Annotated in this window: 55 protein-coding genes and 1 pseudogene (1 of these 56 only partly in view); 28 read left to right on the top strand and 28 right to left on the bottom strand. The window is 66.7% G+C overall.

What is annotated here, in order from left to right; translation table 11 throughout:
- The first annotated feature begins 16 nt into the window (after positions 1–16).
- A complete protein-coding gene (locus J2T23_RS08735) occupies positions 17–295 on the top strand; it encodes an HPr family phosphocarrier protein (protein WP_141158418.1) in 279 nt (92 codons plus the stop codon).
- Between the two features lie 122 nt (positions 296–417).
- Here the strand turns inward: J2T23_RS08735 and J2T23_RS08730 are convergent, their stop codons facing one another.
- From J2T23_RS08730 to ku, 3 genes are all read right to left on the bottom strand, one after another.
- Complete coding sequence (locus J2T23_RS08730) at positions 418–849, bottom strand: SRPBCC domain-containing protein (protein WP_307359015.1); 432 nt, start codon at positions 847–849, stop codon at positions 418–420.
- On the bottom strand, positions 846–1,694 hold the full coding sequence (locus J2T23_RS08725) for a class I SAM-dependent methyltransferase (protein ID WP_307359014.1): 849 nt from the start codon (positions 1,692–1,694) through the stop codon (positions 846–848). Before J2T23_RS08725 ends, J2T23_RS08730 begins: the two co-directional genes overlap by 4 nt.
- Before the next feature lie 147 nt (positions 1,695–1,841).
- Positions 1,842–2,966 (bottom strand): non-homologous end joining protein Ku, encoded by a 1,125-nt coding sequence (ku, locus tag J2T23_RS08720; protein ID WP_307359012.1) that lies wholly within the window; start codon positions 2,964–2,966, stop codon positions 1,842–1,844.
- A 40-nt stretch (positions 2,967–3,006) separates the two neighbouring features.
- On the opposite strand from ku, the gene J2T23_RS08715 reads away from it, so the two are divergent.
- Positions 3,007–5,484, top strand: coding sequence for an ATP-dependent DNA ligase (locus J2T23_RS08715; protein ID WP_307359010.1), 2,478 nt, complete (start codon positions 3,007–3,009; stop codon positions 5,482–5,484).
- Between the two features lie 109 nt (positions 5,485–5,593).
- Here J2T23_RS08715 and J2T23_RS08710 read toward each other — a convergent pair whose 3' ends face one another.
- On the bottom strand, positions 5,594–5,851 hold the full coding sequence (locus tag J2T23_RS08710; RefSeq protein WP_141158423.1) for a hypothetical protein: 258 nt from the start codon (positions 5,849–5,851) through the stop codon (positions 5,594–5,596).
- A 433-nt stretch (positions 5,852–6,284) separates the two neighbouring features.
- On the opposite strand from J2T23_RS08710, the gene J2T23_RS08705 reads away from it, so the two are divergent.
- Together J2T23_RS08705 and J2T23_RS08700 are read left to right on the top strand one after the other, a co-directional pair.
- On the top strand, positions 6,285–7,874 hold the full coding sequence (locus tag J2T23_RS08705; RefSeq protein WP_307359007.1) for an MFS transporter: 1,590 nt from the start codon (positions 6,285–6,287) through the stop codon (positions 7,872–7,874).
- Between the two features lie 207 nt (positions 7,875–8,081).
- Positions 8,082–9,218 carry an FUSC family protein gene (locus J2T23_RS08700; RefSeq protein WP_307359005.1) on the top strand — a complete coding sequence of 379 codons (1,137 nt, stop codon included), beginning with the start codon at positions 8,082–8,084 and terminating at the stop codon, positions 9,216–9,218.
- On the opposite strand, the gene J2T23_RS08695 is transcribed toward J2T23_RS08700, so the two are convergent.
- Entirely contained in the window at positions 9,186–9,959 is a 774-nt protein-coding gene (locus J2T23_RS08695; protein WP_307359003.1) for an SDR family NAD(P)-dependent oxidoreductase, read from the bottom strand. The two genes, J2T23_RS08700 and J2T23_RS08695, sit on opposite strands and share 33 nt — an antisense overlap.
- A gap of 87 nt (positions 9,960–10,046) precedes the next feature.
- Here J2T23_RS08695 and J2T23_RS08690 point away from each other — a divergent pair, with 87 nt between their 5' ends.
- On the top strand, positions 10,047–10,397 hold the full coding sequence (locus J2T23_RS08690) for a hypothetical protein (protein WP_307359001.1): 351 nt from the start codon (positions 10,047–10,049) through the stop codon (positions 10,395–10,397).
- A gap of 125 nt (positions 10,398–10,522) precedes the next feature.
- Positions 10,523–10,846 (top strand): hypothetical protein, encoded by a 324-nt coding sequence (locus J2T23_RS08685; protein WP_307358999.1) that lies wholly within the window; start codon positions 10,523–10,525, stop codon positions 10,844–10,846.
- Positions 10,847–10,878: 32 nt separating this feature from the next.
- Here the strand turns inward: J2T23_RS08685 and J2T23_RS08680 are convergent, their stop codons facing one another.
- The 7 genes from J2T23_RS08680 to J2T23_RS08650 all read right to left on the bottom strand — a co-directional run bounded on the left by J2T23_RS08680 (position 10,879) and on the right by J2T23_RS08650 (position 18,048).
- A complete protein-coding gene (locus J2T23_RS08680) occupies positions 10,879–11,208 on the bottom strand; it encodes a GNAT family N-acetyltransferase (protein WP_141158429.1) in 330 nt (109 codons plus the stop codon).
- 15 nt (positions 11,209–11,223) lie between these two features.
- On the bottom strand, positions 11,224–12,543 hold the full coding sequence (locus J2T23_RS08675) for an acyltransferase family protein (protein WP_307358994.1): 1,320 nt from the start codon (positions 12,541–12,543) through the stop codon (positions 11,224–11,226).
- Positions 12,544–12,628: 85 nt separating this feature from the next.
- The gene (locus J2T23_RS08670; protein WP_141183111.1) at positions 12,629–13,033 is read right to left on the bottom strand and encodes a DUF1304 domain-containing protein; all 405 of its coding nucleotides are present in this window, start codon (positions 13,031–13,033) and stop codon (positions 12,629–12,631) included.
- Between the two features lie 36 nt (positions 13,034–13,069).
- Positions 13,070–13,921, bottom strand: a complete 852-nt coding sequence (locus tag J2T23_RS08665; RefSeq protein WP_307358990.1) for a class II fructose-bisphosphate aldolase — start codon at positions 13,919–13,921, stop codon at positions 13,070–13,072.
- Complete coding sequence (locus J2T23_RS08660) at positions 13,921–15,387, bottom strand: GntP family transporter (protein ID WP_307358988.1); 1,467 nt, start codon at positions 15,385–15,387, stop codon at positions 13,921–13,923. The genes J2T23_RS08665 and J2T23_RS08660 overlap by 1 nt, the downstream gene beginning before the upstream one ends.
- Positions 15,388–15,571: 184 nt before the next feature.
- Positions 15,572–16,471: an NAD(P)-dependent oxidoreductase gene (locus tag J2T23_RS08655; protein WP_141158434.1), complete on the bottom strand. Its 900-nt coding sequence runs from the start codon at positions 16,469–16,471 to the stop codon at positions 15,572–15,574.
- An 80-nt stretch (positions 16,472–16,551) separates the two neighbouring features.
- The gene (locus J2T23_RS08650; RefSeq protein WP_307358987.1) at positions 16,552–18,048 is read right to left on the bottom strand and encodes a four-carbon acid sugar kinase family protein; all 1,497 of its coding nucleotides are present in this window, start codon (positions 18,046–18,048) and stop codon (positions 16,552–16,554) included.
- A gap of 173 nt (positions 18,049–18,221) precedes the next feature.
- Between J2T23_RS08650 and J2T23_RS08645 the strand changes: the two genes are divergently transcribed.
- Together J2T23_RS08645 and J2T23_RS08640 are read left to right on the top strand one after the other, a co-directional pair.
- Positions 18,222–18,926, top strand: coding sequence for a FadR/GntR family transcriptional regulator (locus J2T23_RS08645; RefSeq protein WP_307358986.1), 705 nt, complete (start codon positions 18,222–18,224; stop codon positions 18,924–18,926).
- 113 nt (positions 18,927–19,039) lie between these two features.
- Positions 19,040–19,252 carry a dodecin gene (locus J2T23_RS08640; RefSeq protein WP_141158437.1) on the top strand — a complete coding sequence of 71 codons (213 nt, stop codon included), beginning with the start codon at positions 19,040–19,042 and terminating at the stop codon, positions 19,250–19,252.
- Positions 19,253–19,322: 70 nt separating this feature from the next.
- Here the strand turns inward: J2T23_RS08640 and J2T23_RS08635 are convergent, their stop codons facing one another.
- Entirely contained in the window at positions 19,323–19,529 is a 207-nt protein-coding gene (locus J2T23_RS08635) for a hypothetical protein (RefSeq protein WP_056331347.1), read from the bottom strand.
- Between the two features lie 161 nt (positions 19,530–19,690).
- The gene (locus tag J2T23_RS08630) at positions 19,691–20,590 is read right to left on the bottom strand and encodes a helix-turn-helix transcriptional regulator (RefSeq protein ID WP_307358983.1); all 900 of its coding nucleotides are present in this window, start codon (positions 20,588–20,590) and stop codon (positions 19,691–19,693) included.
- Positions 20,591–20,792: 202 nt separating this feature from the next.
- Between J2T23_RS08630 and J2T23_RS08625 the strand changes: the two genes are divergently transcribed.
- From J2T23_RS08625 to J2T23_RS08575, 11 genes and pseudogenes are all read left to right on the top strand, one after another.
- The gene (locus J2T23_RS08625) at positions 20,793–21,614 is read left to right on the top strand and encodes an aldo/keto reductase (RefSeq protein ID WP_307358981.1); all 822 of its coding nucleotides are present in this window, start codon (positions 20,793–20,795) and stop codon (positions 21,612–21,614) included.
- A gap of 55 nt (positions 21,615–21,669) precedes the next feature.
- Positions 21,670–22,641, top strand: a complete 972-nt coding sequence (locus tag J2T23_RS08620) for an aldo/keto reductase (RefSeq protein WP_307358979.1) — start codon at positions 21,670–21,672, stop codon at positions 22,639–22,641.
- On the top strand, positions 22,635–23,657 hold the full coding sequence (locus J2T23_RS08615; RefSeq protein ID WP_307358976.1) for an NAD-dependent epimerase/dehydratase family protein: 1,023 nt from the start codon (positions 22,635–22,637) through the stop codon (positions 23,655–23,657). The genes J2T23_RS08620 and J2T23_RS08615 overlap by 7 nt, the downstream gene beginning before the upstream one ends.
- Positions 23,658–23,738: 81 nt before the next feature.
- A complete protein-coding gene (locus J2T23_RS08610; RefSeq protein WP_307358969.1) occupies positions 23,739–24,449 on the top strand; it encodes a TetR/AcrR family transcriptional regulator in 711 nt (236 codons plus the stop codon).
- 128 nt (positions 24,450–24,577) lie between these two features.
- Positions 24,578–25,834, top strand: coding sequence for an acyl-CoA dehydrogenase family protein (locus J2T23_RS08605; protein WP_307358966.1), 1,257 nt, complete (start codon positions 24,578–24,580; stop codon positions 25,832–25,834).
- A 50-nt stretch (positions 25,835–25,884) separates the two neighbouring features.
- The gene (locus tag J2T23_RS08600) at positions 25,885–27,081 is read left to right on the top strand and encodes an acetyl-CoA C-acetyltransferase (RefSeq protein ID WP_307358964.1); all 1,197 of its coding nucleotides are present in this window, start codon (positions 25,885–25,887) and stop codon (positions 27,079–27,081) included.
- Positions 27,082–27,104: 23 nt separating this feature from the next.
- Entirely contained in the window at positions 27,105–28,661 is a 1,557-nt protein-coding gene (locus J2T23_RS08595; RefSeq protein ID WP_307358962.1) for a long-chain-fatty-acid--CoA ligase, read from the top strand.
- 82 nt (positions 28,662–28,743) lie between these two features.
- A pseudogene (locus J2T23_RS08590) lies at positions 28,744–29,576 on the top strand (aldo/keto reductase).
- A gap of 132 nt (positions 29,577–29,708) precedes the next feature.
- Entirely contained in the window at positions 29,709–29,975 is a 267-nt protein-coding gene (locus J2T23_RS08585) for a GlsB/YeaQ/YmgE family stress response membrane protein (protein WP_141158447.1), read from the top strand.
- A 125-nt stretch (positions 29,976–30,100) separates the two neighbouring features.
- Positions 30,101–30,502 (top strand): YtxH domain-containing protein, encoded by a 402-nt coding sequence (locus J2T23_RS08580; RefSeq protein ID WP_141158448.1) that lies wholly within the window; start codon positions 30,101–30,103, stop codon positions 30,500–30,502.
- Between the two features lie 218 nt (positions 30,503–30,720).
- The gene (locus J2T23_RS08575) at positions 30,721–32,310 is read left to right on the top strand and encodes an HNH endonuclease signature motif containing protein (RefSeq protein ID WP_307358957.1); all 1,590 of its coding nucleotides are present in this window, start codon (positions 30,721–30,723) and stop codon (positions 32,308–32,310) included.
- A gap of 130 nt (positions 32,311–32,440) precedes the next feature.
- Here the strand turns inward: J2T23_RS08575 and J2T23_RS08570 are convergent, their stop codons facing one another.
- Entirely contained in the window at positions 32,441–33,328 is an 888-nt protein-coding gene (locus J2T23_RS08570) for a putative protein N(5)-glutamine methyltransferase (protein ID WP_307358955.1), read from the bottom strand.
- Between the two features lie 172 nt (positions 33,329–33,500).
- Between J2T23_RS08570 and J2T23_RS08565 the strand changes: the two genes are divergently transcribed.
- Positions 33,501–34,562, top strand: a complete 1,062-nt coding sequence (locus J2T23_RS08565) for a lactonase family protein (RefSeq protein ID WP_307358953.1) — start codon at positions 33,501–33,503, stop codon at positions 34,560–34,562.
- Between the two features lie 184 nt (positions 34,563–34,746).
- On the top strand, positions 34,747–37,893 hold the full coding sequence (locus J2T23_RS08560) for an alpha-amylase family glycosyl hydrolase (RefSeq protein WP_307358951.1): 3,147 nt from the start codon (positions 34,747–34,749) through the stop codon (positions 37,891–37,893).
- A gap of 70 nt (positions 37,894–37,963) precedes the next feature.
- On the opposite strand, the gene malQ is transcribed toward J2T23_RS08560, so the two are convergent.
- Positions 37,964–40,186 carry a 4-alpha-glucanotransferase gene (gene malQ, locus J2T23_RS08555; protein WP_307358950.1) on the bottom strand — a complete coding sequence of 741 codons (2,223 nt, stop codon included), beginning with the start codon at positions 40,184–40,186 and terminating at the stop codon, positions 37,964–37,966.
- Positions 40,187–40,356: 170 nt separating this feature from the next.
- A complete protein-coding gene (locus J2T23_RS08550) occupies positions 40,357–41,091 on the bottom strand; it encodes a GAF and ANTAR domain-containing protein (protein ID WP_141183096.1) in 735 nt (244 codons plus the stop codon).
- Positions 41,092–41,268: 177 nt separating this feature from the next.
- Between J2T23_RS08550 and J2T23_RS08545 the strand changes: the two genes are divergently transcribed.
- The 3 genes from J2T23_RS08545 to J2T23_RS08535 all read left to right on the top strand — a co-directional run bounded on the left by J2T23_RS08545 (position 41,269) and on the right by J2T23_RS08535 (position 43,325).
- Complete coding sequence (locus J2T23_RS08545) at positions 41,269–42,315, top strand: aldo/keto reductase (RefSeq protein ID WP_307358945.1); 1,047 nt, start codon at positions 41,269–41,271, stop codon at positions 42,313–42,315.
- Positions 42,316–42,407: 92 nt separating this feature from the next.
- Positions 42,408–42,932, top strand: coding sequence for a DUF488 domain-containing protein (locus J2T23_RS08540; protein WP_307358943.1), 525 nt, complete (start codon positions 42,408–42,410; stop codon positions 42,930–42,932).
- A gap of 96 nt (positions 42,933–43,028) precedes the next feature.
- Entirely contained in the window at positions 43,029–43,325 is a 297-nt protein-coding gene (locus J2T23_RS08535; RefSeq protein WP_307358942.1) for a DUF3040 domain-containing protein, read from the top strand.
- Here J2T23_RS08535 and J2T23_RS08530 read toward each other — a convergent pair.
- The 9 genes from J2T23_RS08530 to J2T23_RS08490 form a co-directional block, all read right to left on the bottom strand.
- Entirely contained in the window at positions 43,236–44,273 is a 1,038-nt protein-coding gene (locus J2T23_RS08530; RefSeq protein ID WP_307359055.1) for a DMT family transporter, read from the bottom strand. The two genes, J2T23_RS08535 and J2T23_RS08530, sit on opposite strands and share 90 nt — an antisense overlap.
- 38 nt (positions 44,274–44,311) lie before the next feature.
- Entirely contained in the window at positions 44,312–44,923 is a 612-nt protein-coding gene (locus J2T23_RS08525; RefSeq protein WP_307358940.1) for a TetR/AcrR family transcriptional regulator, read from the bottom strand.
- A gap of 141 nt (positions 44,924–45,064) precedes the next feature.
- Positions 45,065–46,138, bottom strand: coding sequence for an L-idonate 5-dehydrogenase (locus tag J2T23_RS08520; protein ID WP_307358938.1), 1,074 nt, complete (start codon positions 46,136–46,138; stop codon positions 45,065–45,067).
- Positions 46,138–46,908 carry an SDR family oxidoreductase gene (locus tag J2T23_RS08515; RefSeq protein WP_141158457.1) on the bottom strand — a complete coding sequence of 257 codons (771 nt, stop codon included), beginning with the start codon at positions 46,906–46,908 and terminating at the stop codon, positions 46,138–46,140. Before J2T23_RS08515 ends, J2T23_RS08520 begins: the two co-directional genes overlap by 1 nt.
- A 64-nt stretch (positions 46,909–46,972) precedes the next feature.
- The gene (locus tag J2T23_RS08510; RefSeq protein ID WP_307358935.1) at positions 46,973–47,926 is read right to left on the bottom strand and encodes a 2-hydroxyacid dehydrogenase; all 954 of its coding nucleotides are present in this window, start codon (positions 47,924–47,926) and stop codon (positions 46,973–46,975) included.
- 10 nt (positions 47,927–47,936) lie between these two features.
- Positions 47,937–48,734: an SDR family oxidoreductase gene (locus J2T23_RS08505; protein ID WP_307358933.1), complete on the bottom strand. Its 798-nt coding sequence runs from the start codon at positions 48,732–48,734 to the stop codon at positions 47,937–47,939.
- 134 nt (positions 48,735–48,868) lie between these two features.
- Positions 48,869–49,882: a 5-oxoprolinase subunit C family protein gene (locus tag J2T23_RS08500; protein ID WP_141158460.1), complete on the bottom strand. Its 1,014-nt coding sequence runs from the start codon at positions 49,880–49,882 to the stop codon at positions 48,869–48,871.
- A complete protein-coding gene (locus tag J2T23_RS08495) occupies positions 49,879–50,610 on the bottom strand; it encodes a 5-oxoprolinase subunit B family protein (protein WP_307358928.1) in 732 nt (243 codons plus the stop codon). Before J2T23_RS08495 ends, J2T23_RS08500 begins: the two co-directional genes overlap by 4 nt.
- Before the next feature lie 2 nt (positions 50,611–50,612).
- Complete coding sequence (locus tag J2T23_RS08490) at positions 50,613–51,398, bottom strand: LamB/YcsF family protein (RefSeq protein ID WP_307358925.1); 786 nt, start codon at positions 51,396–51,398, stop codon at positions 50,613–50,615.
- Between the two features lie 392 nt (positions 51,399–51,790).
- Between J2T23_RS08490 and nac the strand changes: the two genes are divergently transcribed.
- Together nac and J2T23_RS08480 are read left to right on the top strand one after the other, a co-directional pair.
- Positions 51,791–52,753 (top strand): nitrogen assimilation transcriptional regulator NAC, encoded by a 963-nt coding sequence (gene nac, locus J2T23_RS08485; protein WP_307358922.1) that lies wholly within the window; start codon positions 51,791–51,793, stop codon positions 52,751–52,753.
- 123 nt (positions 52,754–52,876) lie between these two features.
- Entirely contained in the window at positions 52,877–53,119 is a 243-nt protein-coding gene (locus J2T23_RS08480) for a hypothetical protein (RefSeq protein ID WP_141183090.1), read from the top strand.
- A 96-nt stretch (positions 53,120–53,215) separates the two neighbouring features.
- Here J2T23_RS08480 and J2T23_RS08475 read toward each other — a convergent pair whose 3' ends face one another.
- Complete coding sequence (locus J2T23_RS08475) at positions 53,216–53,911, bottom strand: 4-carboxy-4-hydroxy-2-oxoadipate aldolase/oxaloacetate decarboxylase (protein ID WP_307358919.1); 696 nt, start codon at positions 53,909–53,911, stop codon at positions 53,216–53,218.
- Positions 53,912–53,957: 46 nt separating this feature from the next.
- Positions 53,958–55,166 carry an aspartate transaminase gene (locus J2T23_RS08470; RefSeq protein ID WP_307358917.1) on the bottom strand — a complete coding sequence of 403 codons (1,209 nt, stop codon included), beginning with the start codon at positions 55,164–55,166 and terminating at the stop codon, positions 53,958–53,960.
- A 332-nt stretch (positions 55,167–55,498) separates the two neighbouring features.
- Here J2T23_RS08470 and J2T23_RS08465 point away from each other — a divergent pair, with 332 nt between their 5' ends.
- Complete coding sequence (locus J2T23_RS08465) at positions 55,499–56,074, top strand: hypothetical protein (RefSeq protein WP_246839796.1); 576 nt, start codon at positions 55,499–55,501, stop codon at positions 56,072–56,074.
- 298 nt (positions 56,075–56,372) lie between these two features.
- A protein-coding gene (locus J2T23_RS08460) for an MFS transporter (RefSeq protein ID WP_141158467.1) crosses the window boundary here: on the top strand, positions 56,373–56,394 show its 5' portion. The gene runs 1,358 nt beyond the window's last position; the window shows 22 of its 1,380 coding nt (coding positions 1–22); its start codon is at positions 56,373–56,375; its stop codon lies off the right edge, out of view.

Raw genomic sequence — 56,394 nt, 5'->3', positions numbered from 1 at the left:
GACTAAAGGAGCAAAAATGCCAGAACGCACCGCAACCGTTGCCAGCCGCGTGGGCCTGCACGCCCGCCCGGCCGCCATCTTTGCCGAGGCAGCCGGAGAATTCGACCTGGACATCACCATTGCCCGTGAAGGCGAGCCGGCCGATGAGGCCATGGATGCCGCCAGCATCCTGTCCCTCATGAGCCTGGGCGCCTCGCACGGCGACGTGGTGGTCCTCCGCGCCGAAGGTGCCGGCGCGGAGGACGCGCTGGACCGCCTGGTGCAGATCCTGGAAACGGACCACGACGCCGAGTAGCAGCCACGCTGCCTCAGCCAGCGCAATGCGAGCGGCCGCCGTCGGGCTTTCCTCCGAAAGGGAAACGTCCGACGACGGCCGCTTTGCTTTAAGCCTTGGGCACCCCGGCGGGGCGGCGTGGGTCAGCCGCGCTCAGCGAGCGCCTTTACGTCCGCCACGAGCTTGTCCCACATGCCCTTGGAGTGCGCGGCAGCTTCCTCGCTGGGGTTGTTGTCCTGCGACAGCGAAAGCTTTGTGGCACCGTCCTGGTCCTCCAGCGTCCATTCGAGCGTGTGGTAGTTCTCCGGCTGGTCCGCCTGGCCGGACAACGGGCTGAAGTGGGTGTACACCAGTTTCCGGCCCGGCTCGACCGCCAGGATCCTGCCCTTGTCCTGGAAGGGCTTCCCCTCCCACTCACCCTCCCAGGTGATGGGGCTGCCAACCCTCCAGTCAGTGTGCAGGGTGGCCCCGAACATGAACTCCTTCACGGCGGCGGGGTCGGTGATCACCTCCCACACACGCTCCGGCTCGGCGTCGATGGTGGTGACGGACGTTGCTACATGGTTTTCGGTCATGCTGCAGCCTTTCTTGCCGTGAAGAGCAGGTACTCCCACTCCATCTGGAACGGGGAATCGCCGTGAGCATCACCGAAGGAATCGGCAAGGTCGGTCAGGGCCTTGTCCAGGGCCTTGGCCTTTTCCTGGTCCTCGGCGAGCGACTTGTACACGGAGATGATGGGTCCGTAGTGCGACTTGAAGTACCTGACGAAGTCCCCGGGCTGGTGGAAGCTCCTGACGGCAAGGTTCTGCTTGCGGGTGCGGACGTCCGTGATCCTCCCGCCCAGCAGTTCCCGGACGTGCTCTTCGCTCCCCCACAGCGTGGCCGGAAGCGCGCCCGGCGGGGGCGGCGGAGCGAACGGCTTCAGGACGCCAAACATCTGCCCGATGAATCCTTCCGGCGTCCAACACAGCAGGCCGATGGAACCTCCCGGCTTGCACACCCGGAGCAGCTCGTCGGCTGCCGCCTGGTGGTGCGGCGCGAACATGACGCCGATGCAGGACATCACCACATCGAATTCCGCATCGCCGAACGGCAGGGCCTCGGCATCCCCTTCCTGCCACTCCAGGCTGACGCCCCGGTTGGCCGCTTCCCGCCGTCCCGCCTCGAAAAGCTCCGGGGTGAGGTCGCTGGCCACCACTTTGGCGCCCATCATGGCCGCCGGGATGGCCGCGTTGCCGGTTCCTGCCGCTACGTCAAGGACACGTTGGCGCGATCTGATGCCGCAGGCCTCCACCAGGACGGCTCCCAGTTCCAGGAGCATCTCGTCTGCCAGGGCGGGGTAGTCCCCCGACGCCCACATGGCCCGGTGCTTTTTCTTTAGCTCCCGGTCCGCCTCCACTGCATCGGTCTGCTGGCTCATGTCCGTGCCCCTCTACGTGTCCGGTTCATCGGTGACAGCACGCTGTTGGCACAGCGGAGGCCGTGATGCGACTCATTGTGGACGCGATGAAGGCTGCTGTAAAGGCGCTGTTGCCGGGCGGCAGGCAGCCCCGTCCAGCGCAGCCGGTCACGCCGGCTTGCGGGCCCTGGTGGTCTTGGCGGCGGGCTTGGCTGCGTCCTTCGTCCCGGACGTTTTGGTGCCCGTCGATTTCCCTCCGGCGGACTTGGACGCCGTTGACTTGGCCGCAGCAGACTTCGATGCCGTGGACTTGGCGGAAGCGGAGGTCGATTTGGCAGATGACCGGGCAGGTTTTGCGTCGTCCGTCCCGGTTTTCACGGCCGCCGTCCTGGACGCGGCCGCCTTGGTGCCGGAGGTCCTGCGTGCCGGTTTGGCGGGCCCAGCCTCTTCGTCCCCGGCGTCCGCCTCGTCGTCGGACGCGCCATCAGCCGAGGCGGCCTCGCCACCGCCGCGCTTTCGGTCCAGGCTGCGTTTGAGGGCTTCCATCAGGTCGATGACCTCGCCCTTGCCCCCCTCGCCGGCCTCGACGCCGAAAGTCTCCTCCGTATCCAGCGATTCGCCCTGTTCCAGCTTGGCCTCGATCAGTTGGCGGAGCTGCACCTGGTACTCGTCGGTGAAGGACCCGGGCTCGAAGTCGGCAGCCATGGATTCCACCAGGGCCGCGGACATGTCACGTTCCTGCGCGGAAATCCTGATGTCCGCCTCCAGTGACGGGAAGCTTGCCTGGCGAACCTCGTCGGGCCAGAGCAGGGACTGCAGCACCAGGACGTCGTCCTTGATCCGCAGGGCACCCAGCCGCGTCTTCTCCCGCAGCGCAAACTGGACAATGGCCACCCGGTCCGTGTCCTCCAGGGCCCGGCGGAGCAGCACGTAGGCCTTGGGCGACTTGGAATCGGGCTCCAGGTAATAGCTCTTCTCGAACATCATGGGTTCGAGCTGCTCGGATGGTACGAACTGCACCACCTCGATTTCGTGGCTGTTCTCGGCGGGAATGGACTTGAGCTCGTCCTTGGACAGCACCACCGTGCGGCCGTCCTCCTCGAACGCCTTCTCGATGTCCGAGTAGTCCACCACCTCCCCGCAGACCTCGCACCGGCGCTGGTAACGGATCCTGCCGCCGTCGGCGTTGTGGACCTGGTGCAGACTGATGTCATGATCTTCAGTGGCGCTGTAGACCTTCACGGGCACGTTGACCAGCCCGAACGCGATGGCACCTTTCCAGATGGCTCTCATTCATACAGTCAACATCAGTGCGGGCCGGAGGTGAAGACCCGTGGCCGGCAGTAGGGAACGTGTCCGGGTGGCGGGACGCGAATTAACGCTCACCAACCTGGACAAAATCATCTATCCGGAGACCGGCACCACCAAGGCCGACGTGCTGGCCTACTATGCCGCGGTGGCCCACGTCCTGATCCCGGCCGCGGCCAACCGTCCGGCCACCCGCAAGCGGTGGGTCAACGGAGTGGGCACCGCGGACAAACCCGGCGAGGTGTTCTTCCAGAAGGACCTGGAGGATTCGGCGCCCGGCTGGTTGCCGCGGGCGGCGATTACCCACAAGGACCGGACCATCCATTACCCGCTGGTCAATGACGCCGCAACGCTGACGTGGTTCGGCCAGATCAATTCGCTCGAAATCCATGTGCCCCAGTGGCGGGTGGATTCGCACGGCAACCAGCTCAACCCGGACCGGCTGGTGCTGGACCTGGACCCGGGAGAGGGCGCCGGACTGCCGGAATGCCGGGAGGTGGCCCTGCTGGCGCGGGCCATCCTGGAGGATGTGGGGCTGGACCCGGTGCCGGTCACCAGCGGCAGCAAGGGCATCCACCTCTACGCGGCGCTGGACGGGACCCAGACCTCGGAACAGATCTCCGCCTTTGCCCGGGAACTGGCACGCGCCCTTGAAGCGGACCACCCGGACCTTGCCGTCAGCGACATGAAGAAAACCCTGCGAAAAGGCAAGGTGCTGGTGGACTGGAGCCAGAACAATGCCGCGAAAACCACCGTGGTCCCCTACTCGCTGCGCGGCAGGCCTACGCCCATGGTGGCAGCCCCGCGGACGTGGCGGGAAATCCAGTCGCCGAAGCTCAAGCACCTGGACTACCAGGAGGTGCTGCGCCGGGTGAGCGACGGCAAGGACCCGTTCGCCGCCGTCGTCAACGCTGCGGCAGGTGCCGCCGGCCAGGAGGACACGCACGACGGCGACCCGCGCCTGGGCAGGTACCGCTCCATGCGGGACCCGCGGGAAACACCCGAACCATTTGCGGGGATCCCCTCCGGCGGCAACAGCTTTGTCATCCAGGAGCACCACGCCAGCCGGCTGCACTGGGACCTGCGGCTGGAACACGAAGGCGTCCTGGCGTCATGGGCGCTGCCCAAAGGCATTCCCGAGGCCGGGGACAAAAACCACCTGGCGGTCCAGACCGAGGACCATCCCATGGACTACCTCACCTTCCACGGGACCATTCCCAAGGGGCAGTACGGGGCAGGTGAAATGACTATCTGGGACACCGGCACGTACCAGCTGCACAAGTGGATCAACGGCAAGGAAGTCATCGTCACGCTGGACGGATCCGAAGGCGGCGGCCTGGGCGGCAGCAGGAAAGTGGCGCTCATCCACACCGGACGCGGCCAGGGCACGGACGACGGCGGCCAGTGGCTCATCCACCTGATGGACCAGGAAAAGCAGGGTGGACGACGGCGGCATGCGGCTCCGGCGGCACAGGAACCGTCCCGGGGCACCAGCGGAAAAGAGCCTGACGTTGCCCCGGCACCCGGCATCAGCGCATCCGCGGACCCCCTGGATTACGCACCTATGATGGCTACCGCCGGGACGGCGGCAGACCTTCAGGGAAGTGCGTGGCAGTACGAGCTCAAGTGGGACGGTGTCCGGGCCCTTCTGGTAGCGGACACCGAAAAGATCCGGATCTTCTCCCGCAACGGCAATGATGTCACCAGGACCTACCCCGAGTTCACGGACCGGGCCTGCTGGCCGGAGCAGCCGTTCGTGGCTGATGGTGAGATTATCGCCGTCGGGCCTGGCGGAAGGCCTGACTTTGGCCTGCTGCAGGGGCGGATGAAACTCACCCGGGCGGCCGACGTCGCCAAAGCCCGTACGGCCATTCCGGTCCAGCTGATGCTGTTCGATCTCCTGTTCCACACCGGAGAGGACCTCCGGCGGCTGCCCCTCAGCACCCGGAGGCAGCGGCTGGAGGACTTTTTTGCGCCCTCCGGCTGCCCGGTGGACCTGTCCATGGTGCTCGAGGAATCCGTGGACCTCCTCCTCGACAGCGCCCGGGAGCTTGGCCTTGAAGGGGTGATGGCCAAGCGGACGGACAGCCGCTACGCGAGCGGGCAGCGGACCAGGACCTGGATCAAGCTCAAGACGGAGCAAACCCAGGAGGTGGTGGTGGGTGGCTGGCGGCCGGGAAAGGGCGGCCGCCAGGACACCGTGGGGTCGCTGCTGGTGGGAATTCCCGACGGCGGCAAGCTGCAGTACGTGGGCCGCGTGGGTTCTGGTTTCAGCAGCCGGGAGCTTACGGAACTGCGGCAGACGGTGGAACGCCTTGGCCGGAAGACGTCGCCCTTCCACGACGTGCCCCGCCCGGATTCCGCCGATGCCCACTGGGTGTCACCGGAGCTGGTAGGCGAAGTAACCTACAGCGAATGGACGGGGCCCGGCAGGCTTCGGCATCCTCGCTGGCGGGGCTGGCGCGTGGACAAGGACCCGTCGGACGTGGTGCGGGAAAGCTGACCCGGGTTTTCGACGCGCCAACCATCCCACGACGCGCAAATTACCTGGCGCCCGCCGAATTTCGGGGGCGCCAGGTAATTTGCGTGTCGAGAGTGGTTCCAGGTGTCGCCTACGAGGAGTGCGGCATCTGCGGCCGGCCGGTCCGGTGGACCGCCACCACGGCGGCCTCGTGGCCCATCCGCCCATGCCCCGCGTTGCGGTCCTTCGGGTGCTGCCGCTTCCCGTAGCCGTCCGGCCAACCGCCCTGCCCTGCCAAGGGGATGCCCGCCCCGGTTGCTGCGGGTCCGGGGGCCACAGGTGCGTCCATGGCTGCGGCAAGGTGGTCCGCGACCTCAGGCTTGATGTGGAACTGGCTGGATTCTTCCATGGTCTACTTTCCTTCTTTCCCTCGTTCTTCCTTGAAACGAAACGCCAACCAAAGCGCCCGGGCGCGTGGACTACCGCCCGGAAAGAAGTGTGTTCATCGCTCTACCATAGGCACGTCAAACGCTCCTGTGAACCCCCTCCACAGGCGGTGGCGGCGGTCACTTTTAGTGCGGCATCACCGGCCAAAACAGCCCCGGAACCGGCTGTCGACGAAAAAATTCGGTAACAATCCGCTTCGTCAGCCTGCTTCCCAATGATCACGCGGGAAAACCGCCGGAAAAATCTTCGGATCACCCCCCGATCCAGGGGTTCAAACGGGCGTATCCTAGGCCATCCGGCGAGCCAACGGTACTGATTTCCCGTAAAATTGAAGGCCTGCCCGGAGCGGGGCAGCTACAAGTCGCAAGCAAATGACCTCCACAGGAGTTGCCCAAATGCCCACAGACCGAAGCAGTATCCACTCTCCAGCCGGCGTTGGGAACGCCCGCGGAACCGACCCGGCAGCCCCCACGGCTGCCAAGAAGCCCAGGCTGCTGCCGCGGCGCCGGCTTAAGGAATCCGATGTCAACGTGGTTGACCAGCCGATGCTGAAAAAAGCACTCGGCGGAACCATTGTTGGCAACACCATGGAATGGTACGACGTAGGCGTTTTCGGCTACCTCATCACCACCATGGGCCCGGTCTTCCTCCCCGAATCCGATCCCACCACCCAGACGCTGTTCCTGCTGGGAACCTTTGCCGCCACCTTCATCGCCCGTCCGCTGGGCGGCGTGATCTTCGGCTGGCTGGGCGACAAGATCGGCCGCCAAAAGATCCTGGCCACCACGCTGATGATCATGGCGGCCAGCACGTTCGCCGTCGGCCTCCTTCCCGGATACGCCCAGATCGGCCTCTGGGCTGCGGCGCTCCTGGTCCTCCTCAAGGTCATCCAGGGCTTCTCCACCGGCGGCGAGTACGCCGGCGCCACCACGTTCGTCAGTGAATATGCCGCCGACAAACGCCGCGGCTTCTTTGCCAGCTTCCTGGACCTGGGCAGCTACCTGGGCTTCGCCATCGGCGCCGCCCTGGTATCAGTCCTGCAGCTGACCCTGGGCCAGGGCACCATGGAGGAGTGGGGATGGCGCATCCCGTTCCTCGTGGCCGGCCCGCTGGGCATCATCGCCGTGTACTTCCGGAGCAAGATCGAGGAATCGCCGCAGTTCCAGGCCACCCTTGATGCCCAGGAAGAGCATGCCCGGACCGCGTCCGAAGGTGAGACCGCACAGGCCAAGGGCCCCGTCGGCATCATCAAGGCCCACTGGCGCCCCATCATCGTCGCCATGGTGGTTGTTGCCGCCGCCAACACGGCAGGTTACGCGCTGACGTCCTACATGCCCACGTACCTGACGGACTCCAAGGGCTACGACGAAGTTCACGGCACGCTGCTGACCATCCCCGTGCTGGTGGTCATGAGCCTCTGCATCCCGCTGACCGGCAAGCTCTCCGACCGGATCGGCCGCCGGCCCGTGCTCTGGATCGGCGCGGTCAGCACCATCGTCCTGGCCATTCCGGCCTTCATGCTGATCGGTATTGGACAGATCTGGTCCACCCTTGCCGGACTGGCGCTCATTGCGTTCCCCGTGACCTTCTACGTGGCCAACCTGGCCTCGGCACTGCCGGCCCAGTTCCCCACGTCCAGCCGGTACGGTGCCATGGGCATCGCCTACAACTTCGCGGTAGCCATCTTCGGCGGCACTACCCCGTTCATCGTGGCTGCGCTGATCGGCGCCACCGGCAACGACATGATGCCCGCCTACTACCTGATGGCCACGTCCCTGGCCGGTGCCATCGCCATCTACTTCCTGAAGGAATCCGCCAACCGCCCGCTCCCGGGATCGATGCCCAGCGTCGACACCCAGGCCGAGGCGAAGGAACTGGTGGCCACCCAGGACGAGAACCCGCTGATCAACCTGGACGAGCTGCCGTTCGACACCCATGACGGCACCGACCCCCACTCCCACCGCGGGGTCCCGGCCGGGGCGTAGTCCCGCCGGCCGGCCGGGCATTCTTGTAGCCCACGCTCACAGGCCCGTCCCGCGTGGTTCCTTGGGGGAACCACGCGGGACGGGCCTTTGCGTGCCCGCCTGATGTCCCCTTATGACTGACCGCATATGACGGTGCCCGCGGCGCGGTGGTACTTTCACAAGGGCCCCCGGGCTGCTGTGCCCCCACCAAAACAGGACAGGTCGACCATGAAGCGCGTCAAGGAGCAGGTGCGCGCACTGCACCGGCTCGAACCCGCCAACGGAGACCACCTTGCCGCCCTCCGCGTGGCCATCAGCGTGGCTGTCCCCTCGTTGCTCCTGCTGGCCCTGGGCCGCGCGGACCTCATCATCTACGCCGTCTTCGGCGCGCTGACCGGCATGTACGGCCGGCAGGAACCGCACCAGCTGCGGCTCCGCCACCAGGGCCAAGGTGCCCTGGTACTGCTCACCGGCGTGGCCGTGGGCGTAACCCTGTCCATCAACCACATCCATTCCTGGTGGCTGGTGGCCGTGGAAGCCACACTGGCCGGCGTAGGCTCGGTCTACGCGGACAGGGTGCGGCTGAAACCTAACGGGCCCTTCTTCGGGATCCTCGCCCTGGGTGCCTGCGCTTCCGTTCCCACCGCGGTCCCCTGGTACGCCGCCCTGCTTATCGCAGCGGGATCGTCGGTGTTTTCCATCCTGGTTGGATTCAGCGGCTGGGTGCGGCGGCGGTCCTGGGAGCCAGGGGCCACCCGGAGCGTTCCGCGCCGTTCGGCGGCGGGGCGCCGGGAGTTGTCGGTGCACGCCGCCCGGTACGTCCTGGCGGTGGGTGCTGCCGGGACGGTGGGCGTCATCAGCGGCAGCGGCCACCCGCACTGGGCCATGGCCGCAGCCGCCGTACCGCTCGCCGGTGCAGACCTCCCCAGCAGCGTCCGGCGGGGTGTCCACCGCATCGTGGGGACGTTCATTGGGCTGGGCGTCACCGCCGTCGTCCTCATTCCCGGGCCGTGGACCCTGTCCGCGCTGTACCCGGCCCTGCAGGAGCCGGTGCACCGGGGTGTGGTGCTGGCCCTGCTGGTGATCCTCTTCCAGTTCGCCACTGAACTGTTCATGACCCGGCACTACGGCCTGGCCATGGTCTGGTTCACCCCTGTCATCCTGCTGATGACCCAGCTGGCCTCCCCCATTGAACCGAGGGTCCTGATCCTTGAGCGGGCCGTGGAGACGCTGGTGGGCGCGCTGCTGGGGATCCTGGTGGTGGTGGCCGTCCGCAGGTCCGGTTCGAGGCCGCAGAAGGGGATTCCCCGGCTTCGAGGCAGGACCTCCGGCCTACTTCGGCTTCCGCGCCGGCCCGGCCATTAGCCGCGCCGGAGCCACCTTGGCCACCGCTGCCACCACTTTGTAGCGCTTGGACGGGATGGACACCGCCTTGCCGCGCTCGTTGTCCGCCAGGCCTTCCCGGACCACCCGCTCCGCCCGCAGCCACGTCCAGGACGGGGCCACCGATTTGTCCATCCCCATCCGGTCGTGGAATTCGGTGTGGGTGAACCCAGGGCAGACAGCGGTGACCTTGACGCCGCGCTTGCGGTAGGCCAGGTTTGCCCACCGGCTGAAACTCACCAGCCACGCCTTCGCAGCCGAGTAGGTGCCGCGCGGCAGGAATGCCGCCACGCTGGCCACATTGATGATCCTGCCGTCCCCGCGTTCCAGCATGCCCTTGAGGGCCGCGTGGGTAAGTACCATGGACGTTTCCGCGTGCAGCTTGAGGTGGCTCGCCTCCTCCGCCGGGTGGTTGTCCTCGAAGTTGTGCAGCAGGCCGATCCCGGCGTTGTTCACCAGGATCCCCACCGGCCGCGCAGGGTCCTTCAGGCGTTCGACGACGGCGGCGACGTCGCCATCCTTCGTCAGGTCCGCGGCGAGCACCTCAGCTGAGATGCCATAGCTGCGCTGGAATTCCTCCGCCGTTGCCGCAAGCCGGGAGGCGTTGCGCGCCACCAGCACCACGTCATGCCCCTGCGCGGCGAGTTGCTTTGCGAATTCGTGGCCCAGGCCGGCGCTGGCGCCGGTGACGAGTGCTGTGGTTCGGGTGCTGGTTGGCGTCATGCTGCAAGCCTAGCCAGCGGGAGCATGTTGTGGGCCGCTAGGCTGGTACCGCCGGCAGCCGGCCGGGCTGCTGCCTGAGGGGGAAACATGGAACAGCAACACTCCGGGGCGCTCGGATTCCGCGAAGCGGACACACACGGACAACCCGTAGCGCCTGAAGCAGACGGTGCTGAGCCGGCAGGGACGCCAAGGTCATGGCCGGCGCCCAACCCGTTCATCGTGGCGCTGTGGCTGCTGTGCGCCGCAATGATTGCCGGCGGAGCGTCGGCGCTGCTGAACAACCCCATGTCCGTGTCCATGGGAGACCGGGCCACGTTCGACTATCTCGTGTTCGCCTTTGCCCCGCAGGGGATTTCCGGCGGGATTGCCGTCCTGATTGCCCTGCTGTTCTGGCACGCCTGGACTTGGCAGCGCCGGCGGGGCTGGAACCGGAGATGAGGCCCTGACTTGTGCACCAAATAATAAGCATGCTTTGCTTATGGTGACAGATGAACCTCCGCAAGCAGTTCGCGGCGGGGCTGCCACCGCCGGCGGTTCCGTGAAGAAGCCCAAGGAAGAACATAATGACCACCGCAATGGAACACCAGCTGACGGCGTCCGGGGAAGGCACCCAAACAGCTGGCCCGACCTTGTCCACCACCGTACCCGTGGACGCCGGCCTGCTGATGACCTTGAACTCGCGCATGCACTGCCGTACACCGATGCAGCGCGTCGATCCGGACGAATTTCCGGTCCGGCAGCCCGTCTACGTGGACGGCAACACCGTCGTTGCCCTGCGTCCCGGCTCCGTGCCGGAGAGCATCGTCACCTACCGTTGCGCGTGCGGCTTCACCATTGACGATCCGGGAACCGTAGCGGCAGTCAGCGACCAGGCCCTGGCCAGCTGACCACCGCCGGCACTCATGCCGGCGTCCTGGGATCATCCCTCCGGCCAGTCGACAAACTGCTCGTAGCCTTCGTGCTTGCGAAGGTAGCTGGAAATAAACGGGCAGTGCGGGATGATCCGCTTGCCCGTGGCCACCACGTCATCCAGGGCAAAGTGCGCCAGGACCTTTCCCAGCCCCTGGCCCTCAAAATCCCGGCCGGTTTCGGTGTGGGTGAAGTCGATGTGCCCGGGAAGGTCGTGGAAGAAGGCCTGCACCGCGAGCTGGCCGTCCACCAGGAGCTCGTACCAATGCTGCTCGTCGTTGCGCCTCAGCGAGACGTTGGCGGTGAACTTGTCCTCCGCGGACGTGGTGTACTCGGTCATGGTTCGACACTGGCACTACTTCAGTCCGCTGGCAATGGTCCATCGGCCATGGCGGCGCCGGAATGCCTGCCGGCGGCCCAGCGGTGAACCCCGCAGCAACAGGAGGGCCACCGAGAAACACACTGTTCCGGCTGCCAGCAGTCCCAGCGACAGTCCGCTGAGTGCGGCATCGGCCACCGGGATGAAGACCACCACGACGGCGGCCCCCGCCATGGCGGGCCGGCAGCGGATGGTGGCGGCCGGCGTCGTCCGGTCCTCCAGGCGGCCGAAGGCTGCGGCCACCGGCAGGAGCAGGATGACCAGCGCCAGCACCACCAGGGGCCGTGACCACCACCATGCGGCGGTGCCGGCGCCGGGCTTGGGAAACGGCACCAGGAGCAGCAGTCCCGACATTGCGCCCAGCAACGGCAGGTGCCACAAGTACACCGTCAGGGACCGGCGGCCCGCCATGGCCACGAGGCGGCCAATCCAGCGGACCTCGGCGAGCGCCGCCAGGACAGGCCGTGCCAGTTCCATCACGGCCAGCTGGGAAACGCCCAAAAGGACCAGGGTGAGGTTGGGTGGATTGAGGTTCACCAGCATGTTGCCGGTGTACAGCCCCAGCCCCGTCACTAAGCCCAACGCAAGGTTTGCTGCCAGCGCGATGGCCAGCAGGCCGGAACGGGAAAGCCGGGCCGTCCAGCCGTCGGCCGCCAGGAAGCCCATTTGCTGCACTGCGCACCAGACGAACACCAGGTTCGCGTAGGCAAGGTTCGGCATCGCCTCCCGGAGGCAATCCACGGCAACCACGAGGCCGAGGAGCAGACCGAGCGCCAGCCAGGGGGAACGCGCATGGAGCGCCGCCAGGACCGGAATGTTCAACTGCGCCGCGAGGTACGCCGCCAGGAACCACAGCGGCATGCCGGCGCCGGTGGCCATGAGCTGGACCACCTGCTGGTCCACCCCGAGGGCACGGGCCAAGGACAGTCCCAGGACCATCGCCGCGAGCAACGCAGTGGCCGGACGGACCAGGCGCAGGAGCCGCGCACGGAGGAACTGGGCCGCCGTGCCGCCCCGCGCCTTAAGCCGGCGCCAGGACTGCAGCCCGGTCACACCCCCGGTAACGAAGAACAGGGGCATCACCATGAAGATCCAGATGACCGGGACAAACCAGTCCTGGTCGCCAAGGGTGTTCTCCGTTGTCACGGTCCCGTCCGGGTGGAGGACCGGACTGACCATCATGGAATGCCCCACCACCACCAATGCCAGGCAGACGAAGCGGACAAGGTCGATCGCCGGATCACGGTCCGCCGTGTCCGCCCCGGTTCCTGTCCCCCGCCCTACGGTGCTGCGCATGGGACCTGCAACGATGCGACGCTGCCCACGGCTCTATTGTGCCCCCGTTACCTGCCCGGTTTGAGGACTTCCGTCCCTTCTGCCGCTATTGCAGCACTGCCAGCAGTCCGAGTACGACGGCGAGCAGCGGCGTGGTGCCTTGGGTTGCGGCCGCGCGGAGGTACTTGCGTCCGGTGAGCGCCAGGACGGCGGCCGCCAGCAGCATGGAGCCGCAGCAGCTGAAGATGAGGGTCCAGCCTGCCACGGCCTGCGCCGATCCGGCACCGGCGAAAGCCACAAGGCCCACGCCGGTCAAGGCCCCAATGGCCAGGAACAGGTTGTAGAAGCCCTGGTTGTAGGCCAGTGACTTGGTGGTTTCGGCGTCCGGCTGGGAGGCGACCCCGAACCGTTTCCACGTGGCGGGCCGGGTCCAGGTGAGGGATTCCATGGTGAAGATGAAGACGTGCAGCGCGCCGGCGAGGAAGGCAAAAAGAAGGGAGGCCAGGATCATGGCTCGATCCTAGCCTCCCCCCTCACCGCGGCTGTCCTATCGCGCCAGCGTGGCCAGCGTGGTGCCGGCAAACCCCTTCGCCGACTGGTTCCACAGCGCCAGCAGGCCCTGGAGGTTTTCACCGTCGGCGCGGTGGGCGGGAAGCTGGTCCTGGAGGGTGGCCAGCACGCCGGTCCGCAGTTCGGTGTTGAAGTTGACCTTGCCCACGTTCATGGCCGCGGCTTTGACCAGTTCTTCGGCCGGGATGCCGGAGGCGCCGTGCAGCACCAGCGGGATATGGATCCGCGCCGCGATGTCCTGCAGCACGTCCCAGCGCAGCCTGGGCTCGCCCTTGTACTTGCCGTGGACGTTGCCCACGGCGACGGCCAGCAGTTCCGCGCCGGTGCGGGACACGAAGTCCTCCACCTGCGCGGAGTCGGTCAGGCCCGCCACGTCGACGCCGGACTGGCCGGGCTCGAAAGCACGGTCCTCGTCCCCTGCCAGGCCGCCCAGCTCCGCCTCGAGCACCACGTCTGCGCCCAGGAGGGCCCGGGCCGCGCGGACCAGCGCAATGTTGTCCTCATACGGGAGGGACGAACCGTCGGCGAGGACGGAGTCCGCCCCTGCCGCGACGGCTTCGGCCATGACTTTCAGGTCTGAAGCGTGGTCCAGCTGCAAGGCGACCGGCACGGCGGCAGAATCCGCCAGGCCCCGGAGGGCGGCAATAAGGCGGAGTCCGTTGGGGGTGGCGGCGGTCTTGGGGGCCACCAGCAGGATCACGCCCCGGCCGGATTCCTCGGCGGCCGCCACCACTGCCAGCGCGGTGGTGAAGTCGTAGCAGGTGAAGGCCGGCACGGCGGAGCCCTGCTGGAGGGCGGAGGTGACCAAGTGGTCCAGTGGGGTATGCATCAGGCGCCCAGGCCTCCCACCAGGATCCAGGCCACGAAGGTCAGCGCGAAGCCGGCCAGGCCCAGGATGGTGGTCAGGACGGTCCAGGTCTTGAGGCCGTCGGACACCGTCAGGCCGTAGTACCGGACTACAACCCAGAAGCCGGCGTCCGTCACATGGGACAGGCCAAGGGCACCGAAACCGATGGCGATGACGATCACGGCGATCTGGGCCGGGCTGTAGCCGCCGCCGCTGACCGCGGCGGACAGCAGGCCGGTGGTGGTCACGATGGCCACGGTGGCTGAACCCTGGGCAGCGCGAAGTGCCAGCGAGATGATGAAGCCAAGGAGCAGCAGCGGCACACCGAGGGTGTCCAGGGTCTTGGAGAGGGCGCCGCCGATGCCGGAAACCTGCAGGACGTTGCCGAACACGCCGCCGGCGGCCACCACCATCAGGATCGAGGCGATGGGAGGCAGGGAGCCCTCGAAGATTTCGCCGGTTTCCTTGAAGGACCAGCCGCGGCGGACAGCCAGCAGGAAGAAGGACAGCGCCACGGCCACCAGCAGGGCCAGGAAGGGGTTGCCGATGAAGGAAGCGAGGCCGTACAGCGGATCGGACTTGGGGATGACGAGTGTGCCCACGGTGCCAAGCAGGATCTGCACGATGGGCGCTGCGATCAGGAAGATAATCAGGCCGGGGCGCGGCGGTGCGATGGCGGCGGCGCCGGGACCGTCGTGGCCTACCTTGACCAGTGACTTGGAACCGAACTCTTCAACCTGGGTCTTCACCGCGGGCAGCAGTTCGTAGTCCTTGCGGTTCATGATGGAAGCCACCCAGTAGGACAGGAAGCCCAGCGGCACGCAGATCAGGAGCGAGATCAGCGCGATCAGTCCGATGTCGGCGCCGAGGACGCCCGCGCCGGCAACGATTCCCGGGTGCGGCGGGACAGCCACGTGGATGGAGAGCATGATGCCGGCCATGGGCAGCCCAAACTTGACCGGGTGCACCTTGGCGATCTTGGCGAAGGCGTACACGATGGGCACCAGCACGATGATGCCCACCTCGAAGAAGACGGGAATGGCCACCAGGAAGCCGACGGCGGTCAGCGCCACGGCCACGCGGCGGGCCCCGAGCTTGCGGGTGAAATGGTCGGCGAGGGACTGGACGCCGCCGGACACCTCGATCATGCGGCCCAGTACTGCGCCGAGCGCAATCAGGATGGCGACCTTGCCCATGGTGCTGCCCACACCGCTGGAGACCACGGTGAAGATGTCCTGCAGCGGAATGGTGGCGGCGACGGCCACCAGGATGCTGACCGTCAGCAGGGCCACGAAGGCCTGGATCTTGAAGCGGATGATCATCACCAGCAGGATGGCGATGCCCACCGCTGCGATGGTGAGCAGTACCGGGGTGCCCAGCTCAACGGCGGGCTTGATGGCCGGGGCATCGGCCGCCCGCTGCAGCAGCGGGTTCATCAGGTGGTTCACAGGGGGATGTCTCCTTTGACGTGCCGGTCCCGGGGCAGGGCGGCATCACGGAATGGTGGGGTGGGGATAAACGTTGCGGGACTGCGCCGGCAGCGCTGGGAGGGACGACGACGGCGGAGGGGGGACCGCCGTCGTCGTACCTTTTGCCGCAAGGGCAGGAGGGTGGCTTATCAGGTGCGCTGGGCTACTTGGTGCGCTTTGCCGGCGCGACCACCTTGATGACGGCGGAGTCATCGGCGGCGGCGAGGCCCTGGGCCTGGCCCAGCAGGTAGAGCTGTTCGGCGGCGGCGGCGACGGGGGCTGCCAGGCCTGCGGCGCGGGTGGCCTTGCCCACGATGCCCATGTCCTTGACGAAGATGTCCAGGCGGGACAGCACCTCGGCGCCTTCCTCGTCGTAGGCCTCGAGGATGCGCGGGCCGCGGTTGGAGAGCATGAAGGAACCTGCCGCGCCTGCTTCCAGGGCGGCGAGGGTCTTGGCCTGGTCCAGCCCCAGGGCGTCGGCAAGGGCCAGGGCCTCGGCAGCGGCGGCAATGTGGACGCCGCACAGGAGCTGGTTGACCGTCTTAAGCGCTTGGCCGTCGCCGGGGTTGTCGCCCACCACGGTAAGCGTGGAGGCGAGCAGGTCCAGGGCGGGGGCGGCCTTTTCGCGGGCTTCGGGGGAAGCACCCACAACGATCAGCAGGTCGCCTTCACCGGCGCGCTTGGGACCGCCGGAGAGCGGGGCATCCACCAGGTCCACGCCGTATTCGGCCAGCTTGGCCACGGTGGCGGGGATGGCGTCGGTGCCCACCGTGCTGCCAAGGATCACCACGGCGCCGGGCTCCAGCACGGAGGCCACGCCGTTCTCGCCGAAGAGGACGTCGTTGAGCTGCTCGCCGTTGCGGACTGCCAGGAGGACGGCGTCGGCACCCTTGGCGGCTTCCCGGGCCGTGGTGAAGGTGGCAATCCCGGCTTCCCGGGCCAGCTCCAGGCGGGGCTCGGCGATGTCGAAGCCGTGGACGGTCAGCTGGGAAGCCAGGCGGGTGGCCATGGGCAGGCCCATGGCCCCGAGGCCCAGGACGGTGACGGTGTAGTTGCTGGTCATGGTGTTCTCCTTGAAATTTGCTGGGCCCACGCCGGCGAGGGCCCCGGCCCGAGCCTGCGGGGGTTGGGAGCCGGTGGGGACTAGAACTTGTTGCTGAGCTTGCGGGTGACCTGGGCCAGGGAATCGTCGTCGCCCACGTTGCCGGCGAAGACGATGTACGGGATGCCCTTGGCGGGACCGTCCACGGGCTCCCAGAGGCTGACGATGCCGGGCAGCATGGGTCCGCGCACGATCGCGTGGCGGATTTCCAGTCCGTGGGCTGCGACGTCCGAGGACGTGATGCCGCCCTTGGCGATGACGAACCGCGGCGGGAAGGTCTTCAGGGTCCGGTTGACCACGGCGACGACGGCGGCGGACACCGTACGGGCGATCCGCAGGCTTTCGGCGGGGTCATCGGTCTTGATCAGCAGGCGGCTGGTGTGGACGATGACGTCCCCGGCGTGGAGGGCCTCGACGACGGCGTCCACGGTCTGGTCCAGGTGGGCTTTAGCGTCCGGTTCGGCACCGAGGAGCTTCTCGACGTCGATCTCAATGATCCGCGCGGAGCCGTGCTCCGCGGTGAGGACGTTGAGCTGGCGCGTGGTGACGCCGACGTGCGAGCCCACCACGATCAGGCCGCCGGCCCCGGACGGGGTGTTGCCGGCGTAGGCCTCCCCGGCGGTGAGTGCGGTGCGTACTTCCTGGCCGATGCGGCCGCGGACGAACGGCGGGCCAACGCGGTACAGGAGCTTCTTCCCGCGGCGCTCGGCTTCTTCCAGGCCCAGGGCCAGCGCGCGGAAGTCGTTCTCGGTGACAATGTCCGCGACGATGGGGGTGGAATCGGTGGCCGGCTCGATGGCATCGGCGATCGCCGTGGCGGAGATGGCCGGGTCCTCCGCGGAGGCACCTGCACGGATGATGTTCAGGTCCAGGACGATCACGGAGTCTGCCGGGAACCGGCCCTGTGACTTCTCTGCGATGTAGTCGGCCATGACGGACGTACTGAAGCCGAAGGAGGCGTCCTTGGCGAACTCCGTCTCGGAGACGGGGACCAGGGTTCCCGCCGCGTCACCGGTGCCGCGCATGTAATGGACGCCGCCAATGGTGAGCCGGCCGGCGTCGGGGAAGGCGGGGACCAGGACGACGCCGTCGGTCTTTTCGCCGCTGACTTCGGCAACCGTGGCTGCGATGACGTCCGGCTCCAGGGGGAAGTGGCCGCGGAGGGTGGAATCGCTCCGGCTGACGAATCCCAGCCGAAGACTGGAACCGGCAGACTCCGCCGAACCTGCCGCTTCAAGCGCGTTGCGGACCACTTCCTCGTTGCGGGCTGCAGCCTCGGCCGGGTCGAGGCTGCGGGTGTTGGTCAGGACATACACGGCGGGCTTGCCCTGGCCGAAGGCCCAGGTGAAGTCTTCCACGTCCCAGCGGGTGAGCACCGGCAGGTCAGCCACGGACTGCGTGCCGGTGGGGTCGTCGTCCAGCACTACCAGGACGCGGGGAACGTCCGCGTTGGAAGCGGCCAGCGTGGCAGCAACCAGCCCTGCGGGAATCTCGAGGTCTGCCGGATAGGCGGCCAGAACGTCTGCTTCATGCGTCACAGTGCACTCCGTTGTGTAGCGATCCGGGCTCGCGGATCCTGATGTAAAGAAAACTGTAAGATGTCAGACATCTTGCATTCAAAAATTAGTGTGGCACACGGCATACGGACGCGCAAGTACACTTGTCTGACATATCCGCCAGGAGTCGGCCGGACAGAGTGATCGGGGGGAACATGGCAAGGAAGTCGCTGGTGGGCGTGGTGGCCGATGAGCTGCTGGACCGCATCATCGAAGGCGAGTTTCCGCCCGGTTCCGTCGTTCCCGGCGAGCATGAGCTGAGCGCCCGCCACGAAGTCAGCCGCATGACCGTGCGCGAGGCCATGAAGACACTGCAGGCCCAGCGCATCCTCAGCGTGGAGCGGGGCAGGGGTACCTTCGTCAATCCCCTGAGCCGCTGGGCCTCGCTGGAAGCCGTACTCCGGGCCGCGTCGGAGGGCAAGAACGACGCCGATGCCTCCATCCAGCTCATCGAGCTGCGCAGGATGCTCGAAACGGGCGCCTGCGAACTGGCGGCCGGACGGATTGCCGAGGAGGACATCACGTCCCTCTTCAACTACATTGCGGCGATGAAAGCCGCCCATGGCATTAACGACGTCGCAGCCTTCGTGGAAGCAGACCTCGCCTTCCACGACGTCATCCTGCGCGCCTCCGGCAACGTGTTCGTCTCTGTCCTCTTCGAGCCGCTGCACCGCGTCCTGGAAAAGCGCAGGGCCGAGACCTCCGCCGTTCCGGCAATCCAGGAGCACGCAATCGGCCACCACCAGAACATCGCCGAAGCGCTGGAGTCCCGCGATGCCGCCCGCTCACGCCAGGCCATGGATGCGCACATGCAGCAAACGCTCGATGACCTGAAGCAGCTGGTCCTGGACGCCAAGTAGCCCCTGTGTCCGCGGTTCCGGTTGCCATGGGACCCTGTTCAACGCTCCCGCAGGCCCACTAGGCTTCAGGGACGGCCCGCAACCGGGAGCATCGACGATCACGAGGAGCGAAGTTGTCCAACCACACGTACAGCATTTCTGAAATTGTTGGCACCTCTACCCAGGGAGTGGACGACGCCGTCCGCAACGGGATTGCCCAAGCCTCCAAGACCCTGCGGAACCTCGACTGGTTCGAGGTGAAGGAGGTCCGCGGCCACCTTGAGGACGGGAAGATCGCGGACTGGCAGGTGACCATCAAGATCGGTTTCCGGCTGGAAGAACACTAGGCCACGCAAACTGACCCGCAGCCGGCACCTTTCCAGCGCCGGCTGCGGGTCAGTCCTGTTTTAGGCGCCCCTAGTTCGCGGTGCCCGGGCTGCGCCGCCGCCATACGGTGGGCACGCCGTCGAACGCCGGAAAGACATGGCCTTCGAAGAAGGACAGGACGGTGTGTGGGTCCAGGTCCGGGCTCCATAGACCCGAAGCCGGGCAGTGCGAACCGGTAGCGGTGGACGCGGCGCCGGCGGATGCCTGGCGTTCCTTCAGCAGGGCGATGCGTTTCATCGTTGAGACCATCCTGGGTGTCGAAAATGGGCGTGGGTAAGCATGTACCTCCACCCTAGGAAAGGGCCGGCCGCCGACCAATGGGCGGCTGGCCAGAATCACCCCACTTCGATGGACGAATGTACAGTGGCCCACACCCGGGTCCCGCCCGGACCGACCGCTCAGCCCGCGGCTTCGGCCGGGGTGGAGGCAGCGGCGTCCCGTTCCGGGTCCACGTCCGGCCCGGCGCCGAGGCTTCCCAGCAGGGCCAGCGCGTCCGACGACGGCGACCCCGGCCGGGCGGAATACACCCTCAGCGTCTGGTCGGGATCCTCCGGCAGGACCAGGTTTTCAAAGTTCAGTTCCAGGTCCCCCACGGACGGATGATGCAGCCGGATGGTCCCGGCAGCCCGCGTGGCCACACGGTGCCCCGCCCACCACTGGCGGAAGTGTTCGCTGTGGACAGCCAGTTCGCCCACCAGATGGCTGGCCTGGGGATCATTGGGGTGCCGGCCCACGTCCAGCCGCAGGGATCCTGCCGCTTCGGCGGCAACCGTCTTCCAGTCCCTGAACAGCTCCCGCGCCGCGGGGTCCAGGATGGTCCAGCGGGTCAGGTTGCGCTCTGCGGGGGGCAACGAAGGGAAGTCAGTGAACAGGAGGAAGGCCATCCGGTTGCCGGCCAGGACATCGTTCCGGCGGCCCAGCACCATGGCGGGAACCTCCCCCACCGCGTCCAGGAGCTGGCGCAGCGCCGGCCGGACACCCTGGGCAGCGTTGGCACCGGGCTCGCGGGGAGCACCGGCGCAGTTCTCGAGCAGGTCCAGCATGTGCGCGTGCTCGCTGCTGTCCAGCCGGAGGGCCCTGGCTACGGCGTCCAGGACCGTGCGGGACGGGTGGATATTACGGCCCTGCTCCAGCCGGACGTAGTAGTCCGTGCTCACGCCGGCCAGCCGCGCCACTTCCTCCCGCCGCAGGCCCGGAACCCTGCGTGCCCCTGTGGTGGGTCCCGTCCCGGCGACATCCGGGCTCAGCCGGGACCGCATGGCTTTGAGGAATTTTCCGAACTCGGCGCTTTGACCCATGCAGACCATTGTGCCTGCGTGGGACGGCGCGCTCTACCACGAAGGTAGGACTGGCAGTCCTAGGAAAAACAGGAACAGCCTTGCCTGCTGACTTGCTGGACCGAAATGCATAGGCTCAGGAGTGAGCCAGTGGAAACCGATTTCTCTTCCGCGGGGCAGCCGGCAGCAAACTCCGGCACCACCTTCCAAAAGGAGCACTCCCATGTCAGAGCTGACACTCAACAACGGCGTCACCATCCCCCAGCTTGGCTTCGGTGTTTTCCAGGTCCCGCCGGAAGAGACCCAGCGGACCGTGGAGGACGCCCTGGAAGCGGGCTACCGCCACATCGATACCGCAGCCGCCTACCGTAATGAAGCAGGAGTCGGGGCAGCCCTCGCCGCCACAGGCATCGCACGCGAGGACATCTTCGTCACCACCAAGTTGCGCAACGGCGAGCAGGGCAGGGCGCAGGAGGCATTCCAGAACAGCCGCAAGGCTCTGGGCCTGGACTTCATCGACCTCTACCTGATCCACTGGCCGGTTCCGTCGCAGGGCCTCTTCGTCCAGGCATGGAAGGAGATGGAACGGCTTTACGAGAACAAGGAAATCCGCGCCATCGGAGTCTCCAACTTCCTCTCCGACCACCTGGACACCCTGCTGCAATCCACCGAAACCGTGCCCGCCGTCAACCAATTCGAGCTGCACCCCAGCTACCAGCAGGCAGACCTTGCCGCCAAATGCCGCAGCCTGGGAATTGCCGTCGAGGCGTACAGCCCCCTGGGGCAGGGCGGGGACCTCAATGGAAACGCCGTCACCTCGATCGCCGCCGCCCACGATGCCACCACCGCCCAGGTGGTGCTCGCCTGGCACCTGGCCAACGGCAACATCGTCATTCCCAAGTCTGCGAACCCGGGCCGCATCCGGGAAAACTTCGCGGCTTCGTCCCTGAAGCTGTCCGGGGACGAAATCTCCGCCATCACCGCACTGGAGTCCGGCGCGCGCATTGGCTCCGATCCCGCCGTCGCCTCCTTCACCCAGATGTAGGTTCCGGCCTGCCCAACGACCGGCTTGGCAGGCTTACCCGTTGAAAGGATTCTCCATGCAGTACACCCATCTGGGCCGCTCCGGCCTGAAAGTCTCCCGCCTCTGCCTGGGCACCATGAACTTCGGACCGCAGACCGAGGAAGCGGACGCCCACAGCATCATGGACTCGGCCCATGAAGCCGGCATCAACTTCTTCGACACCGCCAACGTCTACGGCGGAGCCGACCACCGCGGCTGGACCGAAGAAATCATCGGGCGGTGGTTCGCCAAGGGCGGCGAGCGCCGGGAGCACACCGTCCTGGCCACTAAGCTCTACGGCACCATGACGGACCGCCCCAACGAGTCGAAGCTCTCGGCGCTGAACATCCGCCGCGCCCTCGATGCCAGCCTCAAGCGCCTGCAGACCGACTACATCGATGTCTACCAGTTCCACCACATTGACCGCGACACCCCGTGGGATGAGATCTGGCAAGCCATCGAGGTGGCAGTGCAGCAGGGCAAGATCCTGTACTCGGGCAGCAGCAACTTTGCCGGCTGGCACATCGCCCAGGCCCAGGAAGCAGCGCGCCGACGTAACTACACCGGCCTGGTCAGCGAGCAGTCCATCTACAACCTGTTCATGCGCCAGGTGGAACTGGAAGTCATCCCGGCGGCACAGCAGTACGGGCTGGGCCTCATTCCCTGGTCGCCGCTGCAGGGCGGACTGCTGGGCGGGGTGCTGAAGAAGGAACGCCAGGGCGTCCGCCGCACCGAAGGACGGGCCGCGGAAACGCTGAAGAAGCATGAGGGCCAGATCCGCGAGTACGAGGACTTCGCGGACGAACTGGGCCACGAACCCGGCGACGTGGCCCTGGCGTGGCTCCTGCACCAACCCGCGGTGACGGCGCCGATCGTGGGCCCACGCACGCAGGAACAGCTGGACGCCGCCATCCGCGCACTGGATGTCACCCTTGACGCCGACGCCCTCAAGCGGTTGGACGACATCTTCCCCGGGCACCGTACGGCACCGGAAGACTACGCGTGGTGAGCCCAACCGCCACGGAGACGGTGGCGCCGAGGAGCATCCTCTTCATCGGCGGCACCGGGGTCATCAGCGCGGCGGCGGCAGAACGCACCGCCGCGCTGGGCCACCGGCTGACCATTTTGAACCGCGGCCAGTCAGGCAGGCCTGCCCCTGAAGGCACGGAAGTGCTGCACGCGGACGTCCGTGACGCAGCGGCTGTGCGGGAGGTGCTGGGCGGGAGGGAGTTCGACGCCGTGGCGGACTTCATCTCCTACACTCCGGACCAGGCGCAAACCAGCATGGAGTTGTTCCGGGAGCGGACGGGCCAGTACGTGTTCATCAGTTCGGCCTCCGCATACCAGAAGCCGCCCACCAGGCTCCCGATCCTCGAATCCACGCCTTTGAAGAACCCCTTCTGGCAATACTCCCGGGACAAGATCGCGTCCGAGGAGCTCCTCTTCAGGGCCTACCGGGAGGACGACTTTCCGCTGACGGTGGTGCGTCCGTCGCACACCTACGACCGCACCAAGATCGCCATGGTGGGCGGCTGGACTGACATTCACCGGATGCGCGCCGGGCTGCCGGTCATGGTCCACGGCGACGGTACTTCCCTGTGGACGCTGACGCACAGCAGGGACTTCGCCAAGGCGTTCGTGGGCCTGCTCGGCCGGCCGCAGGCAGTCGGTGAAAGCTACACCATCACCTCCGACGAATACCTGCCCTGGAACCAGATCTACCGGCTCTTCGCGAGGGCGGCCGGCGCCAAGGAACCCGAACTGGTCCACGTGGCGTCCGAAACCATCGCCGCCCACGACTCCGAACTGGGTTCCAACCTCCTGGGCGACCGGTCCCATTCGGTGGTCTTCGACAACGCCAAGATCAAGTCCCTGGTCCCGGACTACACGGCCACGATCCCGTTCGCGGACGGTGCACGGGAGATTGTTGAGTGGTACGACAGCCACCCGGAGCTGCAGCAGGTCAACGAGGCCTTCATGCAGCTCTCGGACAAGCTCACCGGCTGGGCGCGGCAGGGCGCCTGAGCCTGCGCTGCAGTCACCGCTGGGTCCTCCCGCATCCAGCGGTGGCCCGGCGGCGCCTGCCGGCTGTGCTAATTTCGGCGCATGACGTTGCCCCCTTCAGAACAGCCCGTCGACAAACCTGTCGCCGCCGCCATCGCGCTCCTGGCCGGCCAGGGTTTCGATGCAACGTCCGTTGAGGAACTTGCCGAAGCCTCGGGCATGAGCCGCAGCACGTTCTTCCGACGCTTCGGGTCAAAGGAGGACGTGGTCTTCGCCGACCACGAACGGATCCTGCGCCAGGTGAATGACCGGCTCGCGGAATCCAGGCTCGAGCCCCTGGCCGCCGTCGCGGACGCGGCACTGCTGGTCTTCGAACACCATGTGCGGAACCGCGATACGTCCCGGGCCCGGTATGGGCTCCTGCAGGCGGTTCCGGCCCTCAGGGACCGGGAACTGGTCACGTCGCACCGGTACGAGCGGGCATTCCTGCAATACCTGAACGAGCGGCTGCCGCAGGACGGGCGGAGCGGGTACAAGGCCGTGGCCTTCGCCGCAGCCGTGGTAGCCGTGCATAATGCCTTCCTCCGGCAATGGCTCCGCGCCTCGCCCGACCCCGCGGATGCTGGGGATGGGGACCAGAAAAGGGCCGCAGCCCTCGCCGCCGAACTTCGTACCCTGGCAGAAACCTTCCGGCCCGCACTCCTTGGTGCCGCCGCCACCGCACAACCCGCGCCGACCGTCGTCGTCACCGTTCTCCCGGGCCAGGCCGGCAGGGAAGCGATCGCCCAGGCCGTCCTCGACGCCCTTCCCTAGCTCGCTGCCGCCTCCTTGATACTCAGTTTCTTGACGTGGAACTGCATATCATAGCATCCTTGAACCGTGTGGTGCACGCCACACGGCCCCGGCCCCAGCGCCGCCGCTGATTCAAAGGATGCAGATACATGACGACGTCGTCACCCAGCCTCGCGCCCACCGGCACCGGAGACCCTGCCGGCTTCCCGTCCGGGACGGTAGAGCCGGAGTATGTCCTGACCGAAGCCCTCGGGACGGACCCCGCATCCATCCTGGCCGGCGTCAGCGACGAGGACCGCAGGTACTGGGACCGAGCCCGCAACTTCGTCCAGGATGAGGTCCTCCCTGTCATTGACGGCTACTGGGAGCGCGGGGAATACCCGCTGCACCTCCTCCGCCGCCTGGGCGAACTGGACCTGCTCCGCGATGGCATCACGGTGGAGGGCTTCGCGCCCATGAGCAGCATGGCCGCCGGCTTGGTGAACATGGAAATCAGCCGGGGCGACGGTTCCGTAGCCACCATGATTGCGGTCCAGGGCGGCCTGGCCCTTCGGTCGGTTGCCGAGTGCGGATCCGCGGCACAGCAGGAGCGTTGGCTGCCCGCGATCGCCAAAGGCACGGAATACGCGGCGTTCGCCCTCACGGAACCAACCCATGGCTCCGACTCGGTGGCCCTGGAAACCACTGCCACCCGCACGGAGGGCGGCTTCCTGCTCAACGGCGAAAAGAAATGGATCGGCAATGGTTCCGTGGGCGGCGTCAGCGTCGTCTGGGCCCGGGGCGACGACGGCCAGGTCCACGGCTACCTGGTTCCACAGGACTCCCCCGGCTACACGGCCAGGAAGATCGAGGGCAAACTTGCCCTCCGCGCCATCTGGCAGGCTCACATCCGTCTGGAGGACGTCTTCGTCCCGGAAGAAAACGTCCTGCCGGGCGCACGTACCTTCAAGGACACAGCCCGGGTCCTGCTGGCGACCCGCCTGGGCGTTGCCTGGTCCGCCGTCGGCCACGCCACGGCCTGCTACGAAACGGCCGTCCAGTACGCCAGGCAGCGCAAGCAGTTCGGCCGTCCGCTGGCCGCGTCCCAGATCGTCCAGGAACGGCTGGCCCGGATGCTCAGCGAACTGGCCACCATGCAGCTGATGGTGGTGCAGATGACGCGCCTGGATGAGGCCGGGACGCTCACGCCCGAGCAGGCATCGCTGGTGAAGTACACCTGCACCCGGACCGCGCGCGGTATCGCTTCCAACGCCCGTGACCTGCTGGGCGGCAACGGCATCCTGCTGGAAAACCGGGTTGCCAGGCACCTTGCCGACATTGAAGCCATCCACACCTACGAAGGCACCGAAACCATGCAGGCGCTCATCATCGGCCGCGGCATCACCGGTACCTCCGCCTTCGCCTGAGCCTTGACCACCCGGCTCCGCCACCCGCCATCCCCCCGAAAGGACTGTTCTTGAACCAGAACGCCAACACCCCCGTCATCCTGGGCGGCGCCCGCACCCCGTTCGGCAGGTTCCGCGGCGGCCTCACGCCCTTTTCCTCCAGCGAACTGGGCGCCCATGCCATCCGCGCTGCGCTGGAACGCACGGGCGTGGCGCCGGAGCAGATCGGGGCCGTCATCGTCGGCCAGGTGATCCAGGCCGGAGCGGGCCAGGGTCCCGCACGCCAAGCCAGCCTGGCCGCCGGGATCGGCTGGGACGTCCCCACCATCACCATCAACAAGCTCTGCCTGTCCGGACTCACCGCCGTCATCGACGCTGCCCGGATGATCCGCACGGGGGAAGCCGACTTCATCGTGGCCGCCGGCCAGGAATCGATGACCAACGCACCGCACCTGGTCCCCGGGCTGCGCGCCGGCGTCGTCATCGGCGATGCCCCCATGCTTGATTCCCTGAACCATGACGGACTGCAGGACCCGGTCAGCGGGAAGCTGATGGGTGAGGCCACCGATTCCGGCAACGCCGAACGCGGAATCACGCGCGAAGAGCAGGACGCCGTGGCGGCCCGGTCCCACCAGCGCGCCGAAGCCGCCCGCGCGGCCGGGATCATGGCGGAGGAGATCGCACCAATCGACATCCCGCAGCGCAAGGGACCCGCCGTGACGCTTGAACACGACGAGGGCATCCGTCCGGACACCACAGCGGAATCCCTGGCCCAACTCCGCCCGGCGTTCTCCAAGGCGGACACCGCCACCATCACGGCAGGGTCGTCCTCGCCCCTTTCCGACGGCGCCGCGGCGCTGGTCATTGCCAGCAAGGCAGCCGCGGAAGCAGCAGGCCTGGAGTGGATTGCCGAGATCGGCGCCCACGGCCAGACCGCAGGCCCCGACGGATCCCTGCACTCCCAGCCGGCCCGGGCCATCGAACGCGCGCTCAAGGACCAGGGGCTGACCGTCCAGGAGCTGGACCTGGTGGAAATCAACGAGGCCTTCGCGTCAGTCCTCATCCAGTCCGCCAACGATCTCGGCATCGACGCCGAAACCGTCAACGCCGAAGGGGGCGCCATCGCGCTGGGCCACCCCGTGGGCGCCTCGGGCGCGCGCCTGGTGCTGCACCAGGCGCTGGCGCTGAAACGCCGCGGCGGAGGCACCGGCGTCGTGGCCCTCTGCGGGGGCGGCGGCCAAGGTGACGCCCTCATCCTCACCGCGTAACCATCCCAACGAAGAAGCAGGACATGACCAACACCAACTCCGCCGACGGCTTCGCCACCATCTCCGTCGCAGCGATCCTCGCTGAATCAGCCAAGAGGACTCCCGGCAGCATCGCCCTGGTCGTCGGTGAAGACCAGGTCAGCTACGGCGACCTCTGGCGCCAGACCCGCGCCTACGCCGGTGCGCTGCGCGCCCGCGGCGTTGGTCCGGGAGACGCCGTCGCCGTCCTGATCCCCAATGTGCCGGACTTCGCGCGGGTGTATTACGCCATCCTCTCGCTCGGCGCGATCGTCGTCCCGGTGCACGCCCTGCTGAAGGCCCGCGAAATCGAATACGTCCTGCAGGACAGTGGCGCCCGGCTGCTCGTCTGCGCCGCTCCCTTGCTCACGGAGGGCGCTGCCGGTGCTTCGGCCAGCGGGGTCGATGTGCTGACGGTCATGGCGCCCGACGACGGCGGGTTTCCACGGCTGGAAGCGGAGGCGGCCGCCGCGGAGCCGATCCGGACGTACGAACCCTGCCGCCCATCGGACACGGCCACCATCCTGTACACGTCCGGCACTACCGGCAAGCCGAAGGGTGCGCTGGGGACGCACTTCGCCCTGGTGGAGCAGACGTCGGTCCTGCTGACCAGCGTGATGGACTTCCGGCCGGGCGACACCCTCTTCGGCGGGCTGCCGCTCTTCCACACCTTCGGCCAGACTGTGGTGCTGAACACGGGCCTGCGCGCCGGGGCCACCATCGTCCTGATGCCCCGGTTCACGGGCCCGGATGCCCTGAAGCTGCTGGCACGGCACAACGTCAACATTTTCCTTGGCGTGCCCACCATGTATGTGGCGCTCCTGGAAGCTGCCAAGACCGTGGCAGAACGGCCCACCGCGCTGCGGTACGGCATCTCCGGCGGCGCATCCCTTCCGCTCGCCGTGATGGACCGTTTCCGCGACGTCTTCGGCGTGGAAATCCATGAAGGGTATGGCCTGACGGAAACTTCGCCGGTGGCGGCCTTCAACCACGTGGGCATGCAGCCGAGGCCCGGCACCATCGGGATTCCCATTTGGGGCGTCGACATCGAGATCGCCCGTCCCGAGGTGACCGAGCGGATCGAACTGCTGCCCAACGGGGAGCTCGGCGAGCTGGTAATCCGGGGGCACCTGCTGATGAAGGGCTACCTCAACCGGCCCGATGCCACCGCCGAGGCCGTGGTGGACGGCTGGTTCCGCAGCGGCGACCTTGGCACCAAGGACGATGAAGGCTACCTCACCATCGTGGACCGCAAGAAGGACATGATCATCCGGAACGGCTACAACGTGTACCCGCGGGAGGTGGAGGAAGTCCTGCTGACCCATCCGGCCGTGGTCAGCGCGGCCGTGTACGGCGTCCCGCACGACGTCCACGGCCAGGAAATCGCGGCCGCCATCGTCCTGGACGCGGGGGCGACAGTCACCGAGACCGAGCTGATGGACTTCGCCAGCGCCCGGCTCGCGGCCTACAAGTACCCGCGCGTGGTCAGGATACTTTCCGAACTCCCGCTGGGGCCCAGCGGCAAGATCCTGAAGCGGAAACTGGCGGAGGAACCGGCCTAGGCTCCACCGGCAGTAAGCTGCGGGCCGTCCCGAATCGCGGGCACCGGGAGCCGGGACGACCCGCAGGGGGCAGACTGGTCGCATGACACTTGCACCGCTCATCCACCTCAATGACGGCAACAGGATTCCGCAGCTGGGGCTTGGCACCTGGCCGCTGGACGACGAACAGGCGGCCGCCGCCGTCGTGCAGGCTGTTGAAGCCGGGTACCGGCACATCGACACGGCCGTGAAGTACGGCAACGAGCGCGGCGTCGGGAACGGCATCCGGGCCTGCGGCGTGGATCGCGGCGAGCTCTTCATCACCACCAAGCTCGACGGCGAGTTCCAGGGCCTCGACCGCGCGGTGGCCGGCCTGGAAGGGTCACTGGGGCGCCTGGGCCTGGATTACGTGGACCTGTTGTTGATTCACTGGCCGCTTCCCGGCAGGGACCAGTACGTTTCCACGTGGCAGACGTTCGAACGCCTGCAGGCTGAGGGGAAGGTCCGGTCTATAGGCGTGTCCAACTTCAAGCCGGCGCACCTGGAACGACTGATGGCGGAGACTGACGTTGTGCCGGCGGTGAACCAGATCCAGCTGAGCCCGGCTATCACGCGGCGCGCAGAGCGGGAATTCCATGACCGGCATGGCATTGTGACAGAGTCCTACAGTCCGTTGGGCGGGTCGGGGGCAGGTTTGTTGGCCGCTCCCCTCCTCTCCCGGCTGGCGGAAAAGCATGGCAAAACCGCTGGCCAAGTGGTTCTGCGGTGGCACGTACAAAACGGATTGGTAACGATTCCCAAGACGGCTTCCCCCACCCGGATGGCCGACAATCTGGACGTGTTCGATTTCGTCCTTGACCCGCAGGATCTCGCTGATTTAACGGCCCTGGCCAAGGCCCAAGGGCAGGCAATGACTCGGACACGACGGGGCACTAAAACCGTCCTGAACTGCACTTTTTTCCAGAAACGGGGTTGGCAAAAAGATAGTAAGCATGATTACTATTGAGCCAGAAGGATGAAGTGCCTCCGGGACCCGGAGGCCTCCTTTACTTAGGAAGAGAGCTTCAAATGGGATTTATTGCATTTCTGATTCTCGGACTTATTGCCGGTGCGATCGCTAAGGCGATCCTCCCGGGACGCCAGGGTGGCGGCTGGATCATCACCATGGTGCTGGGCGTCGTCGGCGCTTTCCTCGGTGGCTGGCTGGGCGGGATGATCTTCGGCAGTGGACTGCAGGAGTTCTTCTCGATCCAGACGTGGCTGCTGGCGATCGTCGGCTCGCTGATCGTCCTTGCCATTTACGGCATGGTCACCAAGCGCAGCGCCCGCGGATAACTGCACGGGCACGCCAGGAAGCCGGCCTGGGGACATCATCCCCGGGCCGGCTTTCATTTTCCCCGGCAACTGGCGTCACGCCCCTAGCCGGGACTGACAACCTTCTCGCAGAGCAGGAGATCATCGTGAAAAACAAGCTTCTTTTGGGTGTAGGCGTTGCCGTGGGCTACGTCCTCGGATCGCGGTCAGGCCGTGCTGCCTACGACAAGCTGAAGGCCCGCGCGGCCGGCATCTGGGACAGCAAGCCGGTGCAGGACAAAGTCTCGGTGGCGACGGAAACCATCAAGGAAAAAGCGCCTGAAGTGGCCGACCAGCTTGGGGAAGCCGCACGCAGGGCAGGCACAGTGATCGGCTCTGCAATGCACCGCGACACTTCTGCGGGTCATGCTGCAGCAGGCACTTCTGCTTGGCCTTCAACGGGTACCGGCCCCGCCGACGCCCTGGGTGAGGACCACATCCCCGCCCACAGCACCCACCCGGAGACCACCAACTTTGGTACCTCCGATGGGACCGCCACGAAGTCCTAATCGACGCTTCACCGGTCATCCATGACGCTGGTCCCGCCGCATGACATGGGAATGACCAGCCTTTGTGCTACAACTGAATCGCCTTGCCGGCCGTCGCGATCCTTGGGGGACGCGGCGGCCGGCGGTTTTTAACTGGCACACCCATCGCAGTTTCCCCGTTTTCCACATAGGGGTTGTGGGGTCTCTTCATTGTCAGTGGCGGCTGGCAGAGTGTGGTCATGGAGGCAGTTGGGGAGCAGCTGGATGAGTCGTTCGGTGTGTTGTACGGCGGGCTGTTCAGCGGGAACGCGGACGACGCCGGCAGCCGGCGGACGGGTCCGGCCCGCCTTCGCGCCGTCCCCGGCGGGGAGGGATCCGGCCCTGCCATCCTCGGGGCGCTTGCCGAAGAACTCGCCACCGCCGCCCTGGCCGCCCCCGGCCTGCTGGCCATCGCCACCTACAGCGAGGCGGCCGATTACGCCGGCCACGCCGAGGAACTGGCCCGCACCGTGGAGTATCTTCAGCTCCTGGCCGCCGGTGCCGTGGAGCGGACCCGTACCCAGGCCATCACCCAGGCCGCGGCCCGGACCACCCACGCTACCGTGCCCTCACCGGCCGATGACGGGTGCCGGAACACCGCAGAGTTCCTCCGCCTCCGGCTTCGGATCCCCATCCGCGAAGCCCGCCGCCGACTCACCCTCGCACAGCACACCCTCCCCGGCACCACACTGACCGGCGAACCACTCCCACCACCCCGGCCCCACCTCGCCGCCGCCCTCACACCCGGCACGGACTCCATCGACCCTTCCCGGATGATTCAGGGCACCGCCGTGTCCTCCCACGCCGCGACCCTCATCACCGCCACCCTGGACCGGCTCCAACACCACACCACCCCAGAGACCCTGGACCGGATCGAAGAGCACCTCACCACCGCAGCCACCACCACCGACCCCGACTTCCTCACCCGCCTGGCCCAACGCTGGACCGACACCATCGACGCCGACGGCACCGAACCCACCGAAGAAACCCTCCGCAACACCCAAGGCGCCTTCATCCGCAAACCCCGCCACGGCCTGCACCACCTCGAAATCTTCGCCACCACCGACCAATACGAACACCTCCTCACCGTCATGAACACCGCCACCAACCCCCGCACCACCACCGGCACGGCAAGAGGGAACACCGAACTCCCCGACCTGGACCGGCGAACCCGCGCCCAACAACAACTCGACGGCCTCATCACCGCCGCCAAAACCGCCCTCACCACCAACACCCTGCCCACCACCGGCGGCAACCGACCCCAAATCATCGCCACCATCCACTACCGGGACCTCTTCCCCACCAATGCCGCCACCTCCGCAAGAAAAGACCACAGCGCGGAAGCAGGGACAGGAACCTTCGCGTTCACCGGCCCCGTCGCCGCGGCCACCCTGCGCAAAATCGCCTGCGACGCCGACATCATCCCCGCCCTCCTGGGCACCCGCGGCGAAATCCTCGACCTCGGCCGCAAGACTCGGCTCTTCACCCCCGCCCAACGCACCGCCCTCACCACCCGCGACCAAGGCTGCGCCTTCCCCAGCTGCACCATCCCCGCACCCTGGTGCGAAGCCCACCACATCACCTACTGGTCACACGGCGGACCCACCACCACCAACAACGGCGTCCTGCTCTGCAGCCACCACCACCACCTCATCCACAAAGAACAATGGACCATCACCACCACCACCGGCACACCCGCCTTCATCCCCCCACGCCACCTCGACCCCACCCAAAAACCCCAACAAAACCACTACTTCAAACCCCCACCACCACCCCATCAACACGAATAGGGAACGCAGCCTGGCGTACTGGGGTTTCCGGACGGTTTAGAAGGATCGTTACGTGCGGTCCACGGCTGCTGGGCTGGTTGGCTCGATCCTCCAGGCGGCAGGCCGGATACTGGGGAGGGGGAGGACGGTGTCAGTGGGTTCCTGCCGCCACGCGCCCGACGACCACGGTGCCGTCCACTTCCTCCGAATGGACTGTCCGTGTGCCGAACCCGGCGGCGGCCAGGATGTCGGAGGTGGCGGCTGCCTGCTGCTCGCTGGTCTCGATAAAAAGATGACCGTCGGGCGCCAGCCAGTGAACACCCTCAGTGGCAACCTGCCTGTGGAAGTCCAGTCCGTCAGGACCGCCATCGAGGGATGCCGCAGGTTCGTACAACCGCGCTTCGGGGGGCATGGTTCGGATTGCCTCCGTGGGCACGTAGGGAGCATTGACCACGAGCACCCGGATTCGGCCACGCAGTTCACGCGGCAGGGCTGCGAACAGGTCACCCGCATGAACCTGGCCACCCAGGGGCTCCAGGTTCCGCCGGGCGCACCTTACGGCAGCAGGCTCGATATCCGCTGCATGCAGTTCCACGTGCGGGGCGCTTCGCAGGATGGCCGTTCCCACGGCCCCGGATCCACAACAGAGATCCACCACTACCGGAGGCGCCGGCAGTGCGGCGTCCGGCGGCAGGCCCAAGGCCTCGCCAAGCAGCAGATCCAGGGCCTCGCTGACCAGAAGTTCCGTGCGTCGCCGCGGCACGAAAACGCCGGGCTCAACCACAACACGGCCGCCGGCAAACCCAGCCCATCCAAGGATGTGCTCCAAGGGGACGCCTTCCACCCGCCGCTGGACACTGAGTGAAAGTTCCGCGGGGCCGGCGCGCCCAGCGAGGAGGAGCCGGGCCTCATCTTCGGCGAACACACAGCCGGCAGACCGCAACCGGGACACGATCTGGTTGAAGCCCAGCGGCGCGGACTGGCCATGGACAGCGCGCGAGCCGGGAGGAGGCTGAACACCGCCCTCCGGGCAGCCCATGGTCACCTCCACGCCGGTCAGGCCCAGGGCTCCGGAGAGCGCCCGGTGCGGACAATCGACGTCAATTCAGCCCTGACCACGCCCGCCTCCGTTCTTCCACTGCCGGAAACCCCATGCTAATCGGCGCCCCGGGGTACGGGAATAGGGGGTGAAACCTTGGCAGGATTGGACCATGACCAACGGCGCAGCCAACAACAGTCCAGCCACCAATATCCTGTGGATCGGCACGTATACGCCCGACGGCGGCGGCCGCGCGGACGGTATCGGCGCCGTCCGCGCGCACCTGGACGGCAGCCTGGAATGGTTGGGAACGGCCGTCGAAGCACAATCGCCGTCGTTCGTTGCTGTACACCCAACCCTGCCGGCGGTGTACGCGGCGGCCGAACAGCGCGGGAAAGTCCAGGCGTACCGCCGGCACGGCGAAGCCGCTTTGGAGGCCCACGGGGAACCGCAGCTTGCCGGCGAGGCGACCTGCCATGTTGCCGTTGACCCGCACGGCCGCTTTGTTACTGCCGCCTGCTGGGGCGACGGGCAGGTCCTCCTCTACGAGTTGGATTCCGACGGCGGCATGACCCGGCGGTTTCCCGCCGCACCATCGGTTGATCCCCACGCCGCCCTCCCGCCCGGAAGCCCCAGGCAAAGCCGTGCCCACGCCAGCCTGATGCTGTTGGACGGACGCATCATGACCACCGACCTGGGCCACGACACCCTCCGTATCTGGACCTACCAGGCAGGCGCCGGGCTGGTGGCGGACCACGAGGTCGTCCTCCCCTATGGCAGTGGCCCGCGGCACCTGGTGCAGCACCAGAACGGGAACGTCTTCATAGTTTCGGAGTACTCCGTGGAAGTCTTCGTAGTCCGCCCCGAGGCCGGCACCTACGAGCTGGTATTCCGCGGACCCGCGACGGCCGGCGGAAGCCAGCAAGGCGACTCCGCAGCCGAGATCTGCCTGGGCCCGCAAGGAAACTTCGCCTATGCCGGCGTTCGCGGGTCCAACCTCATCAGTGTCCTGGAAGTCTCCGGGGACGGCACCGAACTGATTCCCGTCAAGGACTTTGACAGCGGCGGGAACTGGCCGCGCCACCACATGGTCCGCGGGAACTTGCTCCACGTGGCGCATGAACGCTCACACAACATCGCCACGTTTGAGCTGGATCCCATCACCGGCCTCCCCGGACCAATCAGGCACACCGTCAACGTCCCGTCGCCCACCGCAGTGGTAGCCGCGGGATAGCGCTGCTGCCCCGGCGGATCCACCCGAAGGTCCCCTTCCCTAAACACTGGAGTAATTCAGTGCAAGCGCTTACAGTTGTGACTCGGTTCACAAGGCAGCATGCTGTCCTTCGAACCCTCCTGCCGCATCCCCATGTCAACGGCAAGCCTGTACAGCAGCGCTGCTTCCCAGGAAGGTCTCACCCTTGCTATTCCGCACCCCTCCCGGCGCTCCCCCACGCGCCCACCAGCCGGCCAGTCCAGCCGTAACAATTCGCCCCTCAACAACCAAGCCAACCCGGAAACGCGTTGCAGCCCGCTCCGCGGCCGGTCTTCTTGCGGCCGCCGTCGCCGTCTCCGCCGCAGTCCTCCCCGCCCATGCCGCCCCTAACGGCCCGGGTTCCAAGGACCCCGGCACCAAGAACCAAGGCTCTGCGGAAGCCCTGCATTCGCTCCGCGGTCCCGTTACCGACGAAAACTTCTACTTCGTCATGGCGGACCGCTTCAGCAACGGCAGCACCGCAAACGACCAGGGCGGCCTCGGACCCGACCCCATGGTCTCCGGTTTCGATCCCACGAAGAAGGGCTTCTACAACGGCGGCGACCTGGTCGGCCTCCGCAATAAGATCGACTACATCCAGGGCCTGGGCACCACATCGATCTGGCTGACCCCCAGCTTCAAGAACAAGGCAGTCCAGCCGGAGGACAAGTCAGCCGGCTACCACGGCTACTGGGTCACCGACTTCACCCAGATCGATCCGCACCTGGGAACCAATGACGAACTGAAGGGCCTCATCGACGAGGCCCATGCACGCGGCATGAAGGTGTACTTCGACATCATCACCAACCACACCGCTGACGTCATCGGCTACCAGGAAGGCGACCGCAAGGGCTACGTGTCCAAGGACACCGTCCCCTACAAAACAGCTTCCGGCGAACCCTTCGACGACCGCGATTACGCCGGCACCGGCACCTTCCCCCAACTGGACGCGAACACCTCGTTCCCCTACAAGCCCGTCCTGGCACCGGGCGAAGAAAACCTCAAAGTCCCGGCCTGGCTGAACGACACCACCCTGTACCACAACCGTGGCGACACCACCTTTACCGGCGAGGACTCCATGTACGGGGACTTCTTCGGCCTCGATGACCTGTTCACCGAAAACCCCAAAGTGGTGCACGGCATGGAGGACATCTACAAGTCCTGGATCGGCGATTTCGGCGTGGACGGCTTCCGCATCGACACCATGAAGCATGTGAACAACGAGTTCTGGCAGGAATTCGGCCCCAATGTCCTCACCTACGCCAAAGAGCACGGCAAGGACGATTTCTTCATGTTCGGCGAGGTCTTCGATACCAGCAAGAGCTTCACCTCGCAGTTCACCACCCGCAACAAGATGCAGGCAGTCCTGGATTTCCCCTTCCAGGACGCGGCCCGCAACTTCGCATCCAAGAGCCAGGACGCCAGGGCCCTGCAAACCTTCTTCGCCGGCGACGACTGGTACACCGACGCCGACTCCAACGTCTACGAGCTCCCCACCTTCCTGGGCAACCACGACATGGGCCGCATCGGCAGCTTCATCAGCCAGGACAACCCGGCGGCCGGCGACGCCGAGAAGGTGGCCCGCGACGAACTGGCCCACGAGCTGATGTACTTCTCCCGCGGCAACCCGGTGGTCTACTACGGCGACGAGCAGGGCTTCACCGGCCCCGGCGGGGACCAGGACGCCCGCCAGACGCTCTTCGCCAGCAAGGTGCCGGAGTACCTTGACGACGACCTGCTGGGCACCGATGCCACGCACGCCACAGACAACTTCAACCCGAGCCACCCGCTGTACGCCAAAATCCGTGAGCTGGCTGCCCTGACCAAGGAGCATCCCGCACTGCGGAACGGCGCCCACCAGCACCGCTACGCCTCGGATGGCCCCGGCATCTACGCCTTCTCCCGCACGGACGCCCAGGACCAGCGCGAATACGTGGTCGCGCTGAACAACAGCGCCCAGCCGCAGACAGCCCCCATCCCCACCTACATCGCCAAGCGCAGCTACACGCGGATCTACGGCGAAGGACCCGACGAGGCCAAAACCTCGGAGGATGCCAAGCTGACGGTCACCGTGCCGCCGCTCTCCGCCGTCGTCTACGAATCCGCAGGCCGGATCCCGCACTCGAAGGCTGCGCCCGCCGTCGCCCTCCAGCAGCCGGCCGCAGCCCCGGGCGACAACGGGCGCATCAACGTGACGGCCGACGTCGACGGTTCTTCGTTCAATGAGGTCACCTTCGAAGCCCGGACGGCCGGCGGCCAATGGCAGCCGATCGGCACGGATGACACCGCCCCGTACCAGGTGTTCCACGACGTCGCGGACCTGGACGCCGGCACAGCCCTGGAGTACCGCGCCACCGTGCTGGACAACGGCGGCCATACCGCCGCCAGCCAGAGCCGTCAGGCAAGCGTCCCCGCGCCGGTCCTGACCCTGCAGAAGCCCGCCGAAGGCAGCAGTGTGGAGGGAAAGGTGGAACTTAGCGCCACTGCCGATCCCGAGAAGGCGAGCAACGTTGTGTCTTTTGAGCGCAGCGTCAACGGCGGGAACTGGACCGCGGTGGGCACCGATTCCTCGTCCCCGGTGTATTCGGCAACCGATGATGTTTCCACGCTGGCTGACGGCACGAAGGTCCAATACCGTGCCGTCATGGCCGGCACGGGCTTCAACGTCACCAGCGGCACCCGGACCGTCACCGTGGGCCAGGCCCCGCAACCCGATTCGGTCTCTGTGGCCGGATCACTGAACCAGGCCATGGGCTGTACGGCGCAGTGGGATCCCACATGCCAGCAGGCAAAGATGGTCCTGGACCCGGCGGACCGCATCTGGCGGCTGACCGCCGACCTGCCGGCCGGGAAGTACGAATACAAGGCAGCGCTCAACGGCGGCTGGGACGAAAACTACGGTGCCGACGGCCAGTTCAATGGCCAGAACATCGTGCTGGACCATCCCGGCGGACCAGTCACCTTCCGCTACGACAACAGCACGCACCTGCTCAGCGCCGTCTACGCCTCACAGCAGCCGTCCGCCGTGGCGGCGGCGGGAAGCATGGACAGCGAGCTGGGCTGCGCCACCGACTGGGAGCCGGCCTGCCAGCAAGCCCAGCTGGCCCTGGACCCGGCAGACCTCGTCTGGAAGCTCACCGTGCCGGACCTGCCGGCAGGGAGCTACGAGTTCAAGGCGGCCCTCAACAAGTCCTGGGACGCCAGTTACGGGGCCGGCGGCGCAACGCCCGGGGCCAACATCGTGTTTGAGCACGACGGCGGCCCGGTCACCTTCCGGTACGACCACGTCACCCACGTGATCACCGCAGGCTAGGCCAGCGGAGAAGGCACCATGGCCCCGCCGCTTGAGGAAGTGGCGGGGCCATCGTTCTTTGACCAGCTGCTCAGGATCCGTGCAGGGATCCCTCCACCGCGGCGAGCAGCGCGTTGAACCGCTTGTTGCCGGGAAGGTCGTCAAGGTAAACCGGCCTGCCGTCCGGGCCGCCCAGCGGAACCTGCCAGTTGGGATACAGGGCTTCCGTGGTACCGGGCTGGTTCTGGAGCCGCCGCTCCCCCACCGCGTCCACCAACGCCACGCCCAGCAACACCGACGGCGACTGGGCCAGCAGGAGGTGCAGCGCCTCGATGGTGTGCTCCTCCGCGGACTGCTGGCCGGCCCCGGCAGCAGTCCCCTCGGAGAGGTAGCCCCGTTCACGCAGCAGGGCGAACATTTTCTCCAGGGATGCGTTGTGCTCGGCCCGCTCTTCCGCTTCGGACCGCTCGAGCAGGCCAAGACGGCTCCGCAGGCCCACATGGTCGCCGGCAAGGTAGCCGGCCGTGGGCGGAAGATCATGGGTATTTACGCTGGCGAGCGCCTGTGTACGGTACTTTTCCGGTGCAAGGGGCGAATCGCCGTCGTACTCGAACCACAGGATGGACGTGCCCAGGATGCCGCGGTCCGCGAGGTAGTCACGCACCCAGGGCTCGAAGGTGCCCAGGTCCTCCCCGATCACCACGGCACCGGCACGGTGCGCCTCAAGGGCCAGGATGCCGATCAGGGCCTCGTGGTCGTACCGGACGTAGGCACCGTCCCCCGGCGCATTCCCGATGGGGATCCACCACAGCCGGAACAGGCCCAGGATGTGGTCCACGCGGATGCCGCCGGCGTGGCGCAGCACGTTGGACAGCATGTTGCGGAACGGTTCGTAGCCGGCTTCGGCCAGGCGGGCCGGGTGCCACGGCGGCTGGCCCCAGTCCTGGCCCTGTTGGTTGTACATGTCCGGCGGCGCACCCACGCTGGTGTTTGGGGCCAGTACACGGCCCAGTGTCCACGCGTCGGCACTGTTGTGGTCCACGCCCACTGCGAGGTCGTGCACCACGCCCAGCCGCATGCCGGAGCGGAGCGCCGCCTGCTGCGCGCTTTCCAGCTGCTCGTCGCAGATCCACTGCAGCCAGCGGTGGAACCCGATCCGGTCCGCCAATTGCTCCCGCAATGCCTCCGCGGCCGGTGTTCCGATGGCGCACTCCGGATCCGTCCACAACGGATCGGCGGGAGCAAGGTCTTCGCGGATGGCGGACCAGAGCGCAAAATCGTCCAGGCCGGGGCCGGAGACGCGGCAAAACTCCTCGAAGGCGGCCTGCCGGGAGGGCGAACGCCGGGTGTGGTAGAGCATCTCCAGTGCCTGCAGCTTGGCCGCGTAGACGGCGTCACGGTCCAGCCGGGTGCCGTCCCTGTTCAGGCCGGCCACTTCCTCGTGCAGCTTTTCCAGGGCCGCGCGCTTCCGTGGCCGGAGGTATGCCAGCTCGGGGATAGCCTCGATCCGGATATAGAGGGGGTTGAAGAACCGGCGGGTGGACGGCGAGTAGGGCGAGGGCTGGACGGGCGGGACGGGCTCCGCGGCGTGCAGCGGGTTGACCAGCACATAGTCGGCCCCGCGTGCGCCGCTGACGGCCGCCAGGTCCGCAAGATCCGCAAAGTCGCCGATGCCCCATGACCGCTTGGACCGGACCGAATAAAGCTGCGTGGCCAGCCCCCAGCCGCGGCGGTCCTCAAGGGGCTTGGTCGTGTCCAGCCTGGCAGGCGTGACCACCAGCGCGGCAGTGGCCGCGGCACCCTCCGACTCCGCGTGCAGGGTGTGCCACCCCAAAGGCAGGTCCTCGGGCAGGGAGAACGTGGCACGCCCGGTGGAAACGCCGTCCACCTCCCGGGGCTGGATCCAGATGTCCTGCTGGAGCGCCTCCCGCGATCCGGTTCCCCCTTCAAGGGTGATGGTGAGGCTCGCGGTGGCACCGTCCCGCACGTGGACCGGAACCTGGGCCGGTTCGCCCTGCTTGATGACGACGGCGGCCGGCAGCATCCGCCGCCAGGGCGCCAGTTCCACCTCGGCGAGGGCGGCTTCGATGTGCTGGTTGGTGTGGGCCTCCACCCCCAGCGCGGCAAGTACCTTGATCAGCGTGCCCTCGGCGACGGAGTGCGGCAGGCCGTCCCAGCCCTGGAAGGACGTACCCACGCCATGCGCGTCGGCCAGCTGCTGCAGCAGGTGCGGATCCACCGTCCCGGGGGCAGCGGCAGGAGGATCTTCGGGCGTCGTTGGCCGTGCTGCGTGCTGCTGGTCTGCTTCCGTCATGGGTGTCCGCCTCGTCTGTGATGGTCCCGGAACTTACAGTGCTGCCTGTCGTGCCGGGCGCTCACACCCCCGTGCACAACCGTTGGTTCAGATTATTGCAGGGCAGCGCAGGGGCGAAAGCCACGCAGCATGCAGCGGGGCGGGAAAAGCTTGAGGGCGGATCCGGCCGGCTACGGATCGAAGTGCGTGGTCACCGGCCCGTCGCTCACCCGGCCAAGGACTTCAGCGGCCAGGTCCCGCAGCTTCTGGTTCCGGTGGCTGGACGCCTTGGTGAGCAGGGCCATGGCTTCATCCTGGGTACACCGGTTCTGCGCCATGATCACCCCGCACGCCAGGTCGATCGTGGTGCGGTTCGCCATGGCGGCCTTCAGGTCATCCGCCAGGTTTTGGGCGTCGGCGATCCGCAGTGCCAGCCTCAACGCCCTGCCGGCGAGGTCGGCAAACCCCTCCGCCGTGCGGAGGACGTTGGGGGCAAAGACGCCGGGTTCCGCGGCAAAGAAGTTCAGCGCGGCGGCCTGGTCGGCATCCAGCGCCAGGGGAACGCCCAGCACGCTGCGGCACCCGTTGTCAGCCAGCACTTTCTGGTACTCGGGCCACCGGGTATCGGTCTCAACGTCGGACAGGATCATTGGCTGCATGGCGTCCAGGGATGCGATGCACGGCCCCTCCCCGAGGACCTGCTCAAGTTTGTCCAGCACGGCTGCCCGTTCACTGCTGCCGGCAATGGTGGCGCTGCGCTTGCGGCGGCGGAGCGTAACCCCGCATTCGATAAAGACGCCTGCGGCATCGCTGAGCGTTGACGCGGCAACAGCCGAAAGTTCGGACAGGAAGTCAGCAACGTTGCTGCTGCCGATGATGAGGTCGTGCAACTGGACGAACGGTTCATCGTTATTGAGGGTGCCCATGCCTCAATATAAGCGCTGTTTCCGGCTGTTTGGGCGCCACAATTCGTCATCCCCGCTGCTCTGGTTACTCCGTGCGACGAAAAGAGAAGGACTAAAACGGAAATCTGTGCCGGCCTGCCGAATCTGTGTAGCGTCGTGACGATCCAGGGCATGGCCACTGAATGGAGGAGACCGGAGATGAGCCTGAGTGAACTGCGCGTGTTCGGGCGGTCGGGAACCCCCATCAGCCCCCTCACTTTGGGGACCATGAACTTCGGCGAGGGGACCGGCAACGGCCAGGGCGCCCCTACCGGCGCGGAGGAAAGCATCCGGATCATCCATGCGGCGCTGGACGCCGGCATCACCGCGGTTGATACCGCCGACGTCTACTCGCAGGGCGAATCGGAGCAGGTGGTGGGGCGGGCACTCCGGGGACGCAGGGACGACGTCTTCCTGGCCACCAAGTTCCATGGCCAGATGAGCCCCAACCCGGCCCACTCCGGCAACTCGCGGCGCTGGATCACCCAGGCCGTGGAAGGCAGCCTCCGCCGGCTGCAGACAGACCGGATCGACCTCTACCAGGCACACCGGCCGGACTACAACACCGACGTCCTGGAAACCATCACCACCTTGAACGACCTGATCCGCCAGGGCAAGATCCTGTACTACGGCACCTCGGTGTTCACGCCGGCCCAACTGGTGGAAGCACAGTGGCTGGCCACCACCAACCACCTGATCCCGCCGATGGGCAACCAGGTTCCGTATTCCATGCTGGTCCGCGGCAACGAGCGCGACGTACTGCCGATTGCCCAACAGTATGGCGTGGGTGTCCTCGCCTACGGACCCCTGGCAGGCGGCTGGCTTTCCGGCAGCTTCGTCCTGGAATCCGGCCAGCCCGCCACCCGGGTGCACACGCTTCCCGGCCGGTACGACATGTCCGGGCCCACCAGCGAGCGCAAGCTGCTGGCCAAGGATTCGCTGGCCCGCCTGGCAGACAAGCTGGAGCTGTCCCTGGTGGACCTGGCCGTAGGGTTTGCCCTGACGCATCCCGCCATCAGCAGCGTGATCATCGGTCCGCGGAGCGAAGAACACCTCCAGGCGTACCTTCGCGCCGCCGACGTCCAACTGGCCGAGACGGTACTCGACGCCATCGACGACCTGGTGCCCCCGGGCACCAACTTCGTGGAGCGGGACGCGGGCGCCATCGTGCCATCCATCGAGTTCGCGGAGTTACGACGACGGTAGCCGGCTTCCCGGAGCCAGGCGCCCGCCACGCGGCGGCGCCAGATACGGCGGCGCCAGATACGGCGGCGCCGCACCTGCCTATGATGGCCGGGATGGAGACGCTGTTCACGATCGGCCACGGCACTGGATCCCAAGAGGACTTCACAGCGCTGCTGCAGACCGCCGGCGTGACGTCCCTGGTAGATGTCCGGATAGGCCCGGGCAGCCGCAAGTATCCGCATTTCGGAAAGGACCGCCTGTCGGTGTGGCTTCCGGAGGCGGGGATCGGCTACCGCTGGGAGAAACGGCTGGGCGGCTTCCGCAAACTGCTCCCGGACTCCCCGGACACGGCCCTCCGGAATAACTCTTTCCGGGCCTATGCAGGCTACATGCGCAGTGAAGACTTCCTGGCGGCAGCCGCAGAACTGGCGGCCGGATCCCAGGTGGCCCGGACCGCGATCATGTGCAGCGAAACCCTCTGGTGGCGCTGCCACCGCCGCCTCATCGCCGATCATTGCGTGCTGCTGGCCGGGCTGCCCGTTGAACACCTCATGCCACCCGGCAAGGCCGTACCCCACGTACCCACCCATGGAGTCCGGGTTGTGGGCGATGAGCTGCGCTACGACGTCCCGGGATGAGGGCAGCCCGGGGGGCGGCTGAAACTATTGACTAAGTGGTAGAAGGCTCCTACGGTTTGATACCGAAACCGCCTCCCAGGGAAGCAGGGGCCTGCCATGCCAATGTCCGACGAGGAGCGACGCCTGCTCAAGGAGCTGGAAATGGGGTTGATCGTGGATGATCCCCACCTGGCCATGGAACTGCTCTCCGGCTATCCGGCACGTCGTCTTCCTGCAGGCCTGTTCCCGGGCATGGCGGCGGCCCTGATCGGCGCGGTGCTCATCCTCGCCGGGGCCGGGATCCCCGCGCCGGGGGCAGTGGTGCTAGGGATTTTGCTGCTGGGGCTGGGGGCATGCCTGCTGCTGGGGCCCACGGTACTGGCCCGGAGCGCCCGGCGGCAGCACACCGGTTGATTCTGCCGCCGGAGGTTCTGCTGCACGCGGCTGCCCCGCTGGAACTGTTGCCGGGCGGGGGCGCGGCGCCAGGATGAACAGGCTGGCCAGGACGACGGCGGCGCCAAGCCACCCGGAGGCCGGGAGCCTTTCGCCCACCACCAGCACGGCCAGGACGGCTGCCACCACGGTTTCAAGCAGGGAGATGCCGGTGGCGGTGCTGGCCCCCACCCGGGCCAAGCCCCAGCCGAACAGGAGGTACCCGGCAAACATGGGGACCACAGCCATGTAGGCACCCACACTGACGTTGCCCCAGGACTCCAGCAGCGGGCCGCCCGTCACCGCAAGGACGGGCATCAGCAGGAGTCCGCCCAGCCCGAAAATGCTCCCCATCGCAGCCCTGGACGTGACCCCGGTGGCCGCCAGGCGGTGCGCCGTCCAGGAGTACAGTGCGTAGGTTGTGCCGGCCAGCAGGCCAAGGAGGATTCCCGCCGTCGGACTCCAATCCGCGGCTGCTTCCGCAGCAGCCGGTGCCGCTGCTGCTGGGGCAGGCCCTGCCGGCGTGTGCCCGGCGAAGGAGAGCAGCGCAGCGCCGCCGACTCCCAGCAGTGCCCCAAGGATCCATCGCCGGCCCAGCCGTTTCCTGTCCGCGAAACGTTCAATCAGGGCTGCCGCCACAGGGGCGGAACCGATTGAGACGACCGTTCCCACTGCAACGCCGGAGAGGTGCATGGAGCTGTAGAAGGCCAAGGGGTAGACGGCCACGGCCACGGCACCGAGAGTCGCAAGGCGCCACCGGCCGAGCAGGCTGCCCGCCTGGGCCGCGATGTGCCGTGCGGCGAAGAGTGCCTGCAGCAGGCCGCCCAATCCCATGGCCACGGCGCCAATGGCGAGCGGGCTCACGCCGGGGGCGAAGGTGGCCGCGGTCCCGGTGGTGCCCCAAAGGACGGAGGCCGCCACCACGCACATTGCTCCCCGGAGATGGGCTTTGGGGTGGTGCCTGACGTTCACAGGGCGTCCAGCAGGTGCCCGGCAATGCTCCTGGCTTCCTTCAGCGGACCGTCATCGCCTTCCAGCCCGGCCCTGGCCATGGCACCCTCGAGCAGGAAAGCCAGGTGCGCCGCGGTGGCGGGGGCCAGCTCTTCCCGTCCCGGCAACAACCCCGCCACATGCGCGGCCAGGAGCCCCTGGACCTCCTCCTTGTGGCGGCGCACAGCGTCCCTCCCGGGATCGCCGGCCGGCAGTTCCGCGGCGGCGTTGAGCAGGCCGCATCCCCGGAAGCCGTGCCGGTAGGCAAAGTTGGCGTGGTCCAGGTAGGCATCAAAGACCGCCAGGGCCTGGTCCCGCGGCGTTTTCGCCGTCTCCAGCCGCCGGCGGTACAGGCCCAGCCATTCCTCATGCCTGGCCTCCAGGTAGGCGGCCACCAACTCCGCTTTGGAACTGAAGTTGTTGTAGAGGCTCTTTTTGGCCACTCCGGCCTCGGCCGTGATGGTGTCGATCCCGGTGGCTGCGACGCCGTTGGCATAGAAAAGCCGTGCGGCAGCTTCCAGCAGCAGCTCGCGGGCCGGGCGCCGTGCCGGGGCCGGGAGGCCTTGGGTTGGGAGGCCTGCTGCAGCCATGGTTCACTCCTCGCACATTGGTAGGTAGACCAGTCTACCTACCAACGTGCGTGCGTGAAAGCCCTGGGTGGCCCGGCTCGCCGGCGGGGGACTTGCCGCAACCCGGGACTCCCACCACGACCAGGGGTGGCAGTTGCCCGCTTATTGGGCCTGCCCGGCGTTGCCGAAGGAGAGGAGCACCTTGCCGGAGCGGGTGGAGTCCTTGGCTACCTCGAAGGCGCGGAGGGCATCGGCCAGCGGGAATTCGTGCGTGATGACTGGCTCGATGTGCAGGGACCCCTCGGCGAGGGCCGCGATGACGTCATCAATCTCGTCGTTGAAACGGAACGAGCCGAGCAGTTGCAGTTCGCGGGTGATCGCCAACGAGATGGGCACCGGCTGCATGCCGGTGGGCAGCAGCCCCACCATCACCACGGTGCCCCCGCGCACCGCGCCGCGGATGGCAGAGGCCAGCCCATGGTGGTTGCCGGAGGATTCAATCACGACGTCGGCCTCCACGGCGGCGATGGCTTCGGCGTCCGCGGCGTTGATCACCTGGTCCGCACCCACGGCCTTGGCGATTTCCAGCGGTTTGGGATGGAGGTCGACGGCGGTGATATGGGCTGCGCCCGCGCGCTTGAGGACGGCGACGGCGAGGGCGCCGATGGGGCCGGAGCCGATGACCAGCGCGGTTTTTCCGCGGACGTCCCCGGCCCTGGACACGGCATGCCAGGCGACGGATGCGGGTTCGATCAGTGCTGCAGTGCGCAGGTTGAGGCTGTCCGGGAGCGGGCGGAGCATCCGGACGGGCAGCGTGACGTAGCGGCTGAAGGCGCCGTCCTTGTGCGGGTAGCGGGCGGCGCTGCCCAGGTACGTGCATCCCGGGGAGAGGTTGGGACGGTCCGCGGGATACCTGGCGGTGCCTGGACCGGGCGTTGCGGGGTGGACGGCGACGGCGGTTCCTGGCTGCGGCCCTGAGCCGTCCGCGGCCTGGCGCACCACCGTGCCGGAGATCTCGTGGCCCAGGACCAGAGGCGCTTTGAGGATGGACTCCCCCGCCGCTCCGTGCAGCCAGTAGTGCAGGTCTGAGCCGCAGATGCCGCCGTAGAGGACCTCGACCACCGCTTCGTCGGGTGCGGGCTGGGGCACCGGGACCTCGTCGATCCGCAGGTCGCCGGCGGCGTGGGCCACCAGCGCAGGACCCGTGGCGGGCAATGTATCAAGGGGCGTTGCCATCAGACCACCACCGTCATTCCGCCATCGATGAAAATGGTCTGTCCGTTCACGAAGTTGGAGCCGTCCGAGGCCAGCCACACCACGGGACCGGCGAGGTCCTCCACGGTGCCCCAGCGGTGGGCGGGTGTCCGGCCGAGGATCCAGGAGTTGAACTCCTCGTCGTCCACCAGGTTCTGGGTCATCTCGGTGTGGATGTAGCCGGGTGCGACGGCGTTGATCTGCAGCCCGGAGGCCGCCCATTCGGCGGTCATGGCGCGGGTGAGGTTCCGCAGCCCGCCCTTGGCCGCGATGTACGGGGCGATGGTGGGGCGGGCCAGGTCGGTCTGCACAGAGCAGATGTTGATGATCTTTCCGCGGCCCCGGCCGATCATGTGGCGGGCGGCCTCGCGGCCCACCAGGAAGGCACTGGTGAGGTCCGTTGAGAGGACGCGTTCCCAGTCCGCCACATCAAGATCCAGCATGGGGACCCGGTGCTGGATGCCGGCGTTGTTCACCAGGATTTCCAGCGGGCCCACGTTGTCCTCGATCCAGCGGATGCTGCGGGCGGCGGCGTCGTCGTCGGTGACGTCGAAGGCCACACTGTGGATCCGGCCGGGCGGGAAGCCTGCCGCCATGGCCGTCTCGGCGTCCTTGAGCCGCTCCGGGTTGACGCCGTTGAGCACTACTGTGGCACCGGCGTCGGCCAATGCCTTGGCAAGGGCCGAACCGATGCCCCTGCTCGAACCCGTGACCAGGGCTACGCGCCCCGTGAGATCAAAAAGCCCTGTCATGTCCTGGTTACTTCCTCTTCATTGTTGTGTCGTGCCGCCGTATGCATTAAATCCCGGCAGCCGTTTAGACCGAGCCCTGCTCGAAGGGTCCCTGCTGAACCAGGTTGGCCGGGGTTTGCCCGGCCGCCAGGGCCTCGAGCTGCTGTTTAAGGAGTTTCAGGATCCGGGGCTCAAAGGCCGAGGCGTTTCCGCCCACGTGCGGGGTGATGAGGGCGTTCTCCGACGACCAGAGCGGGTGGCCGGCGGGAAGCGGTTCGGGATCGACGACGTCGATGGCGCACTGGAGGCGGCCGGAGACCACTTCGCGGGTCAGGGCCTCCGTGCTGATGACGGCGCCGCGGCCTACGTTCACTACCAGGGCACCATCGGGCAGGGCGGCCAGGACGTCCCGGCCCACCAGGTGGTGGGTGTTGCCGTTCAGGGGCAGGACGGAGACCAGGATGTCGTGGTCGGCGGCGAGGGCCACCAGTTCGTCCGGGCCGTGGACCTGCCCTTCGGCGTCCGTGCGGGCCGTGCTTCCCACCCGGGTGATGGTGACTTCGAAGGGTGCCAGGCGGCGGGCCAGTTCCTTGCCGATTCCGCCGATGCCCAGCAGCAGGACCTTGCGGTCGGCCAGGGACTGGCGGCGCTGCGGCTTCCAGCTTTCAACCTGCTGGTCCCTGACGGCCTGGTCGATGCCGCGCAGCTTGGCGAGGATGAGGCCAACGGCCAGCTCTGCGGTGGCAGCTGCATGGACGCCCGAGGCGTTTGCCACTGCGGCGCCCGGACCGGCGGCCTCGCAGACGCCGTCGTACCCTGTTGACTGCGTCTGCACGAACTTGAGGTCCGGGACCTTGCCCAGGGAGCCCAGCACTGCCCCGGCGTTGAGGTAGGGCAGGATGACGCCGTCGATGCCGCCCAGGTCCACGCCGGGTGCCTCCTTCATGTCCCAGACCACCCCGCGCAGGCTGCCGGGAAGCGGCGACAGGTCGGCCAGGAGCTGGGAATCGGGAAAGCTGACGGTGTGCACGTGCTGCATTGGTGGTGGCCTATCGGGTAGTGGTGGTTGAAGTGCCGGGCGGGCGCCAGGCGGTGGGCTCGCGGCGGTCGAAGGTCAGGCCGCCCGGGACCTGGAACGTGGGCATAAGCTCAAGCATGCCAACATTCACGTGCCGCGGGGTCTCAATGGCGTAATCAAGGGCGTTGACAATGTCGTCGGTAGTGAGCGACTCGTAGCCTTCGTAGAACGTCTTCCAGGCTTCTTCCATGGCTTCGGGGCTGCCACCCATGTTGCGGCCGAAGATTTCGGTTTCCACCCGGCCGGGGCAGATTTCGGTGACGCGGATACGCTTGCCCACGGTGTCGTTGCGGAGCTGGCGCGAGATCTGGTGCACCGCGGCCTTGGTGGCGTGGTACACGGTGTGGCCGTAGAAGTTGTACACGCCCGCGATCGAGCTGATGTTCACCACGTGGCCCAGGTCCCGCTCCACCATTCCGGGCAGCACCAGCCGGGTGAGCTGCAGCAGCCCGCGGAGGTTCACATCCACCAGTTCGTCGATGTCCTGTTCGGAGGAGTCCAGGATGTTGCCGGGCCGGGACACGCCGGCGCAGTTCACCAGGACGTCCACCTTGAGGTCGCGGACGACGGCGGCGAGCGCAGCAGTGTCTGTCAGGTCCACCACGTACGGGACTGCTCCCGTGCGGTCGGCCAGTTCGGCGAGGCGTTCCTCGTTGCGGGCCACCGCGTGGACGGTGAGGCCCCGCTTGGCAAGCCGTTCGGCGATGGCGGCGCCCATGCCGGTGGAGGCTCCGGTGACCAGGGCCGTGGTGTAGTCGGAAAAAGGCATTTGATACTCCAAAGTGGGAATGGACGGGCTCTTGCGTCCGGCAAGAGGCTGGACGCAGTGGTGGGCAGGGGGTTAGGGATCGCGCAGCACTTTGTGGGTGCGGTCCTGGGCGGTGGTCCGGGCATTCATGACGTTCAGGCTCCTGACGCCGGGCTGAGTTCGTACCAGCGCTCGCCGGCGCCGACCCCGAGGAGTCCGAAGACTGTGTCGATCGTCTTCCGGAGTCTGTCCAGCTCCTGGCAGGCAGTGCGGTGCATGGCTGTTGCTTCAGCCACGGTTGTCTTTCTGAAGGTGACGGTGTGTCCAGGCCTGGACTGTGCCAGGACATCCAGGGAGCGGCTCGTAACGACTCCCAGGACCGGATAGCCCGCGGTAACGCCGCGTCCCCGGTGCAGGACCAGCAGTTCGTCCCGGGACGGAACCTCGATGGCCCCCACCGGGACACCGCGGGACAGGACCTCGGAGGTGAGCTGGCGTTCGGGCAGTGCGCCGCCGAGCCGGAGTCCGATGTGGTTGCTTCGGGGGCTCACGGTGTACTGCGAGGTGAAAAGCAGGCCTGCGGTGTCGCCGAATTCGGCTACGTCCGGCCCGTCGGTGACGTCGATGACCGGGTGGGTGGTGAATTCCGGCTTTGCCAGCCCCAGCCGGAACAGGGGCAGGCCGAAGTATGGCTGGGTGAGGGGTGCGGTGGTCTTTTGCGTTGCAAGCCGGGTGCCCTCAACAAGTTTCAGTCCGAAGCCCACCACCGTGTCCGGTGCGCAACTGCCCAGCAGCGTGGGGACAGTGAAGGATCCGCGGACGGCGATGTAGGCGCGGAGACCGGTGCGGATTCCGCGGACCGTCACTGTTTCGCCGGCCCGGACGGAGACGGGCTCCCACTGGGGGCAGCCGCGGCCGCCCACCGAGAGGTCCAGCGGCGCGCCGGTCACGGCGATCAGCAGGTCCGTGGTGGCGCGCATCCTGAAGTCCAGGGCGGTGAGTTCCAGCAGCGGATCGTTGTCGCCGTTGCCGGCCAGGATGTTCGCGGCCTTGGCCGAAAACTGGTCCAGGGCGCCGTTGACGGGAAGTCCGAATGCAGGACCCTTCGTCCGGCCAAGGTCGGTGACGACGGAGTGTCCGGGCTGAAGGACGATGAGTGACCCGGTCATGGCCGGGCCTCCAGGAACTGCCCCTCGTACTTTCCGAAGTCCTCCGGAGGAATGCGGTAGAAGCGCAGTTCATCGCCGGGGACGTAGGGCACCAGGGGTTCGCGTGCTGCGTCCAGGACCGTCAGGGGGGTCTGGCCGATGACGCACCAGCCTCCCGGTGCGACTGCGGGCGCGATCACGGCTTGGCGTCCGGCCACGGATACTGCACCGGCGGGTACGGACAGCCGCGGGTCCTTGAGCCTGGGGACGGGGACCGGGAAGTCTGGTCCGTCCATCATGGGCGAGCCTGCCGGCGCTCCGAGGCAGCGGATGACGTAGGTCTTGGCCGTGTGCCGGGTGATCACGTCCTGGACATCCAGGCCCTGGTGTTCTGCCACGCTTTCCAGGTCCGGCCCGTAGCTGCCCCCGTAGACGACGGGTACTTCGAAGCGGCGCGGCTCGCGCAGGGTGGTGCCCACGAAGTCCAGCTGGCGCATCCCCAGGAGGATGAACGCCCTGACCTGGCGGGCGGAGGTGAGGTAGGGGTCGTATTCGACCAGGACGGAGTCGTAGGTGGGAACGGCGCCGTGGATGCCTTCGACACCGACGGTCGCCAGCCAGCCGGCCAGGGCGTGGACCGTGGCCCAGTTGGCTTCTGCGTCACCGGACTGTGCCACCACGCGCAGGGCGGCGTCGCCCGACTCGTAGATGTCCAGCATTGTCCGGCTGGTTGTCGTTGGGGCGGCCATGGTCAGGAAACCTTTTGCTTTGCGGCGAGCACTTGCGCCAGCGGGGCAATGGTGACGCCCGCGGCGACCAGTTCGCTGCGAACCAGGCGGGCAAGTTCGACGGCGCCCGGATTGTCGCCGTGGAGCAGCACCGTGTCGGCATGGACGGCGATGTCGCTGCCGGAGACTGTTTCGATGAGTCCTTCGGTCACCATCCGCACAGTGCGCCGGACAATGACGGAGGGGTCGTGGATCACGGCGCCGGGCCGGCTGCGCGGCACCAGGGTCCCGTCATCCTGGTAGGCGCGGTCCGCGATGCCAACGATGGCCACCCGCAGGCCGCGCTCCGCCGCCGCAGTGGCGAGTTCACCGTCCTGCGCCAGGATGATCAGTTTCGGGTCCACCCGGGCGGCGGCATCCGCTACGGCTCGGGCGTAGTCCGCGCGGGTGGCCACCAGGTTGCCCAGGCGGCCGTGGGGAGCCAGGTGGGAGACGGTACCGCCGTGGTAGGCGGCAAACGCCGACAGGGCACCCAGCTGGTAGATGACATCGTTGCGGACTTCGTCAGCCGTGAGGTCCATGGCCCGGCGGCCGAAGCCGCGAAGATCCGGGAAGCTCGGATGGGCGCCGATGCCAACTCCCGTCCTGACACATTCAGCCACGGTGGCGTCCATGATGTCAGGGTCCCCTGCGTGGAAGCCGCAGGCGATGTTGGCGCTGGACACGATGTCCAGGAGGGCGTTGTCGTCGCCGATCGAGTAGGCGCCAAAACCTTCACCAAGATCCGCTACGAGATCAACTGTGGGCATTGCGGGCCTTCCTCTGCTGGTGCTGCGGGTGTAAATCAGTGTGGCATCGGGATTGGAGCCACACAAAGACGAATGCGGTATCACGCTATAGGGAACAGTTATGACCTTTAGAGGCGCTATTGGTGACCCAAAAAATGCAAACGGCCCTTATTTCGTGACAACAAGACTGGCTTTTCCAATAAATTGTTTCCCTGCTTATACACAAAACATATGCCGGCATCAAAACCGGCGATGGCTTAGGTCGGGATAGAATGCTCTGGTCATTGGAAAGTCATCTGCAATTAACCTATGCCCGAGACTCGGATCACACAAAGACGTATTGCCTGTCCCGCCATAGCGCCAACGTATGACCCCGCAGGCTGTGCCGTCCCCGGCTGGAAAAGAGGAGCGCTATGGACACCCGGAAGCTGGCGTACTTCGTGAAGATCGTCGACTCAGGAAGCATCACGAAGGCGGCCGCCGCCCTCCACGTCGCCCAGCCGGCGCTGAGCCAGCAGGTGTCGGCGCTGGAAACGGACCTGAAGCAGCGGCTCCTGATCCGGAGCAAGCAGGGCGTGGAGCCCACTGCGGCGGGCCATACCCTCTACCGGCATGCCCAGACCATCCTGCGCCAAGTGGAGCAGGCAAGGATCGATGTGGCAGCTTCAGGAGCGGCACCTTCCGGGCGCGTCTCCATAGCAATCGCCCCCTACAGCATGGCCTCAAGCCTTACCCCTCGGATTATCCGCGAAGTAGGGCGGCGCTATCCCGACATCGTGCTGCACCTGACCGAGATTTACGGCGGCATACTCAGCGAGGCCATCAAGAACGGGCGGCTGGACATGGCCCTCATCTATGAACCGGGGCCCATTCGGGGTGTGCAATTCACCACCCTCATCGTCGAGGACCTGTACTTGGTGGTCAACGCCGCGCGGGAGCTTCCGGTGGACCCCGGGGCCGGCACCATCGCCCTGGAAGCGGCGGCCACGCTGGGCCTGTTCCTGCCAGAACGGATCCACACCCTGCGCCAGGTGGTGGAGGCGGGCTTCGACAGCAGGGGCCTCACGCTGCACCTGGTGGGGGAAGTGGAATCCGTGCCGTCCCTGACCAGGCTGCTGCGCAGCGACCTGGGTGCGACCATCCTGCCCAAGTCGGCCGCGGATGCCCTGTTCCATGAGGAGGACTTCCGGGTCCTCCGGATCACCGGACCTGCACTGCAGTGCAAGATCGCGCTGTGCACTCCGGACCACGAACCGCTCTCCGAGGCCGGTTCCGCCGTTCTGCTGGTACTGAAGGAAATGCTCCAGGAAATGCTGCGCAGCAAATACCAGCCGCTTTCCAGCGGAACACCCTCAGCTGGCGCGGATGCATCATAAGCGGGCCTTATCAGGTCACGCTCCATTAGTCTTATCCATAGATTTTGCTGCGTCCTAGGATAAAAGCCATAAAGGTTCGCCAACGGCGTTTACCCGGCACAAATGATTCCCTTGGAGCCCAGCATGAAAAAGATCACCAGCCTGCAATACCGGAAATCCTCGGAACGAAGGATCCAGCTTAAGGCCAGCACCGGTTCGCATTGCCCTACCAATGGTTTCTGGCGGGCCGAGGACGGCGCTGCCTCGGATCCGGTGTTTGTCTTCGAGGGCAGCATGATGCCGCCGGGCAAGCGGGGATCCACCATGTGGTACCTGGACGACTGCCAGGTGGGGCCGCCTGCGTACCTTCTTCCCGGGATGAACTGAGGTGGCTTGAACCACCGCACCGCCGGCGGCCAAAAGAAGGCCCGGAGTTCCAGAAGGAACGCCGGGCCTCTGTGGTTTAACCCCATCGGTGTGAAGCTACAGCGCGGGCTCCAATTCGGCATCTTCCACCAGCAGCCCCTTGGCCTTCAGGACCTCAGTCAGCTTGCACAGCTCGATGGTGGTGCCACCCTCCTTGTAGCGGCGGATGAGGTCGTCCTCAGCGTCCACGCGTGCCTGCGACAGCTTGATGACTTCCTCGATCTCATCCTTGCGGACCACCACCACACCGTCGGCATCACCCAGCAGGACATCGCCCGGGTAGACAATTTCGTCGCCGAACACCAGGGGATGGTTGACCGGGCCAATGGTTTCCTTGACGGTCCCCTTGATGCAGACACTGCCGGAGAACACCGGCAATCCGAGTTCAATCAGGTCCTTGGTGTCGCGGACCCCTGAATCCGTGACCATACCGGCCAGGCCTTTCGCCTTCATGGCGTTGCCCAGCACGTCGCCGAACGTCCCGGCTTCCTCGTACTCACCGGCTGCCACCAGGACAACGTCGCCCTTCCGGGCGTAGTGGATGGCCACCTGAAGCATCAGGTTGTCCCGCGGTGCACAGACCACTGTGACGGCGGGGCCGCAGAAGGACATGCTGCGGTCAATCGGCTTGATCTTCGAATTCAGGGCACCTTTGCGGCCCTGCGCTTCATGCACTGTGGCAGAGGAGAACTTGGAAAGTCGCTGAACGGCATCTTCGGAAGGCCGGTCGAATTTCGTTTTGACATGGATCATGAGGTGCTCCTGTTTTGTAGAACGCGTGGGCAACGTGGTGGTTTGGTCAGGCCAGCGCCCTGACGGCCTTTTCGATGGCAGCGATGGCATCCTCGATCACCGGCAGCCCGGTGGCATAGGAAATCCGGAAGTAGGGGCTTAATCCATACGCCGACCCCTGGATGACGGCAACAGACGCCGCTTCCAGCAGGTACAGCGTGAAGTCCTCGTCGTTGCTGATCTGCCTGCCATCGGGCGTCGTCTTGCCGATGACCCCGGCGCAGTTGACGTACGCGTAAAAGGCGCCTTCCGGCGTCGCGCACTGCAGGCCGTTGACCGCGTTCAGCCCGGACACTGCCGCGTCACGCCGCTCGCGGTACACGTCAACACTTTCGCGGACGAATGCTTGGTGTCCGGTGAGTGCCGCGGCGGCAGCTGCCTGGCTGATCGAGGACGGGCAGGAGGACATTTGGGACTGCAGCTTGTTGATGGCAGCCACCAGGGGGGCCGGTCCGCCGGCGTAACCCAGCCGCCATCCGGTCATCGCGTAGGCCTTGGAGACCCCGTTGGTGACCAGCACACGGTCCTTAAGCCCAGGGGCAACGGCCACGAGACCCGTTATGGGCTCTTCGCCGAAATGAATCCCGTCGTAGATCTCATCGGTGAGGACATAGACGGCAGGGTGGTCCTTGAGGACGGCGGCCAGGCCTGCCAGTTCTTCGCGGGAGTACACCGCTCCTGTGGGATTGGACGGCGTGTTGAGGATGACCCACTTGGTGCGCTCCGTCAGTGCGCCTGCGAGTGCCTCAGGGGTTAGCTTGAAACCGGTGTCCTCACCACAGGAAACGATGACGGGGGTGCCTTCGTTGGCGAGCACCATGTCCGGGTAGGAGACCCAGTACGGCGCGGGAATGACAACCTCGTCTCCCGGATCGAGGGTGGCCATGAACGCGGTGAAGATGACCTGCTTGCCGCCTCCCCCGATGGTGATTTCGCCGGCAGTGTATTGCTGGCCGGTTTTGCGGTGCAGCGTCTGCAGGATGGCTTTTTGCAGTTCGGGCGTCCCGGTGACCGATGTGTACTTGGTTTCACCACGGTCGATGGCCGCGACGGCAGCGTCCTTGATGTGCTGGGGCGTGTCGAAATCCGGCTCGCCGACTGTCAGGTCCAGGATCCGGCGGCCCTCGGCCTTGAGCTCCCGGACACGGGCCGCCGCGGCAACGCTGGGTGAGGATTTGATACGGGTTACGCGTGATGCGGGCACGAATTCAGGCATGGTGTCTTCCAGGCTTCCGGTACGGATGAGGGTGGTTCATTCGAGCCTAGGGAAGGAGCTTGCCCCTTGGATAAGACCTAAAGTGCGTGGACAGATAAGCAGCCCTTATGACGGAGCACATAGAACCTTTCGCCTATTGCTCCACGCACTTTTGGTATTGCCCTGCCGGCTTGCCTGAGGCGTAGCCTGCAGGGTGGATAACTGACCTCATGAAGGCACACCGCCGGCCCCCGCGGCGCCTCCAAGGCCGACGGGCCGGCCCGCAGGAGGGGTACGCCTGCCGGCGGGAAGCCGCGCGGGCAGTGAAACACCAATGGAGACAAGGAGCAGAGGTGCCCGGCAGAGAAATTCACGTTCGGATACCTCCGCGTTCAGCCAGCACCGGGACGGGCGCGGCCGGCGCGGCAGCGTACCGGTACCGCGGCGTCCCGAAGCCGGACCCCGCCACGGCCCGGGCCCAACAAGCCCTGGCCATGCTGGCCCAGCTGAGGACGACCCTGGCACTTCGGTCCAGCAGGGTACGTGCCCTCACCGCCGAGTTGGGTGATTGCCTTGCCCAGGCCGTGTGCGATGGCGTGAAGGTTGCCGCTGTCGCGAAGGCCGCCGGACAGCCGGCAGCCAGTATCCGGTCTGCCACACTGGCACGCGGCGAGCTGTACCCGTCCGGCCAAACCCGAAGCGGGCATCTTCACCTCATTGCGGGATTGGCTTCGGAGCTGGCGGCAGCAGAAGGCGCCCGGAGTGACGCGGAAGAACAACGAACGCAGGTACTGGCCCTGGCCAGGAAGTCCCGGCTCCTTGACGACTACCAACTTGCCGGGGCAAGCGGTCTCAAGTCCGACGAAATCCGCAAAATGACCAGGGGCGTCGGCTTGCGTGTGGCTCAGCCCAGTAATCGTCCCGCCTGATCCCTGCCGGCGGCCTTACGCTCTGCCATCCCCGTTCCAGGGCGAGCTTCCTGTTGTCCCAGGTACCCGGTTCTTCTACTCCAAGCCATAACAAATCGCTATGTAGGTACATAAAAGCGGACTTTGTGTGACCCACACCGCAAACGTTAACTTGATGTTTGAGGCCGGTCCGCAAAGCCGTAAACACGATTTGCGAGAGAGCTCACAGCAGGACCAACAGGACATTCCACTCAAGATCTCTTTCCGAGAGCCCGGGTTTAGCGGCAACCGGTGTTCACCCATCACCCACGGAGACGAAATGACAGAAACCACACTTCCCA

Source organism: Pseudarthrobacter niigatensis (genome assembly GCF_030812615.1).
Taxonomy (GTDB): domain Bacteria; phylum Actinomycetota; class Actinomycetes; order Actinomycetales; family Micrococcaceae; genus Arthrobacter; species Arthrobacter niigatensis.
This window is presented reverse-complemented; position numbering and strand designations above follow the sequence as displayed.

Coding starts and splice junctions, on each gene's coding strand:
- J2T23_RS08635 (WP_056331347.1), bottom strand. CDS start 19,529: ATGAAACGCATCGCCCTGCTGAAGGAACGCCAGGCATCCGCCGGCGCC.
- J2T23_RS08525 (WP_307358940.1), bottom strand. CDS start 44,923: ATGGCTGCAGCAGGCCTCCCAACCCAAGGCCTCCCGGCCCCGGCACGG.
- J2T23_RS08540 (WP_307358943.1), top strand. CDS start 42,408: ATGGAGACGCTGTTCACGATCGGCCACGGCACTGGATCCCAAGAGGAC.
- J2T23_RS08500 (WP_141158460.1), bottom strand. CDS start 49,882: ATGACCGGGTCACTCATCGTCCTTCAGCCCGGACACTCCGTCGTCACC.
- J2T23_RS08630 (WP_307358983.1), bottom strand. CDS start 20,590: ATGGGTCAAAGCGCCGAGTTCGGAAAATTCCTCAAAGCCATGCGGTCC.
- J2T23_RS08595 (WP_307358962.1), top strand. CDS start 27,105: ATGACCAACACCAACTCCGCCGACGGCTTCGCCACCATCTCCGTCGCA.
- ku (WP_307359012.1), bottom strand. CDS start 2,966: ATGAGAGCCATCTGGAAAGGTGCCATCGCGTTCGGGCTGGTCAACGTG.
- J2T23_RS08530 (WP_307359055.1), bottom strand. CDS start 44,273: ATGTGCGTGGTGGCGGCCTCCGTCCTTTGGGGCACCACCGGGACCGCG.
- J2T23_RS08535 (WP_307358942.1), top strand. CDS start 43,029: ATGCCAATGTCCGACGAGGAGCGACGCCTGCTCAAGGAGCTGGAAATG.
- J2T23_RS08490 (WP_307358925.1), bottom strand. CDS start 51,398: ATGCCCACAGTTGATCTCGTAGCGGATCTTGGTGAAGGTTTTGGCGCC.
- J2T23_RS08515 (WP_141158457.1), bottom strand. CDS start 46,908: ATGACAGGGCTTTTTGATCTCACGGGGCGCGTAGCCCTGGTCACGGGT.
- J2T23_RS08570 (WP_307358955.1), bottom strand. CDS start 33,328: ATGGGCTGCCCGGAGGGCGGTGTTCAGCCTCCTCCCGGCTCGCGCGCT.
- nac (WP_307358922.1), top strand. CDS start 51,791: ATGGACACCCGGAAGCTGGCGTACTTCGTGAAGATCGTCGACTCAGGA.
- J2T23_RS08645 (WP_307358986.1), top strand. CDS start 18,222: ATGGCAAGGAAGTCGCTGGTGGGCGTGGTGGCCGATGAGCTGCTGGAC.
- J2T23_RS08625 (WP_307358981.1), top strand. CDS start 20,793: ATGTCAGAGCTGACACTCAACAACGGCGTCACCATCCCCCAGCTTGGC.
- J2T23_RS08670 (WP_141183111.1), bottom strand. CDS start 13,033: ATGATCCTGGCCTCCCTTCTTTTTGCCTTCCTCGCCGGCGCGCTGCAC.
- J2T23_RS08480 (WP_141183090.1), top strand. CDS start 52,877: ATGAAAAAGATCACCAGCCTGCAATACCGGAAATCCTCGGAACGAAGG.
- J2T23_RS08730 (WP_307359015.1), bottom strand. CDS start 849: ATGACCGAAAACCATGTAGCAACGTCCGTCACCACCATCGACGCCGAG.
- J2T23_RS08520 (WP_307358938.1), bottom strand. CDS start 46,138: ATGGCAACGCCCCTTGATACATTGCCCGCCACGGGTCCTGCGCTGGTG.
- J2T23_RS08710 (WP_141158423.1), bottom strand. CDS start 5,851: ATGGAAGAATCCAGCCAGTTCCACATCAAGCCTGAGGTCGCGGACCAC.
- J2T23_RS08585 (WP_141158447.1), top strand. CDS start 29,709: ATGGGATTTATTGCATTTCTGATTCTCGGACTTATTGCCGGTGCGATC.
- J2T23_RS08505 (WP_307358933.1), bottom strand. CDS start 48,734: ATGCCTTTTTCCGACTACACCACGGCCCTGGTCACCGGAGCCTCCACC.
- J2T23_RS08655 (WP_141158434.1), bottom strand. CDS start 16,471: ATGACCAGCAACTACACCGTCACCGTCCTGGGCCTCGGGGCCATGGGC.
- J2T23_RS08680 (WP_141158429.1), bottom strand. CDS start 11,208: ATGACCGAGTACACCACGTCCGCGGAGGACAAGTTCACCGCCAACGTC.
- J2T23_RS08565 (WP_307358953.1), top strand. CDS start 33,501: ATGACCAACGGCGCAGCCAACAACAGTCCAGCCACCAATATCCTGTGG.
- J2T23_RS08495 (WP_307358928.1), bottom strand. CDS start 50,610: ATGGCCGCCCCAACGACAACCAGCCGGACAATGCTGGACATCTACGAG.
- J2T23_RS08735 (WP_141158418.1), top strand. CDS start 17: ATGCCAGAACGCACCGCAACCGTTGCCAGCCGCGTGGGCCTGCACGCC.
- J2T23_RS08610 (WP_307358969.1), top strand. CDS start 23,739: ATGACGTTGCCCCCTTCAGAACAGCCCGTCGACAAACCTGTCGCCGCC.
- J2T23_RS08620 (WP_307358979.1), top strand. CDS start 21,670: ATGCAGTACACCCATCTGGGCCGCTCCGGCCTGAAAGTCTCCCGCCTC.
- J2T23_RS08470 (WP_307358917.1), bottom strand. CDS start 55,166: ATGCCTGAATTCGTGCCCGCATCACGCGTAACCCGTATCAAATCCTCA.
- malQ (WP_307358950.1), bottom strand. CDS start 40,186: ATGACGGAAGCAGACCAGCAGCACGCAGCACGGCCAACGACGCCCGAA.
- J2T23_RS08675 (WP_307358994.1), bottom strand. CDS start 12,543: ATGCGCAGCACCGTAGGGCGGGGGACAGGAACCGGGGCGGACACGGCG.
- J2T23_RS08690 (WP_307359001.1), top strand. CDS start 10,047: ATGGAACAGCAACACTCCGGGGCGCTCGGATTCCGCGAAGCGGACACA.
- J2T23_RS08700 (WP_307359005.1), top strand. CDS start 8,082: ATGAAGCGCGTCAAGGAGCAGGTGCGCGCACTGCACCGGCTCGAACCC.
- J2T23_RS08605 (WP_307358966.1), top strand. CDS start 24,578: ATGACGACGTCGTCACCCAGCCTCGCGCCCACCGGCACCGGAGACCCT.
- J2T23_RS08695 (WP_307359003.1), bottom strand. CDS start 9,959: ATGACGCCAACCAGCACCCGAACCACAGCACTCGTCACCGGCGCCAGC.
- J2T23_RS08475 (WP_307358919.1), bottom strand. CDS start 53,911: ATGATCCATGTCAAAACGAAATTCGACCGGCCTTCCGAAGATGCCGTT.
- J2T23_RS08510 (WP_307358935.1), bottom strand. CDS start 47,926: ATGCAGCACGTGCACACCGTCAGCTTTCCCGATTCCCAGCTCCTGGCC.
- J2T23_RS08685 (WP_307358999.1), top strand. CDS start 10,523: ATGACCACCGCAATGGAACACCAGCTGACGGCGTCCGGGGAAGGCACC.
- J2T23_RS08725 (WP_307359014.1), bottom strand. CDS start 1,694: ATGAGCCAGCAGACCGATGCAGTGGAGGCGGACCGGGAGCTAAAGAAA.
- J2T23_RS08705 (WP_307359007.1), top strand. CDS start 6,285: ATGCCCACAGACCGAAGCAGTATCCACTCTCCAGCCGGCGTTGGGAAC.
- J2T23_RS08575 (WP_307358957.1), top strand. CDS start 30,721: ATGGAGGCAGTTGGGGAGCAGCTGGATGAGTCGTTCGGTGTGTTGTAC.
- J2T23_RS08665 (WP_307358990.1), bottom strand. CDS start 13,921: ATGCATACCCCACTGGACCACTTGGTCACCTCCGCCCTCCAGCAGGGC.
- J2T23_RS08550 (WP_141183096.1), bottom strand. CDS start 41,091: ATGGGCACCCTCAATAACGATGAACCGTTCGTCCAGTTGCACGACCTC.
- J2T23_RS08545 (WP_307358945.1), top strand. CDS start 41,269: ATGAGCCTGAGTGAACTGCGCGTGTTCGGGCGGTCGGGAACCCCCATC.